The sequence below is a fragment of the Streptomyces sp. NPDC050703 genome (assembly GCF_040654435.1).
Lineage (GTDB): Bacteria > Actinomycetota > Actinomycetes > Streptomycetales > Streptomycetaceae > Streptomyces.
The window spans coordinates 57,672-111,137 of the sequence record NZ_JBFAHX010000026.1; the positions used below are offsets into that span (position 1 = coordinate 57,672).

46 protein-coding genes (1 of these 46 cut by a window edge) are annotated in these 53,466 nt (G+C 73.2%); 33 read left to right on the forward strand and 13 right to left on the reverse strand.

Features of this window, described 5'->3' with window-relative positions; translation table 11 throughout:
* Positions 1-2,088 carry the 5' portion of a VCBS repeat-containing protein gene (locus tag AB0I16_RS23265; RefSeq protein WP_363251415.1) on the reverse strand. It extends 117 nt beyond the left edge of the window, so 2,088 of the gene's 2,205 nt are visible here — the first part of the coding sequence; it begins with the start codon at positions 2,086-2,088; its stop codon lies beyond the left edge, outside the window.
* 218 nt (positions 2,089-2,306) lie between these two features.
* Between AB0I16_RS23265 and AB0I16_RS23270 the strand changes: the two genes are divergently transcribed.
* From AB0I16_RS23270 to AB0I16_RS23295, 6 genes are all read left to right on the forward strand, one after another.
* Positions 2,307-3,503 (forward strand): serine hydrolase domain-containing protein, encoded by a 1,197-nt coding sequence (locus tag AB0I16_RS23270; protein ID WP_363251416.1) that lies wholly within the window; start codon positions 2,307-2,309, stop codon positions 3,501-3,503.
* A gap of 94 nt (positions 3,504-3,597) precedes the next feature.
* Positions 3,598-4,272, forward strand: coding sequence for a TetR family transcriptional regulator (locus tag AB0I16_RS23275; protein ID WP_363251417.1), 675 nt, complete (start codon positions 3,598-3,600; stop codon positions 4,270-4,272).
* Positions 4,273-4,286: 14 nt separating this feature from the next.
* The gene (locus AB0I16_RS23280; protein ID WP_363251418.1) at positions 4,287-5,105 is read left to right on the forward strand and encodes an SDR family NAD(P)-dependent oxidoreductase; all 819 of its coding nucleotides are present in this window, start codon (positions 4,287-4,289) and stop codon (positions 5,103-5,105) included.
* A gap of 102 nt (positions 5,106-5,207) precedes the next feature.
* Positions 5,208-6,248, forward strand: coding sequence for an NAD(P)-dependent alcohol dehydrogenase (locus AB0I16_RS23285; protein WP_363251463.1), 1,041 nt, complete (start codon positions 5,208-5,210; stop codon positions 6,246-6,248).
* A 123-nt stretch (positions 6,249-6,371) separates the two neighbouring features.
* On the forward strand, positions 6,372-7,064 hold the full coding sequence (locus AB0I16_RS23290; RefSeq protein ID WP_363251419.1) for a winged helix-turn-helix domain-containing protein: 693 nt from the start codon (positions 6,372-6,374) through the stop codon (positions 7,062-7,064).
* Positions 7,061-8,380 (forward strand): MFS transporter, encoded by a 1,320-nt coding sequence (locus AB0I16_RS23295; protein WP_363251420.1) that lies wholly within the window; start codon positions 7,061-7,063, stop codon positions 8,378-8,380. The genes AB0I16_RS23290 and AB0I16_RS23295 overlap by 4 nt, the downstream gene beginning before the upstream one ends.
* Here AB0I16_RS23295 and AB0I16_RS23300 read toward each other — a convergent pair.
* From AB0I16_RS23300 to AB0I16_RS23320, 5 genes are all read right to left on the reverse strand, one after another.
* Positions 8,295-9,542: a GDSL-type esterase/lipase family protein gene (locus AB0I16_RS23300; RefSeq protein WP_363251422.1), complete on the reverse strand. Its 1,248-nt coding sequence runs from the start codon at positions 9,540-9,542 to the stop codon at positions 8,295-8,297. The genes AB0I16_RS23295 and AB0I16_RS23300 overlap by 86 nt on opposite strands.
* Positions 9,543-9,569: 27 nt before the next feature.
* Complete coding sequence (gene menC, locus AB0I16_RS23305) at positions 9,570-10,670, reverse strand: o-succinylbenzoate synthase (protein WP_363251423.1); 1,101 nt, start codon at positions 10,668-10,670, stop codon at positions 9,570-9,572.
* A gap of 62 nt (positions 10,671-10,732) precedes the next feature.
* Complete coding sequence (locus tag AB0I16_RS23310) at positions 10,733-11,518, reverse strand: GNAT family N-acetyltransferase (RefSeq protein WP_363251424.1); 786 nt, start codon at positions 11,516-11,518, stop codon at positions 10,733-10,735.
* Positions 11,515-12,606 (reverse strand): M20 family metallopeptidase, encoded by a 1,092-nt coding sequence (locus tag AB0I16_RS23315; RefSeq protein ID WP_363251464.1) that lies wholly within the window; start codon positions 12,604-12,606, stop codon positions 11,515-11,517. Before AB0I16_RS23315 ends, AB0I16_RS23310 begins: the two co-directional genes overlap by 4 nt.
* 207 nt (positions 12,607-12,813) lie before the next feature.
* A complete protein-coding gene (locus AB0I16_RS23320; protein ID WP_363251425.1) occupies positions 12,814-13,347 on the reverse strand; it encodes a GNAT family N-acetyltransferase in 534 nt (177 codons plus the stop codon).
* 26 nt (positions 13,348-13,373) lie between these two features.
* On the opposite strand from AB0I16_RS23320, the gene AB0I16_RS23325 reads away from it, so the two are divergent.
* From AB0I16_RS23325 to AB0I16_RS23335, 3 genes are read left to right on the forward strand one after another with little or no spacing between them, the layout of a single operon-like run.
* A complete protein-coding gene (locus AB0I16_RS23325; protein WP_363251426.1) occupies positions 13,374-13,955 on the forward strand; it encodes a CGNR zinc finger domain-containing protein in 582 nt (193 codons plus the stop codon).
* The gene (locus tag AB0I16_RS23330) at positions 13,952-14,827 is read left to right on the forward strand and encodes an LLM class flavin-dependent oxidoreductase (protein ID WP_363251428.1); all 876 of its coding nucleotides are present in this window, start codon (positions 13,952-13,954) and stop codon (positions 14,825-14,827) included. The genes AB0I16_RS23325 and AB0I16_RS23330 overlap by 4 nt, the downstream gene beginning before the upstream one ends.
* Positions 14,828-14,877: 50 nt before the next feature.
* Positions 14,878-15,822, forward strand: coding sequence for a LysR family transcriptional regulator (locus AB0I16_RS23335; protein ID WP_363251429.1), 945 nt, complete (start codon positions 14,878-14,880; stop codon positions 15,820-15,822).
* A gap of 3 nt (positions 15,823-15,825) precedes the next feature.
* On the opposite strand, the gene AB0I16_RS23340 is transcribed toward AB0I16_RS23335, so the two are convergent.
* Positions 15,826-16,485: a TetR/AcrR family transcriptional regulator gene (locus AB0I16_RS23340; protein ID WP_363251430.1), complete on the reverse strand. Its 660-nt coding sequence runs from the start codon at positions 16,483-16,485 to the stop codon at positions 15,826-15,828.
* A gap of 53 nt (positions 16,486-16,538) precedes the next feature.
* Positions 16,539-17,480 (reverse strand): alpha/beta hydrolase, encoded by a 942-nt coding sequence (locus tag AB0I16_RS23345; protein ID WP_363251431.1) that lies wholly within the window; start codon positions 17,478-17,480, stop codon positions 16,539-16,541.
* 216 nt (positions 17,481-17,696) lie between these two features.
* On the opposite strand from AB0I16_RS23345, the gene AB0I16_RS23350 reads away from it, so the two are divergent.
* From AB0I16_RS23350 to AB0I16_RS23360, 3 genes are all read left to right on the forward strand, one after another.
* Entirely contained in the window at positions 17,697-18,341 is a 645-nt protein-coding gene (locus tag AB0I16_RS23350) for an HAD family phosphatase (RefSeq protein ID WP_363251432.1), read from the forward strand.
* 106 nt (positions 18,342-18,447) lie between these two features.
* Positions 18,448-19,668: an acyl-CoA dehydrogenase family protein gene (locus AB0I16_RS23355; RefSeq protein ID WP_363251433.1), complete on the forward strand. Its 1,221-nt coding sequence runs from the start codon at positions 18,448-18,450 to the stop codon at positions 19,666-19,668.
* The gene (locus tag AB0I16_RS23360; RefSeq protein WP_363251434.1) at positions 19,665-20,417 is read left to right on the forward strand and encodes an SDR family oxidoreductase; all 753 of its coding nucleotides are present in this window, start codon (positions 19,665-19,667) and stop codon (positions 20,415-20,417) included. The genes AB0I16_RS23355 and AB0I16_RS23360 overlap by 4 nt, the downstream gene beginning before the upstream one ends.
* A 100-nt stretch (positions 20,418-20,517) precedes the next feature.
* Here the strand turns inward: AB0I16_RS23360 and argG are convergent, their stop codons facing one another.
* A complete protein-coding gene (argG, locus tag AB0I16_RS23365) occupies positions 20,518-21,966 on the reverse strand; it encodes an argininosuccinate synthase (protein WP_363251435.1) in 1,449 nt (482 codons plus the stop codon).
* A 253-nt stretch (positions 21,967-22,219) separates the two neighbouring features.
* A complete protein-coding gene (locus tag AB0I16_RS23370; RefSeq protein ID WP_363251436.1) occupies positions 22,220-22,669 on the reverse strand; it encodes a VOC family protein in 450 nt (149 codons plus the stop codon).
* A gap of 302 nt (positions 22,670-22,971) precedes the next feature.
* On the opposite strand from AB0I16_RS23370, the gene AB0I16_RS23375 reads away from it, so the two are divergent.
* The 7 genes from AB0I16_RS23375 to AB0I16_RS23405 all read left to right on the forward strand — a co-directional run bounded on the left by AB0I16_RS23375 (position 22,972) and on the right by AB0I16_RS23405 (position 32,838).
* Positions 22,972-24,159 (forward strand): acyl-CoA dehydrogenase family protein, encoded by a 1,188-nt coding sequence (locus AB0I16_RS23375; protein ID WP_363251437.1) that lies wholly within the window; start codon positions 22,972-22,974, stop codon positions 24,157-24,159.
* 71 nt (positions 24,160-24,230) lie between these two features.
* Positions 24,231-25,175 (forward strand): oxygenase MpaB family protein, encoded by a 945-nt coding sequence (locus tag AB0I16_RS23380; RefSeq protein WP_363251438.1) that lies wholly within the window; start codon positions 24,231-24,233, stop codon positions 25,173-25,175.
* Positions 25,157-27,418, forward strand: a complete 2,262-nt coding sequence (locus AB0I16_RS23385) for a serine/threonine-protein kinase (RefSeq protein ID WP_363251439.1) — start codon at positions 25,157-25,159, stop codon at positions 27,416-27,418. The genes AB0I16_RS23380 and AB0I16_RS23385 overlap by 19 nt, the downstream gene beginning before the upstream one ends.
* Before the next feature lie 75 nt (positions 27,419-27,493).
* Positions 27,494-29,047 (forward strand): NAD(P)/FAD-dependent oxidoreductase, encoded by a 1,554-nt coding sequence (locus tag AB0I16_RS23390; protein ID WP_363251440.1) that lies wholly within the window; start codon positions 27,494-27,496, stop codon positions 29,045-29,047.
* Between the two features lie 66 nt (positions 29,048-29,113).
* Complete coding sequence (locus AB0I16_RS23395) at positions 29,114-30,079, forward strand: MerR family transcriptional regulator (protein ID WP_363251441.1); 966 nt, start codon at positions 29,114-29,116, stop codon at positions 30,077-30,079.
* A gap of 69 nt (positions 30,080-30,148) precedes the next feature.
* Positions 30,149-31,261, forward strand: coding sequence for a nitronate monooxygenase family protein (locus AB0I16_RS23400; protein ID WP_363251442.1), 1,113 nt, complete (start codon positions 30,149-30,151; stop codon positions 31,259-31,261).
* The gene (locus AB0I16_RS23405) at positions 31,258-32,838 is read left to right on the forward strand and encodes an acyl-CoA synthetase (RefSeq protein WP_363251443.1); all 1,581 of its coding nucleotides are present in this window, start codon (positions 31,258-31,260) and stop codon (positions 32,836-32,838) included. Before AB0I16_RS23400 ends, AB0I16_RS23405 begins: the two co-directional genes overlap by 4 nt.
* A 42-nt stretch (positions 32,839-32,880) precedes the next feature.
* Here AB0I16_RS23405 and AB0I16_RS23410 read toward each other — a convergent pair whose 3' ends face one another.
* The gene (locus tag AB0I16_RS23410; protein WP_363251444.1) at positions 32,881-35,343 is read right to left on the reverse strand and encodes a penicillin acylase family protein; all 2,463 of its coding nucleotides are present in this window, start codon (positions 35,341-35,343) and stop codon (positions 32,881-32,883) included.
* Positions 35,344-35,449: 106 nt separating this feature from the next.
* Here AB0I16_RS23410 and AB0I16_RS23415 point away from each other — a divergent pair, with 106 nt between their 5' ends.
* The 8 genes from AB0I16_RS23415 (at position 35,450) to AB0I16_RS23450 (ending at position 44,194) form a co-directional block, all read left to right on the forward strand.
* Positions 35,450-36,973, forward strand: a complete 1,524-nt coding sequence (locus tag AB0I16_RS23415; protein ID WP_363251445.1) for an acyl-CoA synthetase — start codon at positions 35,450-35,452, stop codon at positions 36,971-36,973.
* Between the two features lie 441 nt (positions 36,974-37,414).
* A complete protein-coding gene (locus AB0I16_RS23420; RefSeq protein ID WP_363251465.1) occupies positions 37,415-38,614 on the forward strand; it encodes an ATP-binding protein in 1,200 nt (399 codons plus the stop codon).
* Positions 38,611-39,009, forward strand: coding sequence for a roadblock/LC7 domain-containing protein (locus AB0I16_RS23425; RefSeq protein WP_363251446.1), 399 nt, complete (start codon positions 38,611-38,613; stop codon positions 39,007-39,009). Before AB0I16_RS23420 ends, AB0I16_RS23425 begins: the two co-directional genes overlap by 4 nt.
* The gene (locus AB0I16_RS23430; RefSeq protein ID WP_363251447.1) at positions 39,006-39,395 is read left to right on the forward strand and encodes a DUF742 domain-containing protein; all 390 of its coding nucleotides are present in this window, start codon (positions 39,006-39,008) and stop codon (positions 39,393-39,395) included. Before AB0I16_RS23425 ends, AB0I16_RS23430 begins: the two co-directional genes overlap by 4 nt.
* Complete coding sequence (locus AB0I16_RS23435) at positions 39,370-39,975, forward strand: ATP/GTP-binding protein (RefSeq protein WP_363251448.1); 606 nt, start codon at positions 39,370-39,372, stop codon at positions 39,973-39,975. Before AB0I16_RS23430 ends, AB0I16_RS23435 begins: the two co-directional genes overlap by 26 nt.
* Entirely contained in the window at positions 39,972-41,321 is a 1,350-nt protein-coding gene (locus AB0I16_RS23440) for a cytochrome P450 (protein WP_363251450.1), read from the forward strand. Before AB0I16_RS23435 ends, AB0I16_RS23440 begins: the two co-directional genes overlap by 4 nt.
* 273 nt (positions 41,322-41,594) lie before the next feature.
* Positions 41,595-42,851 carry a tryptophan dimethylallyltransferase family protein gene (locus AB0I16_RS23445; protein ID WP_363251451.1) on the forward strand — a complete coding sequence of 419 codons (1,257 nt, stop codon included), beginning with the start codon at positions 41,595-41,597 and terminating at the stop codon, positions 42,849-42,851.
* Positions 42,824-44,194 (forward strand): tryptophanase, encoded by a 1,371-nt coding sequence (locus tag AB0I16_RS23450; RefSeq protein ID WP_363251452.1) that lies wholly within the window; start codon positions 42,824-42,826, stop codon positions 44,192-44,194. Before AB0I16_RS23445 ends, AB0I16_RS23450 begins: the two co-directional genes overlap by 28 nt.
* A 76-nt stretch (positions 44,195-44,270) precedes the next feature.
* Here AB0I16_RS23450 and paaK read toward each other — a convergent pair whose 3' ends face one another.
* On the reverse strand, positions 44,271-45,560 hold the full coding sequence (paaK, locus tag AB0I16_RS23455; RefSeq protein WP_363251466.1) for a phenylacetate--CoA ligase PaaK: 1,290 nt from the start codon (positions 45,558-45,560) through the stop codon (positions 44,271-44,273).
* A gap of 196 nt (positions 45,561-45,756) precedes the next feature.
* Between paaK and AB0I16_RS23460 the strand changes: the two genes are divergently transcribed.
* Entirely contained in the window at positions 45,757-46,602 is an 846-nt protein-coding gene (locus AB0I16_RS23460) for an alpha/beta hydrolase (RefSeq protein WP_363251453.1), read from the forward strand.
* 204 nt (positions 46,603-46,806) lie between these two features.
* Here AB0I16_RS23460 and AB0I16_RS23465 read toward each other — a convergent pair whose 3' ends face one another.
* Positions 46,807-48,432, reverse strand: coding sequence for an acyl-CoA synthetase (locus AB0I16_RS23465; protein WP_363251454.1), 1,626 nt, complete (start codon positions 48,430-48,432; stop codon positions 46,807-46,809).
* Positions 48,433-48,643: 211 nt separating this feature from the next.
* Here AB0I16_RS23465 and AB0I16_RS23470 point away from each other — a divergent pair, with 211 nt between their 5' ends.
* The 5 genes from AB0I16_RS23470 to AB0I16_RS23490 all read left to right on the forward strand — a co-directional run bounded on the left by AB0I16_RS23470 (position 48,644) and on the right by AB0I16_RS23490 (position 53,229).
* Positions 48,644-49,444: a crotonase/enoyl-CoA hydratase family protein gene (locus AB0I16_RS23470; protein ID WP_363251455.1), complete on the forward strand. Its 801-nt coding sequence runs from the start codon at positions 48,644-48,646 to the stop codon at positions 49,442-49,444.
* Between the two features lie 178 nt (positions 49,445-49,622).
* Positions 49,623-50,612 (forward strand): OB-fold domain-containing protein, encoded by a 990-nt coding sequence (locus tag AB0I16_RS23475; RefSeq protein ID WP_363251456.1) that lies wholly within the window; start codon positions 49,623-49,625, stop codon positions 50,610-50,612.
* Positions 50,613-51,692: a thiolase domain-containing protein gene (locus tag AB0I16_RS23480; protein ID WP_363251457.1), complete on the forward strand. Its 1,080-nt coding sequence runs from the start codon at positions 50,613-50,615 to the stop codon at positions 51,690-51,692.
* Positions 51,693-51,700: 8 nt separating this feature from the next.
* Positions 51,701-52,867 (forward strand): thiolase domain-containing protein, encoded by a 1,167-nt coding sequence (locus AB0I16_RS23485; protein WP_363251467.1) that lies wholly within the window; start codon positions 51,701-51,703, stop codon positions 52,865-52,867.
* Positions 52,868-52,986: 119 nt separating this feature from the next.
* Positions 52,987-53,229, forward strand: a complete 243-nt coding sequence (locus AB0I16_RS23490; protein ID WP_363251459.1) for a DUF397 domain-containing protein — start codon at positions 52,987-52,989, stop codon at positions 53,227-53,229.
* Positions 53,230-53,466: the final 237 nt, after the last annotated feature.

Sequence of the window (53,466 nt, forward strand, 5' to 3'; positions counted from 1 at the left end):
CAGCAGGTCCTGCTTGCCGTCGCCGTCGACGTCACCGGCGCCGATGACGTCCGTGTACGTGGAGCCCCAGTCCTTGAACACGCGGACGCGGTCCTTCAGCTTGCCGGTGGAGAGGCCGTCGTAGCGCCACAGGACCCCCGAGTCGTCGAGGGCGAGCACGTCGCCGATGCCGTCGCCGTTGAGGTCTCCGGCGCCGATGACCTTCGTGTAGCCGGTCCACGCGGAGCGGATCTTCACGCGCGCCTCGAAGCCGCCCGCGCCGTCGTGGGTGTAGCGGTAGACGTCTCCGGTGGCCTTGTCGCGGGCCAGCAGGTCCGGGCGGCCGTCGCCGGTCTGGTCGCCGCTCGCGAACAGCGTGTCGTACTTGCTCCAGTCGCGGGCGAGCCGCTTGTGCTCCGACTCGGGCGCGGGCAGCCCGCCCCCGCACACCGGGGTGTACAGCCGGACCTCGCCCTCCGGCAGCCGCACGATCATGTCGTTGCAGCGGTCGCCGTCGAAGTCGCCGAACGGCACGACCCGCGCCGTGTCCTTCCACGGCGACACCGAGAAGGTCTCCAGCGGGTTGGTGGTGTCCCCGGTGTAGAGCTTCATCGAGTCGCTGGGCGACAGTCCGACGACGTCACCACGCGTGCTGTCGGCGTAGTCGTGCCACTTGGGCAGGGCACGGGTGCCCGTGGTCGCGGTGTACGAGGCGCGCGTGCCGCCGCTTCCGGCGGCCTGCGTCCACGACGCCACCGGCCGGCCCCCGGCGTCGACGGCCGCGCGGCCCGTGCTCGCGGTGTCCTCGGTCCGCGCGCTGAGCGTGCGCGGCTTCGCCACGTCACCGCCCGCGACGGTCTGCGCGACGAAGTCCTGGCGCACGGTGCGGCCGAGTTCGAAGCGCTTCTGCGTGTACGTGACGACGACCGCGCCGCCCGCGGTCGCCACGGAACTCATGGAATCCGGCACGACGTTCGACGCGAGACCGCGGGTGGCGCCCCAACTGCCGTCCGCCGCGGAGCGGGTCGCGACGCCGGGAGCGCCCGGACCGCGCATGCCGACGACCGTGACGTCACCGTTGGCGGCGGTGTGCATCTCGGCGGGCGCGTACGACTGGGAGCCGAGCCCGACCGGCTCCGCGGGGCCCCACTCCGAGGCCCCGGCCGCCTTGCGCGTGTAGGAGCTGTTCTCCAGGAGGTGGAAGCCGCCCTGCGGGTGGGCGGCCAGCGCGACCTGACCGGGCTTCTCGCCGAGCTGCGGCACGTCCTGCGGCCCGGTCCAGGCGGCATCGGCGCCCGCCGGCTTCTCCAGGTACTTGTAGTGCCACTTGTACGCCGACGGGTCCGGGTCGACACCGTCGCCCGTGTAGTGGCTGTTGCCGCCCCAGAGGACGCCGACCGTGCCCGCGGGGTCGACGGCGACGCGCATGTCGTACAGCACGTACTGGTAGACGTTGTCGTCGCGGACGATCGGGTCCGGCAGCCGGTCGAGGGTCCTCGGAGCCGACCAGGTGCCGTCGGGACCCGGCCGCTCCACGACGGTCAGGCGGTGCTCCGCGTCCATCCACGCGACGGCCTGGTGGCCGTCGGCGTTGGCCGCCAGCGTGGTGACCCGGGTCCGGGCGTGGACCTGGTCACGGGCGAGCGTGCCGGTGGTGACGGTCTCCGCGGGCGTGAAGGCGCTGCCGTCCGGCGCGAGGCGCGACATCTTGAGCGTGCGGGTGCCGTCGTCCGCCGCGTCCTCCCACCAGAGCAGCGAGACGGCGCCGTCGTCGGTGCGCTGGAGCCCGGCGGCCGGTGCCGGCGTGGCCTCGCCCCAGGCGGTGCTGCCCGCGGGGCGCACCGAGAGGACGGTCTCGCCGTCCCGTGTGAAGAGCCCGGCGACGCTGCCGTCGCGGGCCGACTTCAGGTCGACGACGCCGGTGACCCCCGCCAGTTCCTTCGGCGCCGTCCACGGGCCGATTCCGGCAGGGACGTCCGAGGCCGCCGACGCGGGCGCCGACACGGGCGCCGCCTGGGCGTACGGCGCGACGACGCCCAGCGCGAGCGCCGACACCAGCACCCCCTTCGGCAGCGTGCTTCTCAGGAGTGCGCGAGATTGCCTGGTCATACGAGTGAGCCCCCCCGGGCTTGAGGTCCCTCCCGGCGCTCTGCCGGGAAAGTAGCAGCAGCGTATATCAGCCAAGATCCGGAATCCGCGGCGATGTCACGCCGAGTGGGGGGCGGGGGAGCGCCCGCGGGCAACGAGCAACCCCGCCACCGGAGTTCGGCGTCACTCGCACCACAGGGGCCCCACCGGCCCCTCTGGTGACTCGGGAGGCGACACACATGAAGCAGCGAGCCGCACGGACCGCTCTGCTCGCACTGGCCGTGACGGGGGCCCTGGGGGCGGCGACGCTCGCCCCGGCCGCGCAGGCGGCGGAGCGGAGACCGGGGCACGCGGCCACCGCGAGGGCGCTGCACGCCCTGGTCGACGAGGGCGGCCAGCCCGGGGTGGCCGCCCTCGCCCGCGACGGCGCGGGGACGTGGTTCGGGACCGCGGGCCACGCGGACACCGCCACGGGACGTGAACGGTCGGCCGGTGACCACTTCCGCGGGGCCAGCATCACCAAGACGTTCATCGCGACCGTCCTGCTCCAGCTGGAGGCGGAGGGCAGGCTCGACCTGGACGACACGGTCGAGAAGTGGCTGCCGGGACTGGTCCGCGGCAACGGCCACGACGGCGGCGCGATCACCCTGCGGCAGCTCCTCAACCACACCAGCGGCATCGCGAGCCACACCGACGACCCGCGGTTCGCGCACGACACCGCGGGCCCCGGCTTCCCCGAGCACCGCTACGACGACCACGCCCCCGAGGACCTGGTGGCACTGGCCCTGAAGCAGCCGCCGCGCCCCGACCCGGAGAAGAACCCGCTGTACTCCAACACCAACTACGTGATCGCCGGAATGGTCATCGAGAAGGTGACGGGCCGCACCTACGAACGCGAGGTCACCCGCCGCCTCATCCGCCCGCTGAAGCTGCGCGGCACCTCGTTCCCGGGCGCCGACCCCCGGATGCCGCAGCCGCACCCGGTCGGCTATTCGCGACTGCACCAGGAGGCCCCCGACGCGCCCGTCGTCGACGCCACCGAACAGAACATGACCTGGCTCGGCGCGGCCGGCGACGTCATCTCCACCACGGGCGACCTGAACCGCTTCCAGCGCGCGCTCATGCGCGGCGAGTTGCTGCCCCGCGCACAGATGAAGGCGATGCTCGACGAGGTGCCGATGGGCGACGGGCTGGGGTACGGCCTCGGCGTCGAGTTCGCCGAGCTGTCCTGCGGCGTGCGGGTGGTGGGCAAGAGCGGCCGGACGAACGGCTCGCTCTCCGCGATGGTCGGCACCCCCGACGGCAGGCACCAGCTGGCGTTCAACGTCAACGGTGACTGGCTGCCGGACGGGTCGCTGTACGTCGACGTGATCGAGGCGGAGTTCTGCGGGGCGCCCGCTCCACGCGGCGCGAAGCCGCCGCTCGCCCTCAGGTGACCGCCGGCCACCGGCCGTGACGGCTGGACCGGTATGAACTGTCCCGACGGGCCATGTGTCCCGTTGGGACAGTTCGAGGAGTACAGTCGACGGCATGAGCAGCAGCGAGGAGCGGAGCGGGGCGGGCCGCGGCGGTGAGGAACGCGGCGGTCAGGAACGCGGCGGGGGCCGCAGGACCCGCAAGGTGCGGGAGAGCCGGGCGGCCATGGCCGACGCCGCCGTGGACCTGGCCCTCGCCCACGGGCTCGACCAGGTCACCGTCGAGATGATCAGCGACCGCGCCGACGTCTCCCGCCGCACCTTCTCCCGGTACTTCTCCGGCAAGGAGGATGCCCTGGTCGACGCCCTGCGCGCCGACTTCGCGCGGATCAACGCCGCGCTCGCCGCGCGGCCCGCCGACGAGAGCCCCCTCACGGCCTACCACCGGGCCCTGCGGACCTGGCTCGACGGCGAACCGACCGCCTGGCACCGCCTGCCGCGCTCGGGCGACCTGCTGCGACTGCTCCACGCCGAGCCCTCGCTGCTCCCCGCCTACCTGCGGGTCCAGGACGAGGCCGAGGCCGAGTCCGTGCTGATCGTGGCACGGCGCCTCGGCATGGACGCCGAGCGCGACCTGCGCCCCGCGCTCGCCGTCTCGCTGGCGGTCGGGGCGTTCGCCACGGCCGTCCGCTTCTGGATCGCGCCGGGCGAGAGCGACCCGCTGCCGCTCCTCATCGACTCGGCGTTCGCGGCCCTGGCCGCCGAACCCGCACCCAGCACCACCGACTGAAACCAGGCACCACCATGAGCGACACCAGCACCAGCATCAACACCGGCACCAGCACCAGCACCAACATCGGCACCGGCACGGCCGTACCGGCGGAGTTCGCGGGCAGGACCGCCCTCGTCACCGGGGCCGCCTCCGGCATCGGCCTCGAAGTCGCCCGCCGCCTCGCCGGGGCGGGAGCCTCGGTCGTCGTCGCCGACTTCAACGAGGCGGGCGCGCGGGACGTCGCCCGCGAGCTGACCGCGTCCGGCGGCCGGGCCACCGCCGTGCGGGTCGACGTCACCGACCCCGAGTCGGTGCGCGAGGCCGTCGAGTCCGCCGTCCGGACCTACGGCGCGCTGCACCTGGCCGTGAACAACGCGGGGATCGCCGGTGCCTCCGCCCCGACCGGCGAGTACGCCGTCGAGGACTGGCGGCGCGTCATCGACACCAACCTCAACGGCGTCTTCTACTCCCTGCGGTACGAGCTGCCGCACCTCGTCGCCGCGGGCGGCGGCGCCGTCGTCAACATGTCCTCCATCCTCGGCACCAACGGCTTCGCGGGCTCGCCCGCCTACGCCGCCGCCAAGCACGCGGTCGTCGGCCTCACCAAGACCGCCGCCGTGGAGTACGCGTCGCGGGGCGTACGGGTCAACGCGGTCGCCCCGGGGTTCATCGACACCCCGCTGCTCAAGGGGGACGCCGCCCAGCGCGAGCAGCTCGTCGCGCTGCACCCGCAGGGCCGCCTGGGCACGGCCGAGGAGGTCGCCGAACTGACGCTGTTCCTGCTCTCCGACCGCGCCTCGTTCGTCAACGGGAGCTACCACCTGGTCGACGGCGGATACGCGGCGCGCTGACCCGGGACACGGAACGGACCGGCCGGAAGACCGGGAGAGGAGCAAGGAGAAGTGAGCACGATGCGTACGGACACGATGGGTACGGACACGATGGGTACGGAGATGAAGGCGGTGCAGTACCGCAGCGTCGGCGCCGCCCCCGAGGTGGTCACCGTCCCGCGCCCCGAGCCGGGGCCGGGCCAGGTGCTCCTGAAGGTCACCGCGGCGGGCGTCTGCCACTCCGACATCGCGGTGATGAGCATGCCGGCCGAGGCGCTGGCCTTCCCGCTGCCGCTGACCCTCGGCCACGAGGGCGCGGGCACGGTCGCGGCCCTCGGTGAGGGGGTGACCGGCTTCGGGATCGGGGACTCCGTCGCGGTGTACGGGCCCTGGGGCTGCGGGAGCTGCCTGTTGTGCGCGCAGGGCAAGGAGAACTACTGCACGCGCGCCGCCGAGCTGGGCATCCGCCCGCCCGGCCTCGGGGCGCCCGGCGCCATCGCCGAGTACATGATCGTGGACGACCCGCGGCACCTGGTGCCCCTGGGCGACCTCGACCCGGTGACCGCTGTGCCGCTCACCGACGCGGGCCTGACCCCGTACCACGCGATCAAGACCTCCCTGCCGAAGCTGACCCCGGGCAGCACCGCCGTGGTCATCGGCACCGGCGGCCTCGGCCACGTGGCCATCCAGCTCCTCCGCGCGCTGACCCCGGCACGGGTGATCGCCCTGGACGTCACCGAGGAGAAGCTGCGCCTCGCCCGCGAGGTCGGCGCCCACGAGACCGTGCTCTCCGACGAGCACGTGGCGGGCCGGGTGCGCGAACTGACCGGCGGCCTCGGCGCCCGGGCGGTGTTCGACTTCGTCGGCGCGCCGCCCACCGCCGCCACGGCGGCCGCCTGCGCCGGCGTCGAGGCGGACGTCTCCATCGTCGGCATCGGCGGCGGGGCCGCCTCCGTCGGCTTCGGCACCACCGCGTACGACGTGGCCGTCCGCTCCCCGTACTGGGGCAGCAGGGCGGAACTGGCCGAGGTCCTCGACCTGGCCCGCGCGGGCGCGATCGACGTGCACGTCGAGACGTACACCCTGGACGACGCCCCGAAGGCGTACGAGGACCTGCACGCGGGCCGCGTCAACGGCCGTGCGGTCATCCTGCCGAACGGCTGACATCCGGTACGACCCCCGCACGACCGCTCCCGCGCGACCACCCCGCCCGCGAAGAGAAGTTCCGCAAAAGAAATTCTGCAAAAGTTCTTTTGCGGACGGGGTGGTCCGCCGTACGCTCCCGGCATGGCCACCACCGGCGATCCCAAGAGGCGCGTACTCGACCCCGAGAGCGACGCGGCGGCGCTCAAGGCGCTCACGCATCCGCTCCGCATCAGGCTCCTGGGCCTGCTGCGCATGGAAGGACCGGCCACCGCGACGGAGCTGGCGGCGCTGACCGGCGAGTCGTCCGCCTCCACCAGCTACCACCTGCGGGTCCTCGCGAAGTACGCGTTCGTCGCCGAGGCGGAGCAGCGCGACGGCAGGGAGCGCCGCTGGCGGTCCGTCCACGAGGTGACCTCGTGGAGCAACCAGGCCATGGAGGAGGCGCCCGGCAGCGGTGACTTCGTCGGCGTGATGCGCAGGCGCCAGGTCCAGCACCTCCTGGAGGCGGTCGAGCGCCACGAGGGCGACGTCGCCGCCGGGCGGATCGACCAGCCGTGGCTGGAGCCCTCCGGCATCAGCGACCTGATGCCGCGCCTGACACCGGAGTCCCTCGGCGAGCTGTGGCGCACCTTCGAGGCGAAGCTCGCGGAGCTCACCGCCCGCGACGCGTCGGACCCGAGGGCCCTGCGGACGGTGGTGTTCACGGCGGGGCTGCCGCTGGCGCCCCGCGCGCGGCAGCGAACCACCGGGCCCGACGCGGGGCCGGACGCCGCACCGGATGCCGGACCGGACGCCGAGGGTTCCCCCGGCGGCCCCGACGAGGACCCCCGGTGAAGCAGCCCCTGGACATACACGCCGCGCGCCGCCGCTACGTCACGGTCAGCGTCCTGTTCTGGCTGCCGCTCGGGCTCGCCATCGCACCGCAGCTGCTGCTCTTCGGCGAGCGCGGCATGAGCCTCGCCGCCATCTCCGGCTTCTTCGCCGCGCACTCGCTGACCGCCGCCCTGCTCGAACTGCCCACGGGCGGGCTCTCCGACGTCCTGGGCCGCAGGGCCGTGCTCGTCGCCGCGGGCCTCCTCGACCTGATCGCCTTCACCCTGGGCGGACTCGGCACCACCGCCGGGGCCCTCGCGCTCGGCATGGCGGTCAAGGGCGCGGGCCGCGCCCTGTCCAGCGGACCGGCCGAGGCGTGGTACGTCGACACCGTCCACGCCGCCGCAGGCCCGGAGGCCGACCTGCGGACCGGCCTGGCCCGGGGCGGCACGGCCACCGCGGGAGCACTCGCCGTCGGCACCCTGGTGGGCGGCGCGCTGCCCTGGCTGCTCGGCCTCGGCCCCGACCCCGGCGCGTGGCTCGAACGGACCACCTCAGGGCTGGTGATCCCGCTCTCCGTGCCCGCCCTGCTCGCCGCGGCGCTCGACGTCGTCTTCGTGGTGTACGTCCTGACCGCCCTGCCCGAGCCGCCCCGGCGGCCCGCCACCCTGCGCGACGTACTGCGCGGCGTCCCCACCACCATCGTCTCCGGCCTCCGCCTCGGCGGCGGCGACACGCTCGTACGCAAGGTCCTGCTCAGCGCGGCGGCCGCGGGCGGCGCCCTCGCCACGGTCGAACTGCTCACGCCGGGCCGGGCCGCCGCCCTGACCGGCGGCACGGAGACGGGCGCGGTGCTCTACGCGGGCCTCGCCTGCGCCGGTTTCCTCTGCTCGGCGCTCGGCAGCCACCTCGCGCCGCGCACCGCGAGGCTCATGGGCGGCAGCGGGCGCGCGGTCCTGTGGAGCCTGGCGGGGGGCACGGCCGGGCTCCTGCTGCTCGCCGCCACGGCGGCCTTCGCGGGTCCGGTGCCCGCCGTCCTCGCGGTGACCGGCTTCGGCCTGGTTCATCTGGGCCTCGGCGCGGCGGGCCCCAACGAGAACGACCTGCTGCACCGCCGCGTGACCCCTTCGGTCCGCGCCACCGCCCTGTCGGTCCAGTCCCTGGCGCTCCAACTGTCCGGCGCCGTCGCGGGCCTCGCCGTCGGAGCGCTGCCCACGGGCCCGCTGCCGTGGCTGGTCGGTGCGGCCACCCTCACGACGGGCGCACTCCTGTGGAGCCGCCGCGCGACCTCCACGACGGAGCCGGAGCCGCTGCCGGCCGGGGCGGGGAGCCGGTAGGCCGGGGGGCGAGCGGACCGCCGGGGGTGAAGGCGTACGCGGCGAAGCGCTCGCCGATGCGGTGGTGGGCCGCCGTGTCCGGGTGCAGCCGGTCGGGGAGGGGGAGTTCGGCGGAGTCCGCGTGGCCGTAGAGGGAGAGGCCGTCGAGGTAATGGAGGTGCGGGTCGTCGGCCGCGCGCCGCTCGACGACGCGGGCCAGCTCCTCCCGGATCACGGTGAGCGTCAGCTTGCCCGTGTCCCGCTCCGCCGGGTCGCCCAGGGCCGTGAACCCGAAGCCGTCCTCACCGAGTTCGGGGGCCGAGGGGCCCGGCGTGTCCTCGTGCATGGGGCACAGCAGGGGCGAGACGACCAGGAGCGGAGTGCGGGGGTGGCCCTCGCGGATGGTGTCGAGGAAGCCGTGCACCGCGGGCCCGAAGGCGCGGAGCCGCATCAGGTCCAGGTTGACGATGTTGATGCCGAGTTTGACGCTGATCAGGTCCGCGGGGGTGTCCCGCAGGGCCCGCGCGACGAACGGGTCGAGCACGGCACTGCCGCTCAGACCGAGGTTGACCAGGTCCACCCCGCCGAGCGAGGCGGCCACCGCGGGCCACGTCGTGGTGGGGCCCGCGGCCGCGGAGCCCTGGCTGATGGAGCTGCCGTGGTGCAGCCACACCGTGCGGTCGCCCACCGGGCGGGGCTCGACCGGAGCGTCGGCGCGCAGGGACACCAGCTCCGTGATCTCGTCGTGCGGCAGCCAGATCTCCACGTCCTTGTCACGGGCGGGCAGCCCCGCGAAGCGGACCGTACCGACCGGCCCCGGCCGGGTCTCGGTGGCTCCGGTGGACAGGTCCATCAGGAGCACGTTGCCGCCGGTCACACTCCGTCGGCCCGCCGGGCGGCCGTCGACCAGCAGGTCGTACACCCCGTCCGGGCCCGGCGGGGCACCCTCGTGCGCCACCCTGGTGCGCAGGGCGGTGAGTTCGACGACGGTGGCCCTGGTGCGGAGGACGAGGCGGACACCGGAGGACATGGCCTCCGCCCTCGCCACCTGGGCGTCGGTGTTCTGGGTCCGGGCGCGGGCGGGCAGCCGGTGCGGCAGGACCCCGTGCGCGGTGCGCTCCACGTCAAGCGCGCCGCGCAGGAGGTCCGCGGCGAGAGCGGGGGTGAACGGCAGGCTGATCATGGTCTCAGCCTGCCCCGTGTTCGCCGCCTACAGCTGAATCCACTCCTTGGCCGTCGTCACCCGGTCGAGCACCTCGGTCAGCGGTTCCACCCCGAGCCCGGCTCCGGTTGGCACGGCGAGATGGCCGTCGGCCAATTCGAACGGCTCGGTCACGTCCGTGGCGAAGTACCGGCTCGACCCCGAGGTGTCGCCGGGCAGGGTGAAGCCGGGCAGCGCGGCGAGGGCGACGTTGGCCGCCCGGCCGATGCCGGTCTCCAGCATGCCGCCGCACCACACGGGCACCCCGTGGGCCACGCACACGTCATGGATGGCCCTGGCCTCCAGGTAGCCGCCGACGCGGCCCGGCTTGACGTTGATGACGGAGGCGGCGCCCAGCGTGATCGCCGCGGCGGCGCCCTCGGCGGACTCGATCGACTCGTCCAGGCAGACCGGCGTGCGCAGCCGCTTCGCGAGCGCCGCGTGCTGCACGAGGTCGTCGTCGGCCAGTGGCTGTTCGATGAGCAGCAGGTCGAAGTCGTCCAGCTTGGCGAGCTGCCGGGTGTCGGCCAGGGTGTAGGCGGCGTTGGCGTCCACCTGGAGCAGCAGGTCGTCGCCGAACCGCTCGCGCACCGCGCGCACCGGCTCCACGTCCCAGCCCGGCTCGATCTTGAGCTTGATGCGGACGTACCCCTCCTCGATGAACCCGTCCACGGCGTCCAGGAGGTGCGGGACCGAGTCCATGATGCCGACCGACACGCCGCACGGCACCCGCTCGCGCCCGGCGCCGAGGTAGGCGCCGAACGACTGGCCGGTGGCGCGCAACTGGGCGTCAAGGACAGCCGTCTCCAGGGCGGCCTTGGCCATCTTGTGCCCCTTGAAGGGCTTCAGCGCGCGCTTCACCGCATACGCGTCGGCCACGGCGGGCAGCGCGGGGACGAGGAAGCGGCGCAGCACGTCGGCGGCCCCTTCGACGTACTCGGAGCAGTAGCGCGGCTCCGACATGGCGACGCACTCGCCCCAGCCCTCGCCGTCGGGCGTGACCACGCGCACGAGCAGGACGTCACGCGCGGTCTCCACGCCGAACGACGTACGGAACGGCGCCCGCAGGGGCATCGCGATCCGGCGCAGTTCGATTCCGGTGATCTTCATGGTGCGGGGCTCCTGGAACAGAGGGGGTACGGCAGAGGGGTGCGGGGGAGGGGGCGGCGCGCTCACGGCGTGGTCTCGCGGACGACCACGTACGAGGTGCGGTCGTGGAAGCCGGTGACCGCGGCCCCCGCGGCGAGCAGCCCGCCGAGCACCTCGCGCATCGCGAGCCGCCACGCCTTGGCCGCCCCGGGGTCGGCGCGGCGCAGCGCCTCGATGTCGGGCGGCACGTCGACCAGCAGCGCGGGGGCGTCGAGGCGCCCGGTGACCGGCAGTCCGTCCCGTGCGGCGAGGGCGGTCACCGCGCCGGCGGGGACGGTCACCGGGCGCGGGGCCGAGGCCGCGGCGGCGGTCACCGCGGGGTCGGTCAGCTCCCAGGAGCACAGGACGCGGTCGGTGTCGTCACCGCCGTTGATCGCGTCGTCCATGGGGCCGTAGAAGCTGGTGAGGTACTCCACCGGGCGCGCGCCGAGCTTGGTGAGGTTGAAGTGGGCGTTGCGCCGCACCAGCGGGTCGTAGGTCCAGGTGATCCTGGACAGGCCGCGGGCCAGCGCCCACTCGCGCTGGTGCCGCTTGAGCGCGAGGCCCGCCGCGTGGCCGGGCAGGGCACCGGTGACGTGCGAGTGCAGCGTCCGGCCCACCGGGGCCGCGAAGAAGGCGACGGTCGCGCCGACCAGGCGGCCGTCGGCGTACGCGCCCGCGACGTAGTTGCCGGCGTGCGACAGGGCCCGCATCTGCTCGACGCCCATCGGGGAACCGCCGGGACCGGCGCCCCAGATGCGCCCGAAGAGGGAGTCGACCGCCTCCAGATCGGGCAGGTCGTGCAGTTCTCGTACGGTGAGGCCGCTCATCGCGCGATCTCGTCGACGAGGGCGGCCAGGAGCCGTGTCCGGGGCACCATCTCGGCGACGACCACGTGCTCGTCGTCGGCGTGCGCCCCGCCGCCCACGGCACCGAGGCCGTCGAGCGTCGGGCAGCCGAGCCCGGCGGTGAAGTTGCCGTCGGACGCCCCGCCGACCGCCGCCGAGCGCAGCGGCCCGATGCCCAGGCGCGCGGCGATCGCGCTCGCCCGCTCGAAGAGGCCGGCGGACGAGGAGGCTTCCAGCGGCGGCCGGTTGGGCCCGCCGCGCACCTCCAGGCGCGCCCCGGGCACGGGCACCTCAAGGCGCCGCACCGCCGCGTCCACCGCCTGCTGCGCGTCGAGGGTGGGCACGCGCACGTCGACGCAGACGGTGGCCTCCGCGGGCACCGTGTTGGTCGTCGAGCCCGCCCAGGACATGGTCGGCGTCACGGTCGTCCGCCAGTCGGCGGGCGCCCCGGCGCCGGCCTCGGCGGCGAGCCCTTCCAGGGCGAGGGTGACGTGCGCGGCCCCGATCGCGGCGTTGACGCCCTTCTCCGGTTCGAGACCGGAGTGCGCCGCCCTGCCGTGGACCACGAGTTCGTACGCGGACGTGCCCTTGCGGCCGGTCTTGAGGGCGCCGCCGTCGGCGGAGGCCTCAAGGACGAAGGTCGCCGCGCACTGCCGCGCCGTCTCCTCGATGAGTGCCCGCGAGGTGTCCGAGCCGGTCTCCTCGTCCCCGGTCACCAGCACGCACACGCCGTCGAGGGAGGACAGCGAGGCCAGGGCGTGGAACATCTGCACGAGCCCGGCCTTCATGTCGAAGACGCCGGGCCCACGGGCGACGCCGTCCTCAAGGGACCACGGGTGGGTGGCGAGCGAACCCATGGGCCACACGGTGTCGTGGTGACCGAGGAGCAGGACCTTCGGTGTGCCGAACGTCCACCGCAGGTGTGTGACGCCGTCCACCACGATGCGCTCGGGCGGCGCGCCGAGGTGCCGGGCGCCCTGCGCGGCCACCACGTCGGCGCTGCGCGCCACGGCGTCGAGGTCCGTGGAGAAGGACTCGCAGACCACCAGTTCCCGCAGGTCCGCGACCATCGCGGAGAGCCGGTCGGCCGGCGTGGCCATCGGTGTGTCACTCATAGGGACCTCACTCACAGGAACCTCCCGATCGAAAGCATGACGGCGATGCTAGGGGACTCCGGTGATCACGGGTTCGTCGTACGGTCCCAAGGTGAGGGACGCTGTTCGTGCCGTCGCACCAAAGGGCCGTGCGGACCCAAGGGCCGTGCGGACCGCGGTCCGTCACGGGCGCCAGTACAGCGCCGGGTCGGGGTGGTCGACGAAGCCGAGGGCGCGGTAGAGCGGCGCGCCGTCGTCCGAGGCGTAGAGGTCCACGCGGGATGCCCCCTGCTCGCGGAACCAGTCGAGCAGGGCCCGCATGACGGCGCGGCTGTGGCCGCGCCGCCGGTGGGCGGGGTCGGTGACCACGCCGATCACATGACCGACCCGGCCGTTGGGGTTGTGCGGCCCGGGGAACCAGTGCTCGACGGTCCCGATGACGCACGAGGCGAGGCCCTGCTCGCCGTCCACGACCAGGACGCACACGCTCTCCGACGCCAACTTCGCCGTCAGGACGGCCGCGAGTTCGCGGCGCCAGTCGCCGGGGGCCTCGGCGGGGCTGAAGTAGGCGCCGCCGCGGTCCTCGAAGAGCAGCGCGCGCAGGCGTACGAGTTCGGGGATGTCGTCGGGCAGGGCCCGCCGTACGGCGCCGTGGCGGCCGGCGGGTCCAGCGGTCGGAGAGGGGGCGGCGGTCCGTTGTCCGGTGGGGAGACTCATGGGAAGCACCCTGGTGTAATGAGCTTGTGCACCTCAACCCTTACGGCACGGACGCCGTGAACCTTGCCGCGGACCTGTGCAACCGGCGCCCCGCCGACGCCGAGGAGCTGACGCGGCGCTGCCGCGCCGCCGGACTCGCCCTGGAACACCCCGCCACCGCGGCGGACCTGGCCCGCACCCTTGCCGTGCTCGACGCCTGGGAGGAGGTCGTCGACGCCGCGGACGAGCAGGAGCGCGCGGCCCTCGCCAACCGCATGCTCGCCGGGTCCACCGCCCACCCCCGGCTCACCGACCACGCGGGCGACGGCTGGCACCTGCACTACCGCGACGACCGGCTTCCGCCCGGCGCCCTGCTCGCCTCGCTGATCGCCGTCGGCACCGCGCTGCACCTGGTGGGCCGGGGCATGCACCGGCTGCGCCGCTGCGCGGTCACGGAGTGCGTCGTGATCTTCGCCGACACCTCCCGCACCGGCCGGCAGCGCTACTGCTCCCACCGGTGCGCCAACCGCGACGCGGTGCGCCGCCACCGGGCGCGCGCGGCGGTACAGCCGACGGCCGCCGAAACGCGGTTGATGGTCCGGGGCAACCGCGATAGGAAGGCGGGATGACGACTCTCGGCATGGTGTTCCGCCCCCAACTCCCGCCCGAGCGGCTGCGCGGCATGGTGCGCGAGGCGGAGGCCGCGGGCCTCGCCGAGCTGTGGCTCTGGGAGGACTGCTTCCTGGAGAGCGGCATCGCGACCGCCGCCGCGGCGCTCGCCTGGTCCGAACGGCTGCGCGTGGGGGTGGGCCTGCTGCCGGTCCCCCTGCGGAACGTGGCGCTCGCCACGATGGAGGCGGCCACCCTGCACCGTCTCTTCCCCGGCCGCGTCCTGCTCGGCGTGGGGCACGGCGTACAGGACTGGATGGGGCAGGTGGGCGCCCGGGCCGAGTCCCCGCTGACGCTGCTGCGCGAACACCTGCACGCGATGCGGGCGTTGCTCGCGGGCGAGCGCGTCACCACCGAGGGCCGGTACGTACGCCTGGACGGCGTCGCACTCGACTGGCCGCCCGCTGCGGCCCCCGCCGTCTACGCGGGCGCGCGCGGCCCCCGCTCGGTCCGGCTCACCGGGGAGGCCGCGGACGGCACGATCCTGGACGCGAGCACCCCGCCGGACGGTGTGCGCAGGGCGCGGCAGCTCATCGAGGAGGGCCGCGGGGCCGCGGGCCGCACGGCCCCGGCGCACCCCGTGGTGGTCTACCTCCACGCCGCGACCGGCCCCGACGCGCGGGCACGCCTGGACGCGGAGCTGCGGCGCGCGGGCAGCGCGGACGTGCCGGGGCTCGGCGTGGCGGGCGACGCCGAGGACGTGGCGAAGGCCGTGCTCCGCCTGGCCGAGGCGGGCGCCGACACCGTGGTCCTCCAGCCCACCGCCGACGAGCCGGACCCGGAGGGCTACATCCGCTTCGTCACGGACCAGGTCGGCCCGCTGGTCCGCTGACCGGGACCCACCGCGCGCCCCCGGCACGGGCACACCCTAGGCTCTGCCACATGCACGGAGGAGAGGACGACGGCGACGAGGCGGCAGCCGGGGCCGCGTCACTCGACCTGAACCAGCTCCGGACCTTCCTCGCGGTCTACCGCTCGGGTTCCTTCACGGCCGCCGCCCGTCTCCTCGGTCTCTCGCAGCCCACCGTCACCGCCCAGATCCGCTCCCTGGAGCGCAGGCTCGACCGGGAGCTGTTCGCGCGGACGCCGCGCGGCGCGGCCCCCGCGCCGTTCGCCGACGAGCTGGCGACCCGCATCGGCGATCCCCTGGACGCCCTGGCCGAGGTCGCGGGCCACACCGGCGACGGCACGGCCGAGCCGGTCCATCTGGCGGGCCCCGCCGAATTCCTCTCCCACAGCGTGCTGCCGGGCCTCGGCCCGCTGGTGGAGAAGGGGGTGCGGCTGCGGATCACGACGGGCCTCACCGACGACCTCCTGGCGGAGCTGCGCTCGGGCCGGCACGACCTCGTCGTCGCGACGGCCCGGCCGCGCGGGCGCTCGCTCGCCTCGGTGCCGCTCGCCGACGAGGAGTTCGTCCTGGTCACGGGCGCCTCGTGGGCGGAGCGGATCGGCGGCAGGGGACGCGTCGCCGCCGACGGCCCCGCGGTGCTGCACGGCGTGCCCCTGGTCGCCTACGCCGAGGACCTGCCCATCGTCCGCCGCTACTGGCGCCACGTCTACGGCAGGCGCCTGGTGTGCCAGGCCGCCCTCACCATGCCCGACCTGCGGGCGGTCAAGGCCGCGGTGGTGGGCGGCGCGGGCTTCAGCGTGCTGCCCCGCTACCTGTGCCTCGACGAACTGGCCTCGGGGGCGCTGGTCCTGCTCGACGACCCCGAGGACCCGCCCATCAACACCGGGTACCTCGTGCAGCGCCCCGGCTCCTCCGACAACCCGCACGTGGCCCTCGTACGCGACCACCTGCTGGCGTCCGTGCGGGCCGAGTCCTGAGGGTCACGCCTGCGGCGGCGCGGGCGGCGTGAGCCGGAGCCCGTTCTCCCAGATCTTGTTCAGCGTCGTCACCAGCCGCTCGTACGGGATGCGCTGGCCCAGCACGAACACCGAGTAGGCCATGCGGCTCACCATGACGGACAGGGCGTGCGCGGTGATCAGCGGGTCGAGGTCCGTGTCGGCCTCGCCGTTCTCCTGGAGGGTGCGGATGAGCTTGGCGTTGCGCCGGGCGAAGGCGTTGCCCCGCTCGATGCGCAACGCCATGAACTTCTCGTCCACCTGCGCGACCTGCTCGAAGAGGGCCATGAGCCGCGCGTTCTTCTTGTACGCGCGCAGGTACTCGCGGTTGGAGGCGTCGATCAGCTCGCGGGGGTCGGTGATCCCGGTGCGCTCGCGCAGGTGCGGGTGGAGCATCTCCTCCTGCACCTGCGCGACGAGCGCCTGGAAGATCTCTTCCTTGCTGTTGAAGTACGTGTAGAACGACCCGGAGGCGACATGCGCCGCCTTGGAGATGTCCGTGATCCGGGCGTCCAGGTAGCCGTCGCGCTCGAAGACCTCGCGGGCGGCCGCGACCAGTGCGTTCCGCGTCCTGACGCCACGCGCGCTGCGGGGCGTGATCGGTTGCTTCTGGCCGCTGTCCGCGGCCGGGGGCTGGGCGGCCACCGCGATCCATTCACTGTCGTTCTAGCCGTACGTAACCGGGGCAGCGGATGGTATCAGCCGACCGAGGCGAGGAAACGGAGGAGCGCGTCGTCGACCTCGGCGGGCCGCTCCTGCTGGAGCCAGTGGCCCGCGCCCTCGACGACGACGTGTCCGCGCAGGTCGGTCAGGACCCGGTCGAGCCCCTTGGCGGGCATGAACCGGCCCACGGGGTCCTTGGAACCGGTGACGAACAGTGAGGGGCAGTCGATGGTGCGGCCCTCGTGGTGCCCGGTGAGCGCCCAGTTGCGGTCCAGGTTGCGGTAGTAGTTGAGCCCGCCGGTGAAGCCGGTCCCGGTGAACGTGTCGACGTAGTACGCGAGTTCCTCCTCGCTCAGCCAGCGGGGCGCCACCGCCTCCTCGTCCACGCGGGCGGCCCACTTCTCGGAGTAGATCTCCCGGGCGGTCAGCGTCCTGCGTACGTTGCGGCTCAGGGCGCGGTCCGCGACGCCCGGCTCCTGGAACCACACCATGTAGAAGTCGTCGCCCAGGCGCGAGCGCAGGATCGGCAGGGGCGGCGCGGGGGCCCGCGGGGTGACGGGCACGCTCATGCCGGCCACCGCCCGCACCCGCCCGGGGTGCTCAAGGGCCATGTTCCACACCACCGAGGCGCCCCAGTCGTGCCCCACGAAGACGGCGTCGTCGGCGCCCACGTCGTCGAGGAGCGCGACCAGGTCGCCGCAGAGCGTCAGGATGTCGTACGCCCCGACGCCGGCGGGGCGCCCGCTGCCGCCGTAGCCGCGCATGTCGGGGACGAGGACCCGGTGGCCCGCCTCGGCGAGCGCGAAGAGCTGGTGGCGCCAGGAGAACGCCAGCTCGGGAAAGCCGTGGCACAGCACCACCGGCGGCCTGCCGGGACGCGCCTCGCCGTGGTCGAACACCCGGAGAGTGATGTCCCCCGTGGTCACCTCGCGCGTCGCGACGCGCTGCCAGTCGCCGACCGGGATGTGTGCCGTCATGCGCGGGTCTCCTGCCGGAAGGGGTTGAACCTGACGTTGGATTCAAATGTACAGGGGGTCACGGCCGGTGCGGGAGCGCCGCGGGCGAGCGGGCGCGGCGCGCCGGACACCTGGGGTGCCCATTGAACATGAACCCGAATTCAAGTACGGTCCCGGGACACGGTGACACGGTGACACGGCGTCGGCGCCGGTGACGGCGGAGCAGGGAGTACGGCGATGAGCGAGGCACCCCCGCGCCGAGCGGTCCTCTTCGACTTCGGCGGAGTGCTGACCACCAGCGTGGCCACCGCCTTCGCCGGTCTCGGCGCGGAGCTGGGCGGCGACCCGGGGCTCCCGCTGCGCCTCCTCTCCCGGGACCGCGAGAGCTCCGCGCTGCTCGTGGCGCACGAGGAAGGCCGCATCGGCGAGCGGGAGTTCGAGGACGGCTTCGCCGCCCGGCTCCGGGCCCACGGCCTGACGGTGGAGGGCCCGGGCCTGGTGAGCCGCCTGCAGGCCGGGCTGCGCCCGGACCACGACACGATCGCCCTGGTGGCCCGGCTGCGCGCCGCGGGCCACCGCGTCGGACTGCTCTCCAACTCCCTCGGCGACGACTGCTACGCGGGCTTCGACCTGCCCGCCATGTTCGACGCCGTCACGGTCTCCGGGCGGATCGGGGCGCGCAAGCCCTCGCGCCGGGCGTACGCGATCGCCTGCGAGCGGCTCGGAGCCCCGCCCGAGGCCACCGTCATGGTGGACGATCTGCGGCAGAACATCGACGCGGCGGCGCGGCTCGGCATCGCCGGGGTGCTGCACCGTGACGCGGCGGCCACGGCCGCGGAACTGGCGCGCCTCCTCGGCGGCACGCCGGGGCGCACGACGTGACGCCCCCCTCACGGCGCCGGCGGAGCCGGCACCGGCTGGACCAGTAGTGCCGACAACAGCGCCGGCAGTGCCGGCGGACCCGATACCAGGACCGCAGGAGGACCCCGTGTTCGACGTCAGCGACAGGGCCAAGGAGTACCAGGAGCGGCTGCTCGCCTTCATGGACGAGCACGTCTACCCCGCCGAGGCGGTGTACGAGAAGCAGATGGCGGACTCCGGCGACCCGCACTTCCACCCGCCGGTCCTCGAAGAGCTCAAGGCCGAGGCGAGGAAGCAGGGCCTGTGGAACCTCTTCCACCCGCACCCGGAGTGGGGCCCCGGCCTGACCAACCTGGAGTACGCGACGCTCGCCGAGATCATGGGCCGCAGCGCGCACCTCGCCCCGGAGGCCACCAACTGCAACGCCCCGGACACCGGCAACATGGAGGTCCTCACCCTCTTCGGCACCGACGAGCACAAGGAGAAGTGGCTCAAGCCCCTGCTCGCCGGTGAGATCGCCTCCGCGTTCGCGATGACCGAACCCGCCGTGGCCAGCTCCGACGCCCGCAACATCGAGATGCGCATGGTGCGCGACGGCGACGACTACGTCCTCAACGGCCGCAAGTGGTGGACCTCCAACGCCCTGCACAAGAACTGCCGGGTGCTCATCGTGATGGGCAAGACCGACCCGGAGGGGCCGAGCCACCGGCAGCAGAGCATGATGGTCGTCCCGCTCGACACCCCCGGCGTCACCGTCCTGCGCAACCTGCCCGTCTTCGGCTACCAGGACCGCGAGGGCCACGCCGAGGTGCTCTTCGAGGACGTACGCGTCCCGCGCACCGCCCTGCTCGCGGGCGAGGGCGACGGCTTCATGATCAGCCAGGCGCGGCTCGGACCCGGCCGCATCCACCACTGCATGCGCACGATCGGCATGGCCGAGCGCGCCCTCGACCTGATGATCGACCGTGCCCGGTCCCGTACGACGTTCGGCGCTCCCCTCGCCGACCGGGCCAACATCCAGGACTGGATCGCCGAGTCCCGCATCGAGATCGAGATGGCCCGGCTGCTCACCCTCAAGGCCGCGCATCTGATGGACACCGTCGGCAACAAGGAGGCCCGTACCGAGATCGCCGCCATCAAGGTCGCCGCACCCCAGGCGGCCCTGAAGGTCATCGACCGCGCGATCCAGGTGCACGGCGGCGGGGGAGTCTCCGACGACTTCCCGCTCGCGAGCATGTACGCGCACCTGCGCACCCTGCGCCTGGCCGACGGCCCCGACGAGGTGCACAAGCGCAGCATCGCGCTGCGTGAGCTGCGCCGCCGCGAGACCGGGCGGAACGCCCGGTGAGCGGCCCGCTCCAGGGAAGGGTCGCCCTGGTCACCGGAGCCTCGCGGGGCATCGGCCTGGCGGCGGCCGGGGCCCTGCGGGACCGCGGCGCGCGGGTGGTGATCACCTCGCGCAGCGAGGAGCGGGCCGAGGAGGCGGCGCGGCGCCTCGGCGACGGCGTGAGCGGCTTCGGCGCGCACGCCACCGACGAGGAGGCCGCGCGCGCCTGCGTCGAGCACATCGTGGCGTCGTACGGACGGCTCGACGTGCTGGTCAACAACGCCGGCACGAACCCCGCCCACGGCCCGGTCATCGACCAGGACCACGCCCGTTTCGCCAAGACCATGGACGTCAACCTGTGGGCGCCGATTTTGTGGACGTCCCTCGCGGTGAAGGCGTGGATGGGCGAGCACGGCGGCTCGGTCGTCAACACCGCGTCGATCGGCGGCCTCTCGGTCGCGCGGGACGTGGGCGTCTACCACGTCTCCAAGGCCGCGCTGATCCACCTCACCAAGCAGCTCGCGCTGGAACTCGGCCCGAAGGTCCGCGTGAACGCCATCGCGCCCGGCGTCGTACGGACCAGGCTCGCCGAGGCGCTCTGGCAGGAGAACGAGGCGCGCATCGCCGCGGCCACCCCGCTCGGCCGCATCGGGGAGCCCGGGGACCTGGGGGAGGCCGTGGCGTTCCTCGCCGGCGACGGGGCGCGCTGGATCACCGGCGAGACCCTCGTCGTCGACGGAGGGCAACTGCTCGGCAACGGCGCTCTCTGACCGCCGCGGGGGCGCGGGCGGGCAGCGGGAAGCGGGCCCCGGCGGTGGGGGGATACCGCCGGGGCCCGCGGGCCTCATGCCGTACGACCGGAAGCCGTGGTCAGTCCGTGCCGGACTCCATCGCCGCGCGGTCGAGCGCCGACTCCTCGTCCGTCACCTCGCCGCGCGAGGCGATCGCCTGGGCGCCGCCCGCGTCCATGGCGCCGATCAGACCGGTCGACGCCGCCTGCGCGGCGCCGATCGGCGTCGGGTGGCCGCTGCCGACCAGGCCCATGCCCGCGTACTGTTCGAGGCGCGCGCGGGAGTCGGCGATGTCGAGGTTGCGCATCGTGAGCTGGCCGATGCGGTCCACCGGGCCGAAGGCCGAGTCCTCGGTGCGCTCCATGGAGAGCTTGTCCGGGTGGTAGCTGAACGCCGGGCCCGTGGTGTCGAGGATCGTGTAGTCCTCGCCGCGCCGCAGCCGCAGCGTCACCTCGCCGGTGACCGCGGCGCCGACCCAGCGCTGCAGCGACTCCCGGATCATCAGCGCCTGCGGGTCCAGCCAGCGGCCCTCGTACATGAGCCGGCCGAGCCGCCGGCCCTCGTTGTGGTACGCGGCGAGGGTGTCCTCGTTGTGGATCGCGTTGACCAGGCGCTCGTAGGCGATGTGCAGCAGGGCCATGCCGGGCGCCTCGTAGATGCCGCGGCTCTTGGCCTCGATGATGCGGTTCTCGATCTGGTCGGACATGCCGAGGCCGTGCCGCCCGCCGACCGCGTTGGCCTCCATGACGAGGTCGACGGGGGTGGCGAACTCCTTGCCGTTGATCGTCACGGGGCGGCCCTGCTCGAAGCCGACCGTCACGTCCTCCGTGGGGATCTCCACGGAGGGGTCCCAGAACCGCACGCCCATGATCGGTTCGACGGTCTCGATGCCCGTGTCGAGGTGCTCCAGGGTCTTGGCCTCGTGCGTGGCGCCCCAGATGTTGGCGTCCGTGGAGTACGCCTTCTCCGTCGAGTCCCGGTAGGGCAGCTCGTGGGCGAGCAGCCACTCCGACATCTCCTTGCGGCCGCCGAGCTCGCTGACGAAGTCCGCGTCGAGCCAGGGCTTGTAGATCCGCAGGTGCGGGTTGGCCAGCAGGCCGTAGCGGTAGAACCGCTCGATGTCGTTGCCCTTGAACGTGGAGCCGTCGCCCCAGATCTGCACCCCGTCCTCCAGCATCGCCCGCACCAGGAGCGTGCCGGTGACGGCACGGCCGAGCGGCGTGGTGTTGAAGTAGGGGCGGCCACCCGACCTGATGTGGAAGGCGCCGCAGGCCAGGGCCGCGAGACCTTCCTCGACCAGCGCGGCACGGCAGTCGACGAGACGGGTGATCTCGGCGCCGTACGCGGAGGCGCGGCCGGGCACGGAGGCGATGTCGGGCTCGTCGTACTGGCCGATGTCGGCGGTGTACGTGCAGGGCACGGCACCCTTGTCGCGCATCCAGGCGACGGCGACCGAGGTGTCGAGACCGCCGGAGAAGGCAATGCCGACGCGCTCGCCGGTGGGCAGGGAGGTGAGGACCTTGGACATAGGAAGAGTATGCATGAGGATGCATGGCCATGCAAACTCCTTGCTTGCGTACGGTGACGCATCCCCCCCTGTCCGCTGTCCGCCCGGCCGTCACCTTCCCCCCCCCGCGTGGGCGAGTCCGATGCCCCACGGCTCCGATGCCCCACGGCGGTGACCCGGCGGCGGCGCGCCGGCCGGCCGCGCGCGGGGCGTGCCGGAACGTCCCGGCGCGGGGGCAGCGCACGCACTCCTGGCCTCCGGTCCGCCGACGGAGCTAAGCCGAAGAGGAGGGGGCCGGCCCCGCGGCGACGCAGAACTCGTTGCCCTCGGGGTCGGCCATCACTATGTGGTGGCCGGTGAACTCGGCGAGCACGCCGCCGCCCGCCGCGACGAGCCGCTCGGACTCCGCCTTGATCCTGGCCCAGCGCTCGCCCGCGGAGCCGTGGCCCGGCACGCGGACGTCGAGGTGCAGGCGGTTCTTCGCGGTCTTCGGCTCGGGCACCCTCAGCAGCGTCAGGCGCGGGCCGCGCCCCTCGGGGTCGCGGAGCCAGGCCCCGTCGGCCACGGACGCGTCCGCGGCCGGACCGAAGCTCGCGAGCCACTCCTCGCGGGTGGTGAACGGCGCGGGCGGCGGCTCGTCGACATAGCCGAGCGCCGTCTTCCAGAAGGCGCCGAGGAGCTGGGCGTCCGCGCAGTCGAGCGTCAGGTCGATCATGTAGGCCATGGTCGGACCGTAGCGCGCGGCACTGACAACGGGCCCGGGATGTACAGGCCATTCCGGTTCCGTCGAAAGCAAGTGCGGTACGGGTGTGTGAGGCCCCTCAGAGCGGGCACTCGAAGTGTGGGCCCCGCCGTGTCTCCCCCGTCGCGGCGGGGCTCCCCGATGATCGAGGCAGGCCGGAGCCGGGCCGTGCGGCCCCGCGGCACTTCCGCTCCCGCACCGCCATTCCCAATTTCTGCAACGCGTTCTACTGTGTGCGCCGTCAGGTCCGGGAGCGAGTGGGCAAGCCAGAGCCTGGAGGGGCCGTGCACCTCGAATACACGCCGGAGCAGCAGCGGTTGCGCACCGAACTGCGCGCGTACTTCGCCGGCCTCGTGCCGGACGACGTGCACGTCCGCAACGCCGGGCCCGCCGCCCGGAAGCGGTTCTACCGGAAGACCATCCGCCGCCTCGGCGCGGACGGCTGGCTGGGAGTGGGGTGGCCCGAGGAGTACGGCGGCCGCGGGCTCACGCCCATGGAGCAGTTCATCTTCTTCGACGAGGCGGCGCAGGCGGGCGTGCCGCTGCCGCTGATGGCCCTCAACACCGTGGGCCCCACGATCATGCGGTTCGGCACCGAGGAGCAGAAGAGCCACTTCCTGCCGGGAATCCTCTCCGGCGAACTCGACTTCGCCATCGGCTACAGCGAGCCCGACGCGGGCACGGACCTCGCGGCGCTGCGGACGAAGGCGGTGCGGGACGGCGACGAGTACGTCGTCAACGGGCAGAAGATCTGGACGACCAACGGCGACACCGCCGACTGGGTCTGGCTCGCCGTGCGCACCGCGGCACCCGAGGAGGGCGTCCCGCTCCACAAGGGCATCACCATGCTCCTGGTCCCGACGACCGCCCCCGGCTACTCCTGCACCCTCATCAACACCCTCGCCTCGCACGACACCACGGCCGGCTACTACGAGAACGTCCGCGTCCCCGTCACCCGCCGCGTCGGCGAGGAGAACGACGGCTGGCGCCTCATCACCAACCAGCTCAACCACGAGCGCGTCACCCTCGCCGCCCACGGCACGATGGCCATCCGCGCCCTCCACGACGTACAGCGCTGGGCCATGGACACCAAGCTCGCCGACGGCCGCCGCGTCATCGACATCGGCTGGGTCCGCAGGCGCCTCGCCATGACCCACACCCGGCTCGACGCCATGAAGCTCCTCAACTGGCGGATGGTCAACGCCGTCCAGGACGGCACCCTCACCCCGCAGGACGCCTCCGCCGTCAAGGTCTACGGCTCCGAGGCGCGCCGCGACGCGTACGCCTGGCTCATGGAGGTCGTCGGCGCGGCGGGCGCACTCAAGGAGGGCTCGGCGGGCACGGTCCTCCGCGGCGAACTCGAACGCGGCTACCGCTCGGCGGTCATCTTCACCTTCGGCGGCGGCAACAACGAGATCCAGCGGGAGATCATCTCCTGGATCGGCCTGGGGATGCCCCGCGTGCGGCGGTGACCCGCGCGTCGCCCCCCGGCCCCGGGCACCGTCACACTGGAGGACATGACCGGCCCCCGGAGGTGGACCCCGTGACCGACCCCGCGCACGCGCCCTCACCCGACCCCGGACTCTTCGGGCCGGCCTCGGTGACCTGGCAGGTGCACTCCGACCCCATGATGTGGGTCGCCGGGATACGCGCCCTCTACCTCCAGGCCCTGCACCCGCGCGCCGTGCGCGGCGTCATGCAGAACAGCGACTTCCGCGCCGACGCCTGGGGGCGGCTGATGCGCACCGCCGGCTTCGTCGGGACCACCACCTACGGCACCACCGAGGCGGCGGAGAGCGCGGGCGCCCGGGTGCGGAAGATCCACGCGATGCTCACGGCCACCGACCCCGAGACGGGGGAGCGCTACGGGGTGGACGAGCCGGAGCTGCTGCTCTGGGTGCACTGCGCGGAGATCGACTCCTACCTCCACGTCGCGCGCAGGTCGGGGCTACGGATGCCGGACGCCCTCGCCGACCGGTATGTGCGCGAGCACCGCGAGAGCGCCCGGCTCGTCGGACTCGATCCGGCCGGTGTGCCCGGGTCCACGGCCGAGCTGCGGGCGTACTTCCGTGCCGTGCGGGGCGAGCTGGCCGCCGGTCCCGGCGCCCGTGCCGTGGACGGCTTCCTGCGGCGGCCGCCGGCACCGCCCCTCCTGGTCCCGGCCCGCTTCCTGCTCTGGCGGCACGTGGCCGGTCTCGCGTACGCCTCGCTGCCCCCGTACGCGCACGAGCTGTACGGCAGGACCGCCCCGCCGCCCGCCGCGGTGACGCGCCGCCTCGTCCGCACCGGCACCGCCCTGCGCACCGTCCCCAGCCGTCTGCGCTGGCAACTCCCGCCCAAGCACATCCTGCGCGCCATGGCCAGGCTCGGCCCCGGCAGCCGCCCCGCCCCGTACAAACTTCACAGACCAGAAGCCATACTGGACGGGCCGGGGAGGGCGCAGCGAGGCGACGGGGGCGACGGCGCGAGATGGCGGACACCAGGCTGATCCAGAGCCGCTACCGGCTCCTGGATCTGATCGGGCGCGGCGGCATGGGCGAGGTGTGGCGGGCGCGCGACGAGTCGCTCGGCCGCCAGGTCGCCGTCAAGTGCCTCAAGCCGATGGGGCCGCAGCACGACCACGCCTTCACCCGCGTCCTGCGCGAACGGTTCCGCCGCGAGGCCCGCGTCGCCGCCGCGCTCCAGCACCGCGGCGTCACCGTCGTCCACGACTTCGGCGAGTACGAGGGCGTGCTCTATCTGGTGATGGAGCTCCTCGAAGGGCGCAACCTCAGCCAGATCCTGGAGGACAACAAGCAGCACCCGCTGCCCGTCCCCGACGTCGTGGAGATCGCCGCCCAGGTCTCCGCGGCCCTCGCGTACACCCACGACCAGGGCATCGTGCACCGCGACCTGAAGCCCGCGAACATCATGCTGCTCACCGACGGCACGGTGAAGATCTGCGACTTCGGCATCGCGCGGCTCGGCGCCGACATCGGCTTCACCTCGCGCCTGACCGGCACGGGCATCGCGATGGGCACCCCGCACTACATGTCGCCCGAGCAGATCAGCGGCGACCCGGTCGACCAGCGCAGCGACCTGTACTCCCTCGGGTGCGTGCTCTACGAGATCGCCACCGGGGCCCCGCCGTTCGACCTGGAGGACGCCTGGGCCGTGCTCGTCGGGCACCGCGACACCGCACCCGCGCCGCTGCGCAGCCACCGCGGCGAACTCCCCGCGTTCCTCGACGACCTCGTCCTCGACCTGCTCGCCAAGGACGCGGCCGACCGGCCGCGGGACGCCCGCGACCTGAGCCGCCGCATCGCCGAGGGCCGCGCCACCCCCGCGCACGTCCCGACCGTCACCACGCCCCACCCGCGCCGCCACCACCCGCACGGCGCCGAGACCTCCCACGAGGCGCGGCTGCCCTCCTGGACGCGGGGCATGACCACCGGGATCAAGGCGGGCGGCGGCTCCGGGCCGCGCGGCGCCCCGCCCGACACGGCGGCGGGCCTGACCGGCGAGTGGATACCGCGGCCCGACGCGCGCAGAGCCGCCGCGCCCCGCGCGCCCGAGCGCCCCGCGCCACCGCCGGAACTGGTCGCCACACTGGCCGGGCGCCACAACGCGGGCCTCAGCCTGGGCAGGCTCGGGCGGTGGACCGAGGCGGGCGAGGTGCACCGCGCGGTCGCCGCCGAGCGCGAGCACGCCCTCGGGCCCGACCACCCCGACACGCTCGCCAGCCGGTACGAGATCGGCTTCACGCTCAGCCGCACCGGGTGGGCCGCCGACGCGCTGCGCGAGTACACCCGCGTGGCGCGGGGGCGGGAGCGCTCCCTCGGCGCCGAGCATCCCGACACGCTCGCCGCCCGCCAGGAGATGGCCTACGTGCTCGGGCAGCTCGGGCGGCACTTCGAGGCCCACCAGACGTACACCTCGGTGCTGGCGGTGCGGGAGCGGGTGGCGGGGCCCGACCACCCGGACACGCTGCGCTGCCGCCACAACCTCGCCTACAACCTCAGCCGCCTCGGCCGCCTGGAGGACTCCTACCGCCTGGCCGACGAGGTGGCGCAGGCCCGGGCGCGCGTCCTGGGCGCCACGCACCCCGACACGCTCGTCACGCGGTACGAGGTCGCGTACGCGCTCGGACAGCTGGGGCGCTGGCCCGAGGCGCTGCGGACCTACCGTGAGGTCGCCGACGCGCGGGTGCGGGCGCTCGGCGCCGACCACCCCGACACGCTCGCCGCCCGCTACGAGGTCGGCATCAGCCTCGGCAGGCTCGGCCGCAGCGGCGAGGCGCTCGACCTGTACCGCGCCCTGGTCGAGGACCGTACGCGCGTCAACGGCCCCGCCGATCCCGAGACGCTCAGGGCCCGCCACGGCCTCGGCGTGAACCTCGGACGGCTCGGCCGCTGGGAGGAGGCGCTCGCCGAGGCGCGGGACGTCTGCGCGGTCCGGGAGCGGGTCCTCGGCCCCGACCACCCGGACACGCTGGTCAGCCGGCGCGAGGTCGCGGTCGGCCTCGGCTGGCTCGGGCGCTGGCACGACGCCCTCACGGAGTACCGCGAGGTGGCCGCCGCCAGGGAGCGGGTCCTCGGCGCAGGCCACCCCGACGCCCTGGCCAGCCGCAACGACGAGGCACACTGCCTGGAACAGCTCGGCCGCGGCACCGAGGCCGTCGAGCTCTACCGCAGGGTGGCGGCGCTGCGGCAGCGGAGCGCCGCGGGCGGACTCCGGGACGGCCCCGGGTGACCCGATGCGGGACCGGTGTGCCGGGGCGCGGTCGCGCGGGGTCCCCGGCGGTGGTCCCCCGTGTTAGGAAGAGCCATGTCTGATCGCGATGTGTACGACGCCGTCATCGTCGGCGGTGGCCACAACGGTCTCGTCGCCGCCGCCTACCTCACCCGCGCCGGACGCTCCGTGCTGCTCCTCGAACGGCTCGGCGCCACCGGGGGCGCCGCCGTCTCCAGCAGGCCCTTCCCCGGAGTCGACGCACGGCTCTCGCGCTACTCGTACCTCGTCAGCCTCCTGCCGAAGAAGGTCGTGCGCGACCTCGACCTGGACTTCCGGGTGCGCACACGCACCGTCTCCTCCTACACCCCCACCGAGCGCGGCGGCCGTCCCACCGGCCTGCTCGTCGGCGGCGGCGAGGCCCGCACCCGGCGGGCCTTCACCCGGCTGACCGGCGACAGCAGGGAGTACGAGGCCTGGCGGGAGTTCCACGCGATGACGGGACGCCTCGCGGCCCGCGTCTTCCCCACACTCACCGAACCGCTGCCGACCCGGGAGGAGCTGCGCGCCCGCGTCGACGACGCCACCGCATGGCGCACGCTCTTCGAGGAGCCCGTCGGCACGGCGATCGAGGAGCGCTTCTCCGACGACCTGGTGCGCGGCGTCGTCCTCACCGACGCCCTGATCGGCACGTTCGCCGACGCGGGCGACCCCTCCCTGAAGCAGAACCGCTGCTTCCTCTACCACGTCATCGGCGGCGGGACCGGCGACTGGAACGTCCCCGTCGGCGGCATGGGCGCCCTCACCGACGCCCTCGCCGACTCCGCACGCGCCGCGGGAGCCGAACTGCGCACCGGCTGTGAGGCCACGCGGATCGCCACCGACGGGCGGCGCGCCGAGGTCACCTACCGGCAGGGCGACGAGGGCGAACGCACGGCCGCCGCCCGGCACGTCCTGGTCAACGCATCCCCGCAGGTCCTCGCCGCCCTCCTCGGCGACGAGCCGCCCGCGCCCGCCGAAGGCGCGCAGCTCAAGGTCAACATGCTGCTCAAGCGGCTGCCGAGGCTCCGCGACACCGCCGTCGACCCGGCGGAGGCGTTCGCGGGCACCTTCCACATCGCCGAGGGGTACGAGGAGCTGGCGACCGCCTACGCGCAGGCCGCCTCCGGTACGCCGCCCACCGCACCGCCCTCCGAGATCTACTGCCACTCCCTCACCGACCCGACGATCCTCGCCCCCGACCTCGCCGAACGCGGCTACCAGACCCTCACCCTGTTCGGCCTGCACACCCCCGCCCGGCTCTTCGCCGACGACAACGACGCCGTACGGGCCGGTCTCCTGGAGTCGACGCTCGCCCGGCTCGACGCGCACCTGGCAGAGCCGATCGCCGACTGCCTCGCACCGGACGCCGACGGGCGCCCCTGCGTCGAGGCGAAGACCCCGCTGGACCTGGAGCGCGACCTGCGGCTCCCCGGCGGCCACATCTTCCACGGCGACCTCGCCTTCCCCTACGCCCAGGAGGGCGCGGGGCGCTGGGGCGTGGAGACACGGCACGCGAACGTGTTCCTCTGCGGGGCGGGCGCGGTGCGCGGCGGCGGCGTCAGCGGCGTACCGGGACACAACGCCGCGATGGCCGCGCTGGGGGAGTGAGCGCCGAGCACGAGGGGGCGCGGCCCCGCTTGCGTCTCCCGTAGGGGGAGACATGAGGGTGGAGCCATGAACGGCGACACCGAACCACTTCCGGGGCCCGCCCCCCTCTACTCCATCGGCGAACTCGCCCGGCGCACCGGGCTCACCGTCAAGACCATCCGCTTCTGGTCCGACTCCGGGATCGTCACGCCGACGGAGCGCACCCGGGCGGGCTACCGGCGGTACGGCGTCGACGCCGTGGCCCGCCTCGACCTCGTGCGGACCCTGCGCGAGATCGGGCTCGACCTGCCGACCATCCGCAAGGTCGTGGACCGGGAGGTCCCCCTGGCCGACGTGGCGGCGGCACACGCCGAGGCACTGGACGTACAGATCCACGCCCTGCGGCTGCGGAAAGCCGTCCTGACCGCCGTGGCCAAGCGCGGCGCCGACCCCGAGGAGCTGGCCCTCATGCACCGTCTCGCGAAGCTGTCCGAGGACGAACGCCGCCGCCTGATCGACGACTTCCTCGGCACGGTCTTCGAAGGGCTCGACGACCACCCCGCGTTCGGCGCGGTCATCCGTTCCATGACCCCGGAGCTGCCCGACGACCCCACGGTGGAGCAGGTGCAGGCGTGGGTGGAGCTGGCCGAGCTGCTCCAGGACCCCGGCTTTCGCGCCAGCGTGCAGGGCATGGCGCGTGACCTCGCCGACGACCGGTCACCCGACGACGCCATGGGCCTGCCCCGCATCCTCGCCGAAGCCGTCCGCTCCCTGGCCGAACCGGCGCTGGCCGACGGCATCGGGCCGCACACGCCCCGGGCCGCCCGCGTCGCCGCGGCGCTCACGGCGCAGTACGCCCGCATCACCGGCCACCCCGACGACGCAGCCCTCCGCCTGCGCCTCGCCGCCCACCTCAAGACCATGAACGACCCCCGCAGGGACCGCTACCTCCGCCTCCTGGCGACCCTCAACGGCTGGCCGCCCCCGACCGACCTCGCCCCGGCCCTCACCTGGATCATCCAGGCCCTGCACGCCCCGGACACCGCGAGATGACCGCCGCGTCCCTGACGATGCATCAGAAAAGCCCTTCCGCCCTGAAGGGCCCTGCGGCATCCTGCGCCCATGCAGACGGAGTTGAGCAGGAGACTGGGAATCGAGCACGCCATCCTCGGGTTCACGCCGTTCCCCGCGGTGGCCGCCGCCATCAGCAGGGCGGGTGGGTTCGGGGTGCTCGGCGCGGTCCGCTACACGGCGCCCGACGAACTGGCCAGGGACCTCGACTGGATGCAGGACCACGTCGAAGGACGGCCGTACGGGCTCGACGTCGTCATGCCCGCCAAGAAGGTCGAGGGGGTGAGCGAGGCCGATGTGGAGGCCATGATCCCCGACGGGCACCGGCAGTTCGTCAGGGACGTCCTCGCCAAGCACGGCGTGCCCGAACTGGCCGAGGGCGAGGCGTCGGGGTGGCGGATCACGGGCTGGATGGAGCAGGTAGCCCGCAGCCAGCTCGACGTCGCCTTCGACTACCCGATCGCGCTCCTCGCCAACGCGCTCGGCTCACCCCCGGCCGACGTGATCCGGCGCGCCCACGACCGCGGCGTCCTCGTCGCCGCCCTCGCGGGCAGCGCACGGCACGCCCGCAAGCACGCGGAGGCGGGCATCGACATCGTGGTCGCCCAGGGGTACGAGGCGGGCGGCCACACCGGCGAGATCGCCTCCATGGTGCTCACCCCCGAGGTCGTCGACGCGGTCGCGCCACTGCCCGTACTGGCCGCGGGCGGCATCGGGAGCGGGCAGCAGATCGCCGCCGCGCTCGCGCTCGGCGCCCAGGGCGTCTGGCTCGGCTCCCTCTGGCTCACCACCACCGAGGCCGACCTGCACTCGCCCGCCCTCACGCGGAAGCTGCTCGCCGCGGGGTCCGGCGACACGGTCCGCTCCCGCGCCCTGACCGGCAAACCCGCCCGCCAGCTGCGCACGGAGTGGACCGAGGCGTGGGACGACCCGCGGGGCCCGGGCACCCTGCCCATGCCGCTCCAGGGGCTGCTCGTCGCCGAGGCCGTCTCGCGCATCCAGAGGTACGAGGTGCAGGAACTGCTCGGCACACCCGTGGGGCAGATCGTCGGCCGGATGAACAGCGAACGGGCCGTCCAGGACGTCTTCGACGACCTGACGCGCGGCTTCGAACAGGCCGTGGACCGCGTCCGCCGCATCGCGGGAAGGGGACGTCACGCATGAGCACACCGCCCGCCAGCACACCGCCCTCCAGCACACCCCCGAACGGCTTCTGGGCGCAGGCCGCCGCCGACCCCGGGCGCCACGTCCTCGTCGCCCCCGGCGGCGAGAAGTGGACGGCGGGCCGCCTGCACGCCGCCGTCAACCAGCTGGTCCACGGCCTGCGGGCAGCCGGCCTCGAACGCGGCGACGCCTTCGCCGTGGTCCTGCCCAACGGCGTCGAGTTCCTCACCGCCTACCTCGCCGCCTCCCAGGCCGGCCTCTACCTCGTCCCCGTCAACCACCACCTGGTCGGCCCGGAGATCGCCTGGATCGTCGCCGACTCCGGCGCCAAGGCGCTCATCGCGCACGAGCGGTTCGCCGGCGCGGCCACGGCGGCGGCCGACGAGGCCGCGCTCCCCGCGACCCACCGCTACGCCGTCGGCGACGTCCCCGGCTTCCGCCCCTACGCACAACTCCTCGCGGGACAGCCCGAATCGGCGCCCGCGGACCGCACCCTCGGCTGGGTCATGAACTACACGTCGGGCACCACGGGCCGCCCCCGCGGCATCCGCCGCCCGCTGCCCGGCAAGGCCCCCGAGGAGTCCTACCTCGGCGGCTTCCTCGGCATCTTCGGCATCAAGCCCTTCGACGGCAACGTCCACCTCGTCTGCTCGCCGCTCTACCACACCGCCGTGCTCCAGTTCGCGGGCGCGGCCCTGCACATCGGCCACCCACTGGTCCTGATGGACCGGTGGACACCCGAGGAGATGCTCCGCCTCGTCGACGCGCACCGCTGCACGCACACCCACATGGTGCCGACCCAGTTCCACCGCCTGCTCGCCCTGCCGGACGCGACGAGGGCGGCGTACGACGTGTCCTCGATGCGGCACGCCATCCACGGCGCCGCGCCCTGCCCCGAGCACGTGAAGCGGGCGATGATCGAGTGGTGGGGCGAGTGCGTCGAGGAGTACTACGCGGCCAGCGAGGGCGGCGGCGCCTTCGCCACCGCCCAGGAGTGGCTGAAGAAGCCCGGGACGGTCGGCAGGGCCTGGCCCATCAGCGAACTCGCCGTCCTCGACGACGAGGGGAACCGCCTCCCGCCCGGTGAACTGGGCACCGTCTACATGAAGATGTCCACCGGCGGATTCTCGTACCACAAGGACGAGGCGAAGACGGAGAAGAACCGCGTCGGTGACTTCTTCACCGTCGGCGACCTGGGCCTCCTCGACGAGGAGGGCTATCTCTTCCTGCGCGACCGCAAGATCGACATGATCATCTCGGGCGGCGTCAACATCTACCCCGCCGAGATCGAGTCGGCGCTCCTCACCCACCCCGCGGTCGCGGACGCCGCCGTCTTCGGCATCCCGCACGACGACTGGGGCGAGGAGGTCAAGGCCGTCGTCGAGGCCGCCGAAGGCAGCCGCGCGGACGACGCGCTCGCCGCCGACATCCTCGGCCACTGCGCACGCCTGCTGGCCGGCTACAAGCGGCCCAGGAGCGTCGACTTCATCGCGGCCATGCCACGCGACCCCAACGGCAAGCTGTACAAGCGGCGGCTGCGCGAACCGTACTGGGAGGGCCGCGAGCGCGCGGTGTGAGGAGGCGGGGGCGGGCCACAGCACGGGCCCGCCCCCTCGTGCTCAGCGGTGCTCGCGCACCGTCACCACCTTCAGCGCGGGATCGCCGAGGATGTCCTTCTCGCAGAAGCGGGACGTCACCCAGCGCTCCTTCGCGTACAGCCGCGTCTGGTCGCCGTAGTGCGGCGACTCCGGATTCGACGACTGGGAGTACGTCAGGAGCGTACGGGCCCGCGGGCAGCGCCCGTCGTCCCAGCCGACCGCCTGGACGTGGCTCGAACCGTGCGCGACCTCGGTGTAGCCGCGCCCCGCGTCCCAGACCGCCTCGACCTTGTTCCAGACGCCGAGCGACTCCGTGCCGCCGTGCACGGGGATGCGGTGCCTGCCGCGCACGACGTACTGGTGCTCGCCCAGCGGCGCGTCCAGGGCGATGCCCGCGGCGTCCAGCTCACGCACGGCGTCCGCGAGCGCGGTGGCGAAGCCCGGCACCGACGTGTCCAGGGTGTGGGGGGTGCGCACCGGGTCGGCCGCCGAGAACGGCACCTTCCACAGCCGGTCACCCGGCACGGCCGCCGTCAGCTTGCGCCAGAAGCGGTCGAAGAGCAGGGCGCCACGGCTTCCGGTGTCCATCCGGCGGTCCCAGCGGGCCAGGACCCGGCAGGCCTCGCGCACGTCCACGCGAACGCCGTCGCCGCCGGTCGCGGTCCCGCCGGGCAGCGCCGCACACGCCTTCGCCGCGTCGCCGGCGGCGAGATCGGCCGCGGGCACACGGTTGGCGAACTGCTGGCGCTGGAGGTCCCGTACCGTCAGATCGCCCTTCCGCGCCATCGCCGCCACGTCCTCGATGCCGCCGCGGGTGCGCAGCGAACGCTGGGTGCCGATGGTGCCGAAGACCCGCTCGTAGCCGGTGACCGGCCTGTCGGCGTTGGTCAGCCAGGCGCTGTCGTTGGAGTTCACCGCGTACGGGGCGTCCTTGAGGGTCGGTGCCTTCGCCGGGCCGAAGACGCCGGGCTGCACGGCGTCCTCGTCGGAGCCGAGCGCGCAGTCGCCCCGCGAGCCGTCGAGCACCGCGACGCCCGCGGCCGGGTACGTCGCCTTGCCGAGGGCCGTACTGCACCGCCGCGCCAGGTCGTCGGTGATCCGGGGGAGCACCTGGGACTGGCTGAGCAGCGAGTGGCCCCGTCGGTCGGCGGCGACGGTGTTCACCCACGGCAGCCCCTGCGTCTCGCGCAGTGCCTTGAGGACGCCCGCCGTGGAGCGGGCCCTGGCGAAGCCGAGGCCGGTGTCGGCGCCGCGCAGGTTGACCGCGTTCGGGTCGTTGAGCGCGTACGCCGTGGTGGAGGTCCAGGGCAGCGGGAGCTGGGCGCCGAGCCCGGTGACCACCGGGCCGTAGCGGGTCCAGAACTGGGTGCGGGTGACCGGGGCGCCGCCCTTGACGGCGACCCTGACCGTCCGCTTCGTCATCCTGTGCCGCTCGCCGTCCACCAGGTAGACGGTGGGGTCGGCCGGGTCCAGCGTCAGCTGGTGCACGTTGAAGGGGACGCCGGTGGCGACGGTGTGGCTCCACGCCACGTCGGCGTTGAAGCCGATGTTGACCTGGCTGGTGCCGAGCAGCGAACCGCCGGAGACGTTGAGCTCGCCCGGGATCGTCTGCTGCGACTGCCAGAAGCGGCGCCCGCCCTGCCAGGGGTAGTGCGGGTTGCCGAGCAGCAGCCCCTTGCCGCCGGCGGTGGTCCGGCCGCTGAAGGCGACGGCGTTGGAGCCCATGTCACCCCTCTCGGTGTTCCGCGGATCGAGCAGCTCACGGGCGGCGTCGGCGGCCCGCCGGGGATCGGGCGCCGCGGGAGCGGGCGCGCCGGCGGCCGGCGGCCTGGCGCCCGTGATCCCGTCGACGGCACGGCCCTGCCCGCCGAGCACCTGGACGGCGAAGCCGTGCCGCGCCACGTCCAGGGTGGTGATCGGCTTGACCCAGGAGGCCGTCGCGCAGGCGGGGTCGGTGACGCGGTTCTGCTTCAGCCAGGCGTTGTACCCCGCGGCGAAGCCCCGCATCAGGTCCTTGGCGTCGCGGCCGGCCCCCGCGGGCGCGGGCAGCTTCAGGAGCTTCTCGACCGTGCCGCTCTCGCGCACGCCGCGGAAGAACAGGTCGCTGCTCAGGTTGGTGGACGCGGAGGAGAGCGCGGAGCCGGGCGCGGCTTCGGCCCCGAAGTGCCGCGAGCGCTCGCCGCGCACGGTCACATAGCCGTCGGCGAGCGTGCACACCTGGTCGGCGGCCTGCGCCCAGCCCGTGCCGAAGCCGAGACCGGCGTAGTCGTCGGCGACTATGTGCGGTATGCCGTACTGCGTGTAGCGGATGGTGGCGTGCAGCCCGCCGTCCGAGGGGCGCGCGTCCCGGGTCACGGCACCCGCGCCGGCCGGCAGCAGGGCCACGGCCGTCAGCAGGGTGACCCCGACGGCGGAGAGGCGTCTCGTACGGGCGCGCGTGGCGCGAGGGGCGCGTGCGGCGCCCGTGGTGCGCGTGGTGCTCATGGTGCCTCCCAACATCGTTGAGGGAAGGAGCGGTTGAGCGTACCAAGCGGTATGTCATCTGTGCCCTCCCTTGACCGGGCAGGTGCGCGCCGCCCAGGATCACGCCATGACGGGTGCACGTGACAACACGGTCGACGGGGTCCTCAGCCGCAGCGCGCGGCGCACGCCACGGAGCCCGGCGCTCCACTACGGCGAGCGGTCCTGGACGTACGGGGAACTCGACGCGGCCGTGTCGCGTGCGGCCCATGTGCTGCGCGAGCAGGGCCTCGCCGCCGGCGACCGGGTCGGCGCCTACGCCCACAACTCCGACGCGTACCTGATCGGCTTCCTCGCCTGCGCGCGGGCGGGCCTGATCCATGTGCCGGTCAACCAGAACCTGACCGGCGACGACCTCGCGTACATCGTGGACCAGTCCGGCAGCTCCCTCGTCCTCGTCGACCCGGACCTGGCGGACCGGCTCCCGGCCGGGACGCGGACGCTGGCCCTGCGCGGCACGGACGACTCGCTGCTGGCCCGGCTCCCCGCGTCACCCGCGTACGAGGGGGAGGGTCCCGGCGGCAACGACCTGGCGCAGCTCCTCTACACCTCGGGCACGACGGCCCTGCCGAAGGGGGCCATGCTCACGCACCGGGCGCTGGTCCACGAGTACGCCAGCGCCATCGCGGCCCTCGACCTGAAGCCGGGCGACAAGCCCGTCCACTCGCTCCCGCTCTACCACTCGGCGCAGATGCACGTGTTCCTCCTGCCCTACCTCGCGGTCGGCGCCGAGAACACCGTCCTCGACGCCCCCGACCCCGGGCGCATCCTCGACCTCGTCGAGGCGGGCCGCGCCGACAGCCTCTTCGCGCCGCCCACGGTGTGGATCGGCCTCTCCCGCCACCCCGGCTTCGCCACCCGTGACCTCGGTGCCCTGCGCAAGGCCTACTACGGCGCGTCGATCATGCCCGTGCCCGTCCTTGAACGGCTGCGGTCCAGGCTCCCGGGGCTCGCCTTCTACAACTGCTTCGGGCAGAGCGAGATCGGCCCGCTCGCCGCCGTCCTCGGCCCCGACGAGCACGAGGGGCGCCTGGCCTCCTGCGGGCGTCCCGTCCTGTTCGTCGAGGCGCGCGTCGTCGACGAGGAGGGCAGGGAGGTGCCGGACGGCACGCGGGGCGAGGTCGTCTACCGCTCCCCGCAGCTGTGCGAGGGCTACTGGGAGAAGCCGGAGGAGACCGCGGAGGCCTTCCGCGACGGCTGGTTCCACTCCGGTGACCTCGCCGTACGCGACGCCGACGGCTACTTCACGGTCGTCGACCGCGTCAAGGACGTCATCAACTCCGGGGGAGTCCTCGTCGCCTCGCGCCAGGTCGAGGACGCGCTGTACGAGCACGAGGGCGTCGCGGAGGCGGCCGTCATCGGGCTGCCCGACGAGCGCTGGATCGAGGCGGTCACGGCGGTCGTCGTACGCAAGGGGCCCGCGGGCGAGGGCGAGGAGCTGACGGAAGCGGAGCTGATGGCCCACGCGCGCGACAGGCTCGCCCACTTCAAGGCGCCCAAGCGGGTCCTCTTCGTGGACGAACTGCCGCGCAACGCCAGCGGCAAGATCCTCAAGCGCGAGCTGCGGGACCGCTTCGCCGCCGACGGTGCCTGAGCCCGTCGTCCCTCCGGCACGTGCCGCCTCCGACGTCACGTGCCGCGTCCGAATCAGCCATCTTGCGCCGGGCGGACGCCTCTTCTCCGGGCTTTGCCTCGCTGGTCCGTTTTCCCTTGCGGCCATCGGTTGCAAGGTGAGGCCGACAGCGCGCTCCCGGGCGGCTCGGTGCGTGGCCGATTGTCGCGGGTCTCCACACCGCACCCACATCTTCTCCACCGCCCCGAACATGGGTTTTTCGCCAACGCCGCAACGGCGTGGCGTGCTTGACAGAGCCTCATGATCGTCTGGTGTTACGATCACGGGCACATGCCACGTGGGCTTTCTCCTCCTCGGCATGGCTACAGCCAAGGGGCTCTCCGGGTGGTGAAGACTGCCCACGCCGAGGGTCCGCATGGACAGATTCCGAGAGCTGGACTCCAGCCGCTCAAAGAGAGTCACATGACAATTTTGCAGGATCCGACGGTCTGGGCGCTTGCTGCCGGCGTCCCTGTCGCCACCACGGTCGTCGTTCGCCAGCGAAAAACGATCAAGGCGTTGCGCCGTCAGAAGCAGGGCCTCGAAAGCGATCTGACGGAACTCCAGGGCGACCGAGCCGACCTCCAGGCCACCATCGAAGAGCTCCGCAGGGGCTACGACGAGGTGGTCCGCCAGGCCAAGGAAGAGGCGGAGAACGCCACCAATACCGTACTGAAGTCCGCGATGCAGACCCTACAGGGCCTCGCGGCGGAGCAGCAGCGGGCGATCACCGGCCTGCAGAAGAAGTACGGCGATTCGGCCGTGCTGCGGGACCTGCTGGATGTCGACCACATGAACTCGCAGTTCAACCGTCGCGCGCAGTCCATCGCCGTGCTGTGCGGCGGATGGCTCGGCCGGCAGCGGGACGCGGCATCCGTCTACGACGTGATCCGCGGCGCCCAGGGCCGAATCCGGCACTACCAGCGCATCGACATCGCCTCGCGGGTGGACATCGCGGTGACCAGCCGCGCCGTCGAGCCGGTCGCGCTGACGGTGGCCGAACTCCTCGACAACGCCACCAGCTACTCGGCCCCCTCCTCCATGGTGGACGTCGAGGTGCGTACGGTGCCCAAGGGCATCTGCATCGTGATCGACGACGCGGGCGTCGGTATGAGCGAGGAGGAGAAGACGGCCGCCACGGCGCTGCTGGCCAGTGGCTCCGCGGTGAGCGTCTCCGAGCTGGGCAACCCTCCCGCGTTCGGTTTCGCGGTGATCGGCGCGCTGTGCGCGCGGTTCGGGTTCACGGTCACCATCGACAGCACTTCTCCCTACGGCGGCGTCCGAGCGGTGGTGATGGTGCCGAAGGAGTTGCTGACGGAGATGCCGGAGCCCGTGAGGCCCACAGCGGCCCGAGGAGCCGGCCCGGCCGCGGGGGGCAGCGGTCCGGCCCCCGCGGCGACAGCGGGCGGGCTGCCCCGGCGACAGAACAAGCGCCGCGCCATGGCACTCGTGCCGGACGACCGGTCCGACGAAGCGACCGCGCCGCCGGCCCGGTCGGCGGAGGCACGGGTGGCGGCCATGGACGCGTTTCAGCGCGGCACTCTCAGCGGCCGAAGTGCGGGGGTACCGGCCGCCGAACGCGACACTCCTGCCGATTCACACGAAGGATTCGATGCCCCGTGAGCGACGACCTGTCCTGGATGCTTGAGGACGCGCTGGCGATTCCCCACGCCCTCCACGCGGTCCTGATCTCCGCCGACGGCCTGCAGATGTCCCGTACCGCGGAGATCGGCAGGGACGACGCCGACAAGGTGGCAGCCGCCGTGAGCGGACTGCAGTCGCTCAGCCGGTCCGTCGGCTTCTTCTGCGGTGACGACGGCACGTCCTGGCGCCAGACGCTCATCGAGTTCGACGGTGGCTGGGTGTTCCTCAACGCCGCGGGAGGCGGCTCCTACCTCGCCGTGGCGGCGTCCGCCGAGGTCGACATGGGGGACATCACGTATCGGATGCAGCAGCTGGTCAGCCGACTGGGCAAGGCCATGTCGACCGGCCGCCGCACCGACGCGGTCACCTCATGACGGGGCCTGACCGCCCCGAGCTCGAAGTCGTCTCCGAGGCGGGGGAATTAGTCCGTCCCTACGTCATCACCCGTGGCCGCGACCTGCCCGACGAGGGCACGTTCGCCCTCATCACCCTCGTCACGACGGCCACCGATGAGCAGCAGCGCCCCCAGCGGCTCTCGCCCGAGGAGCAGCAGATCCTGGACATGTGCTCCAGCGGCTACCTCTCGGTCGCTGAGATCGGCGCACACGCCCAACTGCCTCTCGGCGTCGTCAAGGTGCTGCTCAGTTCCCTCGCCGAGGGGGGCTATCTGGTGACCCGTGCGCCGGTGCCCTCGGCCCGTCTCGCCAACAAGGCATTGCTTCAGGAGGTGCTCGATGGCCTCAAGGCTCTCTCTGTCTGAGGACGCCTACGTGCGCGGTGGCGCACAGCAGACCGCGGTGAAGATCCTGGTCGTCGGGCACTTCGCCGTCGGCAAGACCACCCTGATCGGCTCGCTGTCCGAGATCGCGCCGCTGTCCACCGAGGAGCAGATGACGAGCCTCTCGGAGAACGTCGACGACCTCAAGGGGGTCCAGGGCAAGACCACGACCACCGTCGCCCTGGACTTCGGCCGCCTGACCCTCAGCGAACGCATCGTGCTGTACCTGTTCGGGTCACCGGGCCAGCAGCGGTTCGTCAACCTCTGGGACGACATGGCCCGCGGGGCGCTGGGCGCCCTGGTCCTGGTGGACCCCGAGCGACTGGCCGACAGCTTCGAGGTCATGGACCTGGTCGAGAGCTACGGCCTCGACTTCGCCGTGGCCATCAACCAGTTCGACGGCGGCGCGTCACACACCCCGGAAGCGGTCCGGGAGGCGCTCGACCTGCTGCCCGACACCCCGGTCGTCACCATCGACGCGCGCGACAAAGCGTCGTCCGTCAACGCCCTGATCACCATGGTCCGCTATCTGCAGAAGCGCGCCGCCCTGGAGCACGCATGACAACCCCTCCCGTACCTCCGCCCGGCTGCCCCGCACACGGCAGCGGGCAGCGCATACCCCTCCACACCCCGGAGTTCGCCGCCGACCCGCACGCGTACTACCGCTACATGCACCGGCTCGGCCCCACGGCGCCGGTCACCATCGCGCCCGGCGTGGACGCCACCCTGGTGACCGACTACAGCGCGGCTCTGGAGCTGTTGCAGGACCCGACCACCTTCCGCAAGGACTCACGCCGCTGGCGCGCGCTGAACGAGGGCCACATCCGCCCCGACAGCCCGGTCCTGCCGCTGCTGTCCTACCGGCCGAACTGCATGTTCACCGACGGCGCCGAGCACGTGCGGCTGCGGCAGGCCATCACCGAGAGCCTGGCCCGCGTCAGCAACAGCCGGCTGAGCCGCATCGTCAACCAGGCCGCCCAGTTCCTCATCAACCAGTTCAGCGCCCGCGGCAGCGCCGACCTGCTCAGGGACTACGCGCAACAGCTCCCCCTGTACGTCTTCAACGAACTCTTCGGCTGCCCCGCGGAGATCGGCGACCGCGTCCTGTTCGGCATCTCCGGCATGTTCGACGGCGTCAACGCCGAGCAGGCCAGCCGGGTCCTGCTGGAGGCGGTCAACGAACTGGTGGCGCTCAAGCGCGCCCACCCCGGGGAGGACATCACGTCCTACCTGATGCAGCACCCCGCACAGCTGACCGACGAGGAACTGGCGCACACGCTGGTGCTGCTCCTCGGCGCGGGCGGCGAACCGGAGGGCAACCTCATCGGCAACGCCTTCTACACGATGCTGACCGTCGAGGAGTACGCGCGCAACGGGCAGTTCGACCGGGCCCTCGACGACACCCTGTGGCGCAACGCGCCCATGTCCAACTACGCGCCGCACTACCCGGTCGCCGACACGGACGTGGCCGGCGACAAGGTCCGCGCCGGTGAACTGGTCCTGGTGTCCTTCGGCGCCGCCAACACGGCGCTCGCGGACCAGGGGGCCGACACGCGCGGACACCTCGCCTGGAGCGCGGGACCGCACGCCTGCCCGTCCAAGGAACCGGCCAGGCTGATCGCCCTGACCGGCCTGGAGGCCCTGTTCAACGCGCTGCCCGACGTCGAACTCGCGGTCCCCGCGGACAGCCTCACCTGGCGGCCCGGCCCCTTCAACCGGGCCCTGGCCGCCCTGCCCGTCCGCTTCGGCGCGGTCACCCCGCGCCCCGCGGCGGAGCCCCAGCCGGCGGCCGCGCACCACCGCGACCGGGCGCACCCCGCCGCCGCGCCCGCGCCCGCGTCGGCACCGCAGCCCGCCGGCAAGCCGGGGCGCTGGAGCAGCTTCGTGAGGTGGCTGACGGGCGAGTGACCGGCGCACCCCCTGTGACGCAGGTGACACAGGCAGTTGTTGTAGCCTGCATGAAAGATCATCTACTGGGGTAGGACAGCGCGGAGTGTCTGGAGTGACACGAGATGAAGGAGTGGCAGTGGATCTCGCAACCTCCGCGCCCCGTTCTGCCGGCGACCGACCGGGCAAGCGGCGCACCACGTACAGCAGGAAGAACCCGTGCGGGTGCGGTGACCCCGACCAGGCGCCGGGGCGGATACCCGCCGCACACGGCCACGACGTGCGAGGCGCGCGATGACCCCCCTGCCGGAGGCCGGCATACCGGCGGCCTCGGCCGGTGAGACGACGCTCGGCGACCACGTGCTGGGCCAACTGCTGCGCCTCGGCGCCACGGTGGGCCTGAGCGGGGCGGACACCGCGGTGTACGGGCAGGCCCTGCTCGACTCCCTCGGAGACGCCGCCCGGCGGCCGTTGTCCCTGCCCCCGGCGTCATCCAGCTTCCTCTCCGACGACCACACCCCCGTCGAGTTCTCCCTCGCCTGCACGGCGGACGGCGCCCCGGCGCTGCGGGTGCTCGTGGAGCCGGGCTGGGCCCACGGCGACATGGGCGACAGCGGCCGCGCCGGACTCGATGCCATCCGCGCGATGGCCGCCCGGTGGAACTTCTCCACCGACCGGCTCGACTCCCTGGCGGACCTGTTCCTCCCCGCCGAGGCCGAGGGGCCCCTGTCCCTGTGGTACGCGCTCGACCTGCGCGCGGGAGGCGTCCCCGGCGTCAAGGTCTATCTCAACCCCTCCGCCGCCGGACCCGAGCACGCCGAACGCACCGTGCGGGAGGCGCTGCGCCGGCTCGGCTACGGCGGGGCCTTCGCGCACCTTCCTCCCGCGGCCGGCTACCCGTTCCTCGCGCTGGACCTCGGCGACTGGACGTCACCTCGCGTCAAGGTCTACGTGAAGCACTCGGGCATGTCGGCCGACGACGCCTGCGCGCTCAGCAGCGACTCCGGGGCCGCGGCGGCGGACGTCCGCTACTTCTTCCACGCGGCCGCCGGAGCCCTTCAGCCGTCCGGGCAGGAGGGGGACGGTACGCTGCGGCTCCTGCGGCGGTCCGGGCTCACCTGCCACTCCTTCACCGGAGGCGACAGCGCCCCGAGCGGCTTCACGCTCCACATCCCCGTCCGTGACTACGCGCGCGACGACGAGGAGGCCCTCGCCCGGGCGACCGCCCTGCTGACCCGGTTCGGCATGGACCCCTCGGTCCTGCGGGACAGCCTCAGCGCCCTCACGCGGCGACAGCTCACCGACGGTGTGGGGCTGATCGCCTACCTCGCTCTCGTGTACGAGCGAAACCGGCAGCCCCGCATCACCGCCTATCTGTCCTCCGAGGCCTACCTGACCCGGCCGCCGCAGGAGCAGTACGCGCAAGCCGGCCATGTGCCCGCTCAACGAACCCGGAACGCTCTGAACCCCGAGCGCAAGGCCGCCGGTCCTGCCGGACCGCACACCGCACAGAAGGAAGTCACGTGGAGCCGTACCGCATCAAAGTTGTAGAGCCGATCGCCTTCACCACCCGGGCGGAGCGCGAGGCCGCGCTGAAGAGGGTCGCCTACAACCCCTTCGACCTGCGTGCCGACGAGGTCACCATCGACCTGCTGAGCGACTCCGGAACCGGTGCCATCTCCGCGGACCAGCTCGCCGCGGGCATGCACGGCGACGAGTCCTACGCCGGCAGCCGCAGCTACTACCGGTGGCACGAGGTCGTCTCCGAACTCACCGGCTACCCCCACATCCTGCCGGCACACCAGGGCCGCGCCGCCGAGCGCATCCTGTTCTCCGCGCTGCTCAGACCCGGCACGAGCGTGCTGTCGAACACCCACTTCGACACCACCCGCGCCAACGTCGAACTGACCGGCTGCCAGGCCTACGACCTGCCCTGCGCCGAGGCGAAGGACCTGGACAGCGACTACCCGTTCAAGGGCGACATCGACCTGATCGCCCTTGAGCAGGCGCTGGAGAACGCGCCACAGGCGCCCGTGGCGGCCGTCCTGATGACCATCACCAACAACGGCGGCGGTGGCCAGCCCGTCAGCATGGAGAACCTGCGCCGGACCGCCGACCTGTGCCGCCGCCACGGCGTGCCGATGATCCTGGACGCCGCGCGCTTCGCGGAGAACGCCTGGCTGGTGACCCAGCGCGAGCCCGGCTACGCAGGCCGGACCCCCCGCCAGGTCGCCGAGGAGGCCTTCCGCCTCGCGGACGGCTGCGTCATGAGCGCGAAGAAGGACGGCATCGTCCACATCGGCGGCTTCATCGGCCTGAAGGACCCCGAGCTCGCCGAGAAGTGCGCCGGTCTGCTCATTGCCACCGAGGGGTTCACCACCTACGGCGGCCTCGCGGGCCGTGACCTCGAAATGATGACCCGCGGCCTCCTGGAGGTCACCGAGCCGGCCTACCTCGCCGAACGCGCCGACATAGCCGCCTACCTCGCCGCACGCATCCGCGAGGCCGGGGTCGACATCGTGGAGCCGGCGGGCCTGCACGCCCTCTACGTCAACGCCGGGCGGCTGCTGCCCCACATCCCCCCGCACCAGTACCCGGGCACCGCGCTGGTCTGCGAGCTCTACCTGCGCGGCGGCATCCGCTCGGCCGAGCTGGGCAGCCTGTACCTCGGGGAAGAGGACGAGCACGGCAACTCCGTCAAGACCGCGCCCTTCGAACTCGTGCGGCTGGCGCTTCCCCGACGGGTCTACACCCGGAGCCACTACGACCACGTCGCCGCCACCCTGGCGGACATAGCCAAGAACCCCGAATCGGTGCGGGGCTACCGCATCGTGGGCCAGTCACCGATCCTCCGCCACTTCAGCATCAAGCTGGAGCCCGTGTCCGGCGGCTGACCACCGCTCGTCGCCGCGGGGCCGACCGACGGCGCCGGTTCCCCCCTTCCGGGAGGCCGGCGCCGTGGGCCGGCCGTCAGCCCCCGCCCCGCAGATCGACGATCCGCTTGAACTTCCCCACCGACCGCTCCAGCGTCTCCGGGTCGACGATGTCGACGCCCACCGAAACGCCGATGCCGTCCTTCACCGCGGCGGCGATCTCGCGGGCCGCCGCCTCGCGCCGCTCGGGAGGCGTGTCGGCGCGGGCCTCCGCGCGTACGGTCAGGGCGTCCATCCGGCCCTCGCGGGTCAGCCGGAGCTGGAAGTGCGGGGCCACGCCCGCCGTGCGCAGCACGATCTCCTCGATCTGCGTGGGGAAGAGGTTGACCCCCCGCAGGATCACCATGTCGTCGCTGCGCCCCGTCACCTTCTCCATCCGCCGGAAGACCCGCGCGGTGCCGGGGAGCAGCCGCGTCAGGTCGCGCGTGCGGTAGCGGACGACGGGCATGGCCTCCTTGGTGAGGGAGGTGAACACCAGCTCGCCGCGCTCACCGTCCGGCAGCACCTCGCCGGTGACCGGGTCGACGACCTCGGGGTAGAAGTGGTCCTCCCAGATGTGCAGCCCGTCCTTGGTCTCCACGCACTCCTGCGCGACACCGGGTCCGATCACCTCGGAGAGCCCGTATATGTCGACGGCGTCGATGGCGAAGCGCTCCTCGATCTCGCGCCGCATCTGCTCCGTCCACGGCTCCGCGCCGAAGATGCCGACCCGCAGGGAGGTCGCCCGGGGGTCGACGCCCTGCCGCTCGAACTCGTCGAGCAGGGTGAGCATGTACGAGGGCGTCACCATGATGATCTCGGGCCGGAAGTCCTGGATCAGCCGCACCTGGCGCGCGGTCATGCCGCCGGACGCGGGAATGACCGTGCAGCCGAGCCGCTCGGCGCCGTAGTGCGCGCCCAGGCCGCCGGTGAACAGGCCGTACCCGTACGCCACATGCACCTTGTCGCCCGGTCTGCCGCCCGCGGCGCGGATCGAGCGGGCCACGACGTCGGCCCACACGGACAGGTCCCGCTCGGTGTACCCGACGACCGTCGGCAGCCCCGTCGTCCCGCTGGAGGCGTGCAGACGCCGTACCTCCGACTGCTCGACGGCGAACATGCCGAAGGGGTAGCCGGCCCGCAGGTCGTCCTTGGTCGTGAAGGGGAAGCGCGCCAGGTCGGCGAGCGAGCGGCAGTCGTCGGGACGCAGCCCCGCCTTGTCGAACGCAGCCCGGTAGAACGGGACGTTCTCGTACGCGTGCAGCAGGGTGTCCTTGAGGCGTTCCAGCTGCAGGGCCCCGAGTTCACCGGGGCCGAGCCGTTCCGCCGCGTCCAGCTGAAGCGGCATGCGCGTCATGGGGTACTCCCGTCCCGAACGGGCGACCGATCATTCGGTCGACGATCTTCCGTCGAGGTCAGTAATCCAGCCCCCGCCCCGGGCGTCAAGGGATGACGCGCCACGCCTTCGAGCTGCGACGCACCGCCGGAGGGCGTCGGCGAGCAGGCGTTGCCCGGACCCGAGGCGGGATGTGATGATCCCCCTCATGCCGACATTCAGCGCGTACGACGGGACGGGGCTCGCCTACCACGAGAAGGGGGAGGGCGAGCCGCTGCTCTGCGTGCCGGGCGGCCCCATGCGCGCCTCCGTCTACCTGGGCGACCTCGGCGGTCTCACCGCGCACCGCAGGCTGATCCTGCTCGACCTGCGCGGCACGGGTGACTCCGCGGGGCCGGACGACCCGGCGGCCTACCGCTGCGACCGGCTCGTCGACGACATCGAGGCGCTGCGCGAGCACCTGGGGCTCGACCAGGTCGACCTGCTGGGCCACTCGGCGGGCGGCGACCTGGCCACGCTGTACGCGGCGCGCTACCCCAAGCGGCTCCGCACCCTCGTGCTCGTCACCCCGGCCACCATGGCCGTCGGCGGCACGATGACCATCGAGGACCGCGTCGAGGCCGCCGCCCTGCGCAAGGACGAGCCCTGGTACCCGGCGGCCGAGACAGCGCTGCGGGAGATCGCCGAGAGCGGGTCGCCGAGCGCGGGCTGGGACGCCGTCGCCCCGCTCACGTACGGGCGTTGGGACGCAACGGCCCAGGAGCACCGGGCCCGGAGCGCCGCCCAGAGGAACGCGGCGGCCGCCGAGGTCTACTACGGCGAAGCGGCCTTCGACCCCCCGGCCACCCGCACCGCCCTCGCGTCCCTCAAGGCCCCCGTCCTCGTCCTGGCGGGTGCCTACGACGGCGGTCCGACCCCGGCCCGCGCCGCCGAACTCGCCGAGCTGTTCCCCGCGGGCGTCTGCCAAGTGCAGCCGGGCGGCGGGCACTTCCCGTGGCTGGACGACCCGGAGTGGTTCGTACGGCGGGTGGCGGGGTTCCTGGCCCAGGACTGACGAGTTCCGCCTGCTTCCCGCGCCCGCCCCTCAGGGCCGGGGGCCCGGGGCAGCGGGTCGGCCGCCGCCTGGCCGCCGGAGTCCTCGCCGCCGCCAGGCCCGCCGGGACGTACGAACACCTGCGCCCGCCGGCCGGGCTCTTCCAAGCTCGTCCAGCGGGAGCTGTTCCGGCGGTGGGACGCCGCCTCCGGGCGCGCGCGGACGTCACCGCACCGCGGGGGCGCCCGCCGCCACCGCCTTCGCCCACCGGTAGTCCGCCTTGCCGCTGGGGGAGCGCTGGATGTGGTCGGTGAAGACGACCGAGCGGGGGATCTTGTACCCGGCGAGCAGGGCCCGGCAGTGGGTCTGCACCGTCGGCAGGTCCAGGGCGCCCGCGTCGCGCCGCGGTTGGACGACCGCGGCGACCCGGTTGCCCCAGCGTTCGTCGGGGACCCCGGTGACCAGGGCGTCGTAGATGTCCGGATGGGACTTGAGGGCCTGTTCGACCTCTTCGGGGTAGACCTTCTCACCGCCGGTGTTGATGCACTGCGAGCCGCGGCCGAGGACGGTGACGATGCCGTCGTCGTCGACCGTGGCCATGTCGCCCAGCAGCACCCACCGCTCGCCGTCCTTGTGGAAGAACACCTCGGCGGTCTTCACCGGGTCGTTGTAGTAGCCGAGCGGTACGTGGCCGCGCTGGGCGATGCGGCCGATCGCGCCGACGGCCACGGGTTCGTGCGTGGCCGGGTCCACCACCCGGGTGCGCTCGTTGACCTCCAGGCGGAAGCCCTTCTCGGGGCCCGAGTCGTCCGTGGCCTTGCCGTTGGACCCGGACTCCGACGAGCCGAAGTTGTTCAGGAGCAGCGCGTTCGGCACCAGCTCCTGGAACTGGGCGCGCACCGTCTCCGACATGATCGCCCCGGAGGAGGAGACGCTGAACAGGGAGGAGAGGTCGGCGCCCCGCAGGGGTCCGGTCAGCGCGTCGACGAGCGGCCTGAGCATCGCGTCGCCCACCAGCGACACGCTGGAGACCTTCTCCTTCTCGATGGTGCGGATCACCTCCTCGGGCACGTACTTGCGGTGCAGGGCCACCCGCTGGCCGTAGTGGAACGCGATGAACGAGGTCAGCGTGGAGGTGCCGTGCATCAGCGGGGGAGCGGGGAAGAAGGTGAGGCCGGGGCCGCCCGCCGCGACGCGCTCGGCCAGTTCCTCGGGCCGCTTCACCGGTTCGCCCGCGGGGTCGCCGCCGAAGAGCCCGGCGAAGAACAGGTCCTCCTGGCGCCACATGACGCCCTTGGGCATGCCGGTGGTGCCGCCGGTGTAGATGATGAACAGGTCGTCCGCCGAGCGGGGCCCGAAGCCGCGCTCCGGTGACCCCGACGCCTCCGCGGCGGTGAACGCCGTGGCGTCCAGGGCGGGCGCGTCCGCGGGTGGTGTGCCCACACGTACCAGGTGCCGCAGCCGCTCCGCGCGGGGCAGCGCCGCCGCGACGCGCTCCGTGAACTCGGCGTCGAAGACGAGCGCGGCGAGGTCCGCGTCCCGGTAGAGGTAGACCAGCTCTTCCTCCACGTACCGGTAGTTGACGTTGACCGGCACCAGGCGGGCCTTCAGGCAGGCGAGGACCGTCTGGAGGTACTCGACGCCGTTGTACAGGTGCAGGCCCAGATGCTCGCCGGGGCGCAGGCCGCTGCCGATGAGGTGGTGTGCGACGCGGTTGGCGGCCGTGTCGAGTCCGGCGTAGGTCAGTCGGCGTTCCGCGCCCGTGCCGGGGTGGTCGACGTAGACGATGGCCTCGCGGTCGGGGACCACGTCGACGACCGATTCGAACAGGTCGGCAAGGTTGTACTCCACCACGCTCCTCCTGACCCCGGCGTCCACTTCCGTCGGCGCGCTCGGCCGTCATCAGAGCAGAGGCACCGGTAAGTGGGAAGGGCCGCCGCGAGAAAAACTGACTGGCTGTCAGAAAGGTATTGAACTGGCAACCCGCCTACTGCAACCTGTTCCAGATCCGGAAGCGACAGGCCGGCCACGCGGCGGGCCGTCGAGGGAGGGAGCACGGCACATGGGCGGGACGGAACACCTCTCCGTGCGGCGTGAAGGCGCCACACTGGTACTCACCCTGAACAGGCCCGAGGCGAGGAACGCCCTCTCGCTGCCCATGCTCGTCGGCCTCTACGACGGGTGGCTGGCGGCCGACGCGGACGACGACATCCGCTCGATCGTGCTCACCGGGGCGGGAGGCACCTTCTGCGCGGGCATGGACCTCAAGGCCCTCGCGGGCAAGGGGATGGCCGGGGACCACTACAGGGACCGGCTGCGGGAAGACCCCGACCTGCACTGGAAGGCGATGCTCAGGCACCACAGGCCCCGCAAGCCCGTCATCGCCGCGGTCGAGGGGCACTGCGTGGCCGGCGGCACGGAGATCCTCCAGGGCACCGACATCCGCGTGGCGGGGGAGTCGGCGACGTTCGGGCTCTTCGAGGTGCGGCGGGGGCTCTTCCCCATCGGGGGGTCGACCGTGCGGCTGCCCCGGCAGATACCGCGTACGCACGCCCTGGAGATGCTGCTGACCGGGCGGCCCTACCCGGCCGCCGAGGCCGCGGACATCGGGCTCATCGGGCATGTCGTGCCCGACGGGACCGCGCTGGACGAGGCCCTCGCCATCGCCGGGCAGATCAACGCGTGCGGGCCGTTGGCCGTGGAGGCGGTCAAGGCCTCCGTGTACGAGACCGCGGAGCTGTCCGAGGCGGACGGGCTCGCGGCCGAGCTGAAGCGGGGGTGGCCGATCTTCGACACCTCCGACGCGGCGGAGGGCTCCAGGGCCTTCGCGGAGAAGCGGGCCCCTGTGTTCCGGCGGGCCTAGGGCGTGTTGCGAAAGTGGCGTCGCCGGACAGACGGGACTTTCGCAACACGCCCCAGCCCCGGGGCCCTCCTCGGTCGCGGAGCCGCACAAGTCACGGCCCCCCAGGGGGCTTGCCGTGTCGTTCCTCGCGTCGGTGCCGTCCGTCGAAGTCGGTGCCGTCCATCGAAACGGAGTCCTCATGCCAGCCACAGGTCCGTCCGAAGTGCTTCGTGCCCCTCTCGTCGTCGAGTTCCCCTTCACGCGGTCGCTCGGGGCCGTGCAGAGCGCCTTCCTCACCGGGCTGCGTGAGCGCACCGTGCTCGGGGTGCGGACCGTGGACGGGCGGGTGCTCGTGCCGCCCGTCGAGTACGACCCCGTGACCGCCGACGAGATACGTGACCTCGTCGAAGTCGGGGCCACCGGGACCGTCACCACCTGGGCGTGGAACCACGCGCCCCGGCGCGGGCAGCCGCTCGGCACCCCCTTCGCGTGGGTCCTCGTGCGGCTCGACGGGGCCGACACCGCGCTGCTGCACGCGCTCGACGTGCCGGGGCCCGAAGCCGTGCGGACCGGAACGCGCGTCCGCGTGCGGTGGGCCGGCGAACGCGTCGGCGCCATCACCGACATCGCCTGCTTCGAACCGGAGGACCCGGAGGACCCGGAGGACTCGGAGGAGGGCCACCCGGCGGTGCGCGCCGCCGTGCCGCACAGCGGTGTCTTCGATGAGCCCGTCACCGGGATCGTCGCCCCCGCGCGGCTCGACTACACCTACGCGCCGGGACGCGCCCAGACCGCCTACCTCAACGCCCTGTCGGAGCGGCGGACCGTCGGCGAGCGGTGCCCGTCCTGCCGCAAGGTGTACGTCCCGCCCCGCGGCGCCTGCCCCACCTGCGGCGTCGCCACGGCCGAGCGGGTCGAGGTCGGGCCGCGCGGCACCGTCACGACGTACTGCATCGTCAACATCAAGGCCAAGAACCTCGACATCGACGTGCCCTACGTCTACGCGCACATCGCGCTGGACGGCGCCGACCTCGCCCTGCACGCGCGCATCGCGGGGATTCCGTACGACCAGGTCCGCATGGGGCTGAGGGTCGAGCCGGTGTGGACCGACGGCGGGCGCCACCCCGACCACTACCGGCCCACGGGCGAGCCCGACGCCGACTACGACACGTACAAGGAGCTGGTGTAGATGGCGCCCCGCGAGCCGTCCGTGCTGCGGCCCGTCCGCGACGTGGCCGTCGTCGCCTTCGGGCAGAGCGACACCCTGCGCTCCACCGACGAGCTCTCGGAGGTGGAGATGCTCATGCCGGTGCTGCACGAGGTATTCGCGGCCACCGGGCTGCGGACCAGCGACATCGGGTTCACCTGCTCCGGCTCCTCCGACTACCTCGCCGGGCGCGCCTTCTCCTTCACCATGGCGCTCGACGGGGTCGGCGCCTGGCCGCCGATCTCCGAGTCGCACGTGGAGATGGACGGGGCCTGGGCGCTGTACGAGGCGTGGACGAAGCTGCAGACGGGCGAGGCCGACACCGCCCTCGTCTACTCCTACGGCAAGTCCTCGCCGGGCTCCCCGCGCGACGTGCTGACCCGGCAGCTCGACCCGTACTACGTCGCGCCGCTCTGGCCCGACTCCGTGGCGCTCGCCGCGCTCCAGGCGCAGGCGCTCATCGACGCCGGGGAGACCGATGAGCCCGCGCTCGCCGGGGTGGCCCTGCGCAGCCGCACCGACGCCGCCGCCAACCCGCACGCGCAGCTCGGCGGGGCCCGCGCGCAGGGGGAGTACGTCGTACGCCCGCTGCGCACCGGTGACTGCCCGCCGGTCGGTGACGGGGCCGCCGCCGTGATCCTCGCGGCGGGGGAGCGGGCCGGCGAGCTGTGCGGGCGGCCCGCGTGGATCCGCGGCATCGACCACCGCGTCGAGGCGCACGGCCTCGGGGTGCGCGACCTGACCGACTCGCCCTCGACGCGGCTCGCGGCCGAGCGCGCCGGAGTCTTCGAACGCCCTGTGGACACCGCGGAGTTGCACGCGCCCTTCACCTCCCAGGAGCTCGTCCTGCGCAAGGCCCTGCGGCTCGGCGACGAGGTGGTGGTGAACCCCTCGGGGGGCGCCCTCGCCGCCAACCCGGTGATGGCCGCGGGGCTGATCCGGCTCGGCGAGGCCGCCGCCCGCGTCCACCGGGGCGCGTCGGACCGGGCCGTCGCGCACGCCACGTCGGGCCCCTGCCTCCAGCAGAACCTGGTCGCCCTCCTGGAAGGAGACGCGCGATGACCCGTTCGGTGGGCAAGGAGCCCGTCGCCGTCGTCGGGATCGGGCAGACCCGGCACGTGGCCGCCCGGCGCGACGTGTCGATCGCGGGGCTCGTCCGCGAGGCGGCCGGGCGCGCCCTGGCCGACGCCGAGCTGACCTGGGCCGACATCGACGCCGTGGTGATCGGCAAGGCGCCCGACTTCTTCGAGGGCGTCATGATGCCCGAGCTGTACCTCGCCGACGCCCTCGGCGCGGTCGGCAAGCCCCTGCTGCGCGTGCACACGGCCGGGTCCGTCGGCGGGTCCACGGCACTCGTCGCCGCGAACCTCGTCGCGGGCCGCGTCCATGGCACGGTGCTGACCCTCGCCTTCGAAAAGCAGTCGGAATCCAACGCCATGTGGGGCCTCTCCCTGCCCGTCCCCTTCCAGCAGCCGCTGCTCGCCGGGGCGGGCGGCTTCTTCGCCCCGCACGTGCGCGCGTACATGCGGCGGAGCGGCGCCCCGGACACGGTCGGCTCGCTCGTCGCGTACAAGGACCGCCGCAACGCCCTGAAGAACCCCTTCGCGCACCTCCACGAGCACGACATCACCCTGGAGAAGGTCCAGGCGTCACCCATGCTCTGGGACCCGATCCGCTACTCGGAGACCTGCCCCTCCTCCGACGGCGCCTGCGCGATGGTCCTCACCGACCGGGCGGGCGCGGCCCGTTCGCCCCGGCCGCCCGCCTGGATGCACGGCGGCGCGATGCGCAGCGAGCCGACGCTCTTCGCGGGCAAGGACTTCGTCTCACCGCGGGCGGGCAAGGACTGCGCGGCCGACGTCTACCGGCAGGCGGGCATCGCGGACCCGCGCCGGGAGATCGACGCGGTCGAGATGTACGTGCCGTTCTCCTGGTACGAGCCGATGTGGCTGGAGAACCTCGGCTTCGCGGCGGAGGGCGAGGGCTGGAAGCTCACCGAGGCGGGTGCGACGGAACTGGACGGCGACCTCCCGGTGAACATGTCCGGCGGTGTCCTCTCCACCAACCCCATCGGCGCCTCCGGAATGATCCGCTTCGCCGAGGCCGCGCTCCAAGTGCGCGGCCAGGCGGGCGAACACCAGGTGGCGGGGGCCCGCAGGGCCCTCGGCCATGCCTACGGCGGCGGCTCGCAGTTCTTCTCGATGTGGCTCGTGGGGGCGGAGCCTCCCGCCTCGTGAGCGGCCCCCGGGACGGACGATCCGGTGCGCCGGATCACGGCCTTCTCCCGCGGCCTGTCCGGCGCCCGGGGCGAAAGCTAGGCTGACGCCGGACCGACGCATTCGGGAGGAGCACGGACGTGGCCGAAGGCACCATTCAGCAGCATCCGCTCGCGGGCTGGGACAAGCCGGAGCTCGACCTCAGTACGGCCGACTGGCGATCGAGCAGTGAGGGGCGCGGCGACGTGCAGATCGCCTTCGTCGAAGGCTTCATCGCGATGCGCAACGCGGGCCGGCCCGAGAGCCCGTCCCTGATCTTCACCCCGGCGGAGTGGGGGGCGTTCGTCCACGGGGCGCGCGAGGGCGAGTTCGACCTGACGTAGCGCCCTCGGGCGTGTTGCGAAAGTCCCGCCTGTCCGGCGACGCCTGGCACGCACACGCGCGGCGTTGTCGGGATCGCACGCACCGGACGCCGCCGGACCCGCCCTCCGGGCGGACGACGCCACTTTCGCAACACGCCCTAGCTGTATTGATCACGAGCGTTGTTGACACGGGGGTCTTGATCAAAGGCGAAGACCTCCGGTGTGGTGGAGCTGTCTAGGACTGCACCACACGGAGGT

Coding starts and splice junctions, on each gene's coding strand:
- AB0I16_RS23270 (WP_363251416.1), top strand. CDS start 2,307: ATGAAGCAGCGAGCCGCACGGACCGCTCTGCTCGCACTGGCCGTGACG.
- AB0I16_RS23275 (WP_363251417.1), top strand. CDS start 3,598: ATGAGCAGCAGCGAGGAGCGGAGCGGGGCGGGCCGCGGCGGTGAGGAA.
- AB0I16_RS23280 (WP_363251418.1), top strand. CDS start 4,287: ATGAGCGACACCAGCACCAGCATCAACACCGGCACCAGCACCAGCACC.
- AB0I16_RS23285 (WP_363251463.1), top strand. CDS start 5,208: ATGAAGGCGGTGCAGTACCGCAGCGTCGGCGCCGCCCCCGAGGTGGTC.
- AB0I16_RS23290 (WP_363251419.1), top strand. CDS start 6,372: ATGGCCACCACCGGCGATCCCAAGAGGCGCGTACTCGACCCCGAGAGC.
- AB0I16_RS23300 (WP_363251422.1), bottom strand. CDS start 9,542: ATGATCAGCCTGCCGTTCACCCCCGCTCTCGCCGCGGACCTCCTGCGC.
- menC (WP_363251423.1), bottom strand. CDS start 10,670: ATGAAGATCACCGGAATCGAACTGCGCCGGATCGCGATGCCCCTGCGG.
- AB0I16_RS23310 (WP_363251424.1), bottom strand. CDS start 11,518: ATGAGCGGCCTCACCGTACGAGAACTGCACGACCTGCCCGATCTGGAG.
- AB0I16_RS23315 (WP_363251464.1), bottom strand. CDS start 12,606: ATGGTCGCGGACCTGCGGGAACTGGTGGTCTGCGAGTCCTTCTCCACG.
- AB0I16_RS23320 (WP_363251425.1), bottom strand. CDS start 13,347: ATGAGTCTCCCCACCGGACAACGGACCGCCGCCCCCTCTCCGACCGCT.
- AB0I16_RS23330 (WP_363251428.1), top strand. CDS start 13,952: ATGACGACTCTCGGCATGGTGTTCCGCCCCCAACTCCCGCCCGAGCGG.
- AB0I16_RS23335 (WP_363251429.1), top strand. CDS start 14,878: ATGCACGGAGGAGAGGACGACGGCGACGAGGCGGCAGCCGGGGCCGCG.
- AB0I16_RS23345 (WP_363251431.1), bottom strand. CDS start 17,480: ATGACGGCACACATCCCGGTCGGCGACTGGCAGCGCGTCGCGACGCGC.
- AB0I16_RS23350 (WP_363251432.1), top strand. CDS start 17,697: ATGAGCGAGGCACCCCCGCGCCGAGCGGTCCTCTTCGACTTCGGCGGA.
- argG (WP_363251435.1), bottom strand. CDS start 21,966: ATGTCCAAGGTCCTCACCTCCCTGCCCACCGGCGAGCGCGTCGGCATT.
- AB0I16_RS23370 (WP_363251436.1), bottom strand. CDS start 22,669: ATGGCCTACATGATCGACCTGACGCTCGACTGCGCGGACGCCCAGCTC.
- AB0I16_RS23385 (WP_363251439.1), top strand. CDS start 25,157: ATGGCGGACACCAGGCTGATCCAGAGCCGCTACCGGCTCCTGGATCTG.
- AB0I16_RS23390 (WP_363251440.1), top strand. CDS start 27,494: ATGTCTGATCGCGATGTGTACGACGCCGTCATCGTCGGCGGTGGCCAC.
- AB0I16_RS23395 (WP_363251441.1), top strand. CDS start 29,114: ATGAACGGCGACACCGAACCACTTCCGGGGCCCGCCCCCCTCTACTCC.
- AB0I16_RS23400 (WP_363251442.1), top strand. CDS start 30,149: ATGCAGACGGAGTTGAGCAGGAGACTGGGAATCGAGCACGCCATCCTC.
- AB0I16_RS23405 (WP_363251443.1), top strand. CDS start 31,258: ATGAGCACACCGCCCGCCAGCACACCGCCCTCCAGCACACCCCCGAAC.
- AB0I16_RS23410 (WP_363251444.1), bottom strand. CDS start 35,343: ATGAGCACCACGCGCACCACGGGCGCCGCACGCGCCCCTCGCGCCACG.
- AB0I16_RS23415 (WP_363251445.1), top strand. CDS start 35,450: ATGACGGGTGCACGTGACAACACGGTCGACGGGGTCCTCAGCCGCAGC.
- AB0I16_RS23420 (WP_363251465.1), top strand. CDS start 37,415: ATGACAATTTTGCAGGATCCGACGGTCTGGGCGCTTGCTGCCGGCGTC.
- AB0I16_RS23430 (WP_363251447.1), top strand. CDS start 39,006: ATGACGGGGCCTGACCGCCCCGAGCTCGAAGTCGTCTCCGAGGCGGGG.
- AB0I16_RS23435 (WP_363251448.1), top strand. CDS start 39,370: ATGGCCTCAAGGCTCTCTCTGTCTGAGGACGCCTACGTGCGCGGTGGC.
- AB0I16_RS23440 (WP_363251450.1), top strand. CDS start 39,972: ATGACAACCCCTCCCGTACCTCCGCCCGGCTGCCCCGCACACGGCAGC.
- AB0I16_RS23445 (WP_363251451.1), top strand. CDS start 41,595: ATGACCCCCCTGCCGGAGGCCGGCATACCGGCGGCCTCGGCCGGTGAG.
- paaK (WP_363251466.1), bottom strand. CDS start 45,560: ATGCCGCTTCAGCTGGACGCGGCGGAACGGCTCGGCCCCGGTGAACTC.
- AB0I16_RS23460 (WP_363251453.1), top strand. CDS start 45,757: ATGCCGACATTCAGCGCGTACGACGGGACGGGGCTCGCCTACCACGAG.
- AB0I16_RS23470 (WP_363251455.1), top strand. CDS start 48,644: ATGGGCGGGACGGAACACCTCTCCGTGCGGCGTGAAGGCGCCACACTG.
- AB0I16_RS23475 (WP_363251456.1), top strand. CDS start 49,623: ATGCCAGCCACAGGTCCGTCCGAAGTGCTTCGTGCCCCTCTCGTCGTC.
- AB0I16_RS23480 (WP_363251457.1), top strand. CDS start 50,613: ATGGCGCCCCGCGAGCCGTCCGTGCTGCGGCCCGTCCGCGACGTGGCC.